This window comes from Levilactobacillus paucivorans, from assembly GCF_001437125.1.
GTDB classification, from domain to species: Bacteria; Bacillota; Bacilli; order Lactobacillales; family Lactobacillaceae; genus Levilactobacillus; species Levilactobacillus paucivorans.
This window is the reverse complement of the sequence record NZ_JQCA01000029.1, coordinates 1-57,671: the sequence shown is the minus strand read 5'-3', so window position 1 is coordinate 57,671 and position 57,671 is coordinate 1. Positions and strand designations below refer to the sequence as shown.

The 57,671-nt window shown below is 51.5% G+C and carries 46 protein-coding genes and 2 pseudogenes (1 of these 48 running past the window's edge); 21 read left to right on the top strand and 27 right to left on the bottom strand.

All coding sequences use genetic code 11. The features are described 5' to 3' along the window. From IV54_RS11450 to IV54_RS02430, 7 genes and pseudogenes are all read right to left on the bottom strand, one after another. A pseudogene (locus tag IV54_RS11450) lies at positions 1-285 on the bottom strand (hypothetical protein); its annotated part reaches 20 nt to the left of the window's first position; the annotation flags it as partial. A 109-nt stretch (positions 286-394) separates the two neighbouring features. Further along, entirely contained in the window at positions 395-2,413 is a 2,019-nt protein-coding gene (locus tag IV54_RS02455; protein ID WP_057877813.1) for a DUF5776 domain-containing protein, read from the bottom strand. Between the two features lie 244 nt (positions 2,414-2,657). Continuing rightward, entirely contained in the window at positions 2,658-3,986 is a 1,329-nt protein-coding gene (locus IV54_RS02450; RefSeq protein ID WP_057877812.1) for a hypothetical protein, read from the bottom strand. Between the two features lie 898 nt (positions 3,987-4,884). Beyond that, positions 4,885-5,547, bottom strand: coding sequence for an ABC transporter permease (locus tag IV54_RS02445; RefSeq protein ID WP_057877811.1), 663 nt, complete (start codon positions 5,545-5,547; stop codon positions 4,885-4,887). A 2-nt stretch (positions 5,548-5,549) separates the two neighbouring features. After that, positions 5,550-6,479: an osmoprotectant ABC transporter substrate-binding protein gene (locus tag IV54_RS02440; protein WP_057877810.1), complete on the bottom strand. Its 930-nt coding sequence runs from the start codon at positions 6,477-6,479 to the stop codon at positions 5,550-5,552. A 10-nt stretch (positions 6,480-6,489) separates the two neighbouring features. After that, positions 6,490-7,116, bottom strand: coding sequence for an ABC transporter permease (locus tag IV54_RS02435; protein ID WP_057877809.1), 627 nt, complete (start codon positions 7,114-7,116; stop codon positions 6,490-6,492). After that, on the bottom strand, positions 7,113-8,318 hold the full coding sequence (locus IV54_RS02430; RefSeq protein ID WP_057877808.1) for a betaine/proline/choline family ABC transporter ATP-binding protein: 1,206 nt from the start codon (positions 8,316-8,318) through the stop codon (positions 7,113-7,115). The genes IV54_RS02435 and IV54_RS02430 overlap by 4 nt, the downstream gene beginning before the upstream one ends. Positions 8,319-8,764: 446 nt before the next feature. Between IV54_RS02430 and IV54_RS02425 the strand changes: the two genes are divergently transcribed. Next, positions 8,765-9,226 (top strand): Rossmann-fold NAD(P)-binding domain-containing protein, encoded by a 462-nt coding sequence (locus IV54_RS02425; RefSeq protein WP_057877807.1) that lies wholly within the window; start codon positions 8,765-8,767, stop codon positions 9,224-9,226. A gap of 82 nt (positions 9,227-9,308) precedes the next feature. Here the strand turns inward: IV54_RS02425 and IV54_RS02420 are convergent, their stop codons facing one another. The 9 genes and pseudogenes from IV54_RS02420 to purH all read right to left on the bottom strand — a co-directional run bounded on the left by IV54_RS02420 (position 9,309) and on the right by purH (position 20,297). Then, complete coding sequence (locus tag IV54_RS02420) at positions 9,309-9,677, bottom strand: hypothetical protein (RefSeq protein ID WP_057877806.1); 369 nt, start codon at positions 9,675-9,677, stop codon at positions 9,309-9,311. 282 nt (positions 9,678-9,959) lie between these two features. Then, the gene (locus tag IV54_RS02415) at positions 9,960-10,340 is read right to left on the bottom strand and encodes a hypothetical protein (RefSeq protein ID WP_057877805.1); all 381 of its coding nucleotides are present in this window, start codon (positions 10,338-10,340) and stop codon (positions 9,960-9,962) included. 291 nt (positions 10,341-10,631) lie between these two features. Further along, positions 10,632-11,870, bottom strand: coding sequence for an MFS transporter (locus tag IV54_RS02410; RefSeq protein WP_057877804.1), 1,239 nt, complete (start codon positions 11,868-11,870; stop codon positions 10,632-10,634). A gap of 333 nt (positions 11,871-12,203) precedes the next feature. Continuing rightward, positions 12,204-13,172 (bottom strand): Dyp-type peroxidase, encoded by a 969-nt coding sequence (locus IV54_RS02405; protein ID WP_057877803.1) that lies wholly within the window; start codon positions 13,170-13,172, stop codon positions 12,204-12,206. A gap of 142 nt (positions 13,173-13,314) precedes the next feature. Further along, positions 13,315-14,487, bottom strand: coding sequence for a MalY/PatB family protein (locus IV54_RS02400; RefSeq protein ID WP_057877802.1), 1,173 nt, complete (start codon positions 14,485-14,487; stop codon positions 13,315-13,317). A 105-nt stretch (positions 14,488-14,592) separates the two neighbouring features. Beyond that, positions 14,593-15,333: pseudogene (locus tag IV54_RS02395) on the bottom strand (DUF3737 family protein); the annotation flags it as partial. Between the two features lie 84 nt (positions 15,334-15,417). After that, positions 15,418-17,493 carry a glycosyltransferase family protein gene (locus IV54_RS02390; protein ID WP_057877801.1) on the bottom strand — a complete coding sequence of 692 codons (2,076 nt, stop codon included), beginning with the start codon at positions 17,491-17,493 and terminating at the stop codon, positions 15,418-15,420. Positions 17,494-17,506: 13 nt separating this feature from the next. Next, positions 17,507-18,520 (bottom strand): glycosyltransferase family 2 protein, encoded by a 1,014-nt coding sequence (locus IV54_RS02385; RefSeq protein WP_057877800.1) that lies wholly within the window; start codon positions 18,518-18,520, stop codon positions 17,507-17,509. A 247-nt stretch (positions 18,521-18,767) separates the two neighbouring features. Next, positions 18,768-20,297, bottom strand: a complete 1,530-nt coding sequence (gene purH / locus IV54_RS02380) for a bifunctional phosphoribosylaminoimidazolecarboxamide formyltransferase/IMP cyclohydrolase (protein WP_057877799.1) — start codon at positions 20,295-20,297, stop codon at positions 18,768-18,770. Between the two features lie 594 nt (positions 20,298-20,891). On the opposite strand from purH, the gene IV54_RS02375 reads away from it, so the two are divergent. From IV54_RS02375 to IV54_RS02355, 5 genes are all read left to right on the top strand, one after another. After that, complete coding sequence (locus IV54_RS02375; protein ID WP_057877798.1) at positions 20,892-22,238, top strand: GH25 family lysozyme; 1,347 nt, start codon at positions 20,892-20,894, stop codon at positions 22,236-22,238. Between the two features lie 21 nt (positions 22,239-22,259). Beyond that, positions 22,260-22,907 carry a hypothetical protein gene (locus tag IV54_RS02370; RefSeq protein WP_057877797.1) on the top strand — a complete coding sequence of 216 codons (648 nt, stop codon included), beginning with the start codon at positions 22,260-22,262 and terminating at the stop codon, positions 22,905-22,907. A gap of 815 nt (positions 22,908-23,722) precedes the next feature. Further along, positions 23,723-24,820 (top strand): AI-2E family transporter, encoded by a 1,098-nt coding sequence (locus IV54_RS02365; RefSeq protein WP_237756653.1) that lies wholly within the window; start codon positions 23,723-23,725, stop codon positions 24,818-24,820. A gap of 170 nt (positions 24,821-24,990) precedes the next feature. Further along, complete coding sequence (locus IV54_RS02360; protein ID WP_057877795.1) at positions 24,991-26,436, top strand: ABC transporter permease; 1,446 nt, start codon at positions 24,991-24,993, stop codon at positions 26,434-26,436. Positions 26,437-26,448: 12 nt separating this feature from the next. Then, positions 26,449-27,108, top strand: coding sequence for an ABC transporter ATP-binding protein (locus IV54_RS02355; RefSeq protein WP_057877794.1), 660 nt, complete (start codon positions 26,449-26,451; stop codon positions 27,106-27,108). A 750-nt stretch (positions 27,109-27,858) separates the two neighbouring features. On the opposite strand, the gene IV54_RS02345 is transcribed toward IV54_RS02355, so the two are convergent. The 4 genes from IV54_RS02345 to IV54_RS02330 all read right to left on the bottom strand — a co-directional run bounded on the left by IV54_RS02345 (position 27,859) and on the right by IV54_RS02330 (position 30,165). Next, the gene (locus IV54_RS02345; RefSeq protein ID WP_057877792.1) at positions 27,859-28,575 is read right to left on the bottom strand and encodes a B3/B4 domain-containing protein; all 717 of its coding nucleotides are present in this window, start codon (positions 28,573-28,575) and stop codon (positions 27,859-27,861) included. Positions 28,576-28,594: 19 nt separating this feature from the next. Continuing rightward, positions 28,595-29,089, bottom strand: a complete 495-nt coding sequence (locus tag IV54_RS02340) for a GNAT family N-acetyltransferase (RefSeq protein WP_057877791.1) — start codon at positions 29,087-29,089, stop codon at positions 28,595-28,597. Between the two features lie 11 nt (positions 29,090-29,100). After that, positions 29,101-29,553, bottom strand: coding sequence for a MarR family winged helix-turn-helix transcriptional regulator (locus IV54_RS02335; protein ID WP_057877790.1), 453 nt, complete (start codon positions 29,551-29,553; stop codon positions 29,101-29,103). A 120-nt stretch (positions 29,554-29,673) separates the two neighbouring features. Further along, a complete protein-coding gene (locus tag IV54_RS02330) occupies positions 29,674-30,165 on the bottom strand; it encodes a pyridoxamine 5'-phosphate oxidase family protein (RefSeq protein ID WP_057877789.1) in 492 nt (163 codons plus the stop codon). A gap of 162 nt (positions 30,166-30,327) precedes the next feature. Here IV54_RS02330 and IV54_RS02325 point away from each other — a divergent pair, with 162 nt between their 5' ends. The 9 genes from IV54_RS02325 (at position 30,328) to IV54_RS02285 (ending at position 42,640) form a co-directional block, all read left to right on the top strand. Next, positions 30,328-31,722, top strand: a complete 1,395-nt coding sequence (locus IV54_RS02325; RefSeq protein ID WP_057877788.1) for an FAD-binding oxidoreductase — start codon at positions 30,328-30,330, stop codon at positions 31,720-31,722. Between the two features lie 813 nt (positions 31,723-32,535). After that, the gene (locus tag IV54_RS02320) at positions 32,536-34,173 is read left to right on the top strand and encodes a glycoside hydrolase family 13 protein (protein WP_057877787.1); all 1,638 of its coding nucleotides are present in this window, start codon (positions 32,536-32,538) and stop codon (positions 34,171-34,173) included. 260 nt (positions 34,174-34,433) lie between these two features. Further along, positions 34,434-34,856, top strand: coding sequence for a MarR family winged helix-turn-helix transcriptional regulator (locus IV54_RS02315; RefSeq protein ID WP_237756652.1), 423 nt, complete (start codon positions 34,434-34,436; stop codon positions 34,854-34,856). A gap of 318 nt (positions 34,857-35,174) precedes the next feature. After that, on the top strand, positions 35,175-35,927 hold the full coding sequence (gene pnuC / locus IV54_RS02310; protein WP_057877786.1) for a nicotinamide riboside transporter PnuC: 753 nt from the start codon (positions 35,175-35,177) through the stop codon (positions 35,925-35,927). A gap of 569 nt (positions 35,928-36,496) precedes the next feature. Beyond that, positions 36,497-37,414, top strand: coding sequence for a magnesium transporter CorA family protein (locus IV54_RS02305; protein ID WP_057877785.1), 918 nt, complete (start codon positions 36,497-36,499; stop codon positions 37,412-37,414). Positions 37,415-37,796: 382 nt separating this feature from the next. Further along, a complete protein-coding gene (locus tag IV54_RS02300; protein ID WP_057877784.1) occupies positions 37,797-39,557 on the top strand; it encodes a thiamine pyrophosphate-binding protein in 1,761 nt (586 codons plus the stop codon). 707 nt (positions 39,558-40,264) lie between these two features. Next, positions 40,265-40,720 (top strand): MarR family winged helix-turn-helix transcriptional regulator, encoded by a 456-nt coding sequence (locus tag IV54_RS02295; protein ID WP_083488480.1) that lies wholly within the window; start codon positions 40,265-40,267, stop codon positions 40,718-40,720. After that, positions 40,710-42,110, top strand: a complete 1,401-nt coding sequence (locus IV54_RS02290) for a DHA2 family efflux MFS transporter permease subunit (protein ID WP_057877782.1) — start codon at positions 40,710-40,712, stop codon at positions 42,108-42,110. Before IV54_RS02295 ends, IV54_RS02290 begins: the two co-directional genes overlap by 11 nt. 110 nt (positions 42,111-42,220) lie before the next feature. Then, entirely contained in the window at positions 42,221-42,640 is a 420-nt protein-coding gene (locus IV54_RS02285) for a hypothetical protein (protein ID WP_057877781.1), read from the top strand. A gap of 316 nt (positions 42,641-42,956) precedes the next feature. Here the strand turns inward: IV54_RS02285 and IV54_RS02280 are convergent, their stop codons facing one another. From IV54_RS02280 to IV54_RS02270, 3 genes are all read right to left on the bottom strand, one after another. Continuing rightward, positions 42,957-43,202 (bottom strand): hypothetical protein, encoded by a 246-nt coding sequence (locus IV54_RS02280; RefSeq protein WP_057877780.1) that lies wholly within the window; start codon positions 43,200-43,202, stop codon positions 42,957-42,959. A 476-nt stretch (positions 43,203-43,678) separates the two neighbouring features. Then, positions 43,679-45,040, bottom strand: coding sequence for a sensor histidine kinase (locus IV54_RS02275; protein WP_057877779.1), 1,362 nt, complete (start codon positions 45,038-45,040; stop codon positions 43,679-43,681). After that, on the bottom strand, positions 45,030-45,731 hold the full coding sequence (locus tag IV54_RS02270; protein WP_057877778.1) for a response regulator transcription factor: 702 nt from the start codon (positions 45,729-45,731) through the stop codon (positions 45,030-45,032). Before IV54_RS02270 ends, IV54_RS02275 begins: the two co-directional genes overlap by 11 nt. Positions 45,732-45,911: 180 nt before the next feature. Between IV54_RS02270 and IV54_RS02265 the strand changes: the two genes are divergently transcribed. Continuing rightward, complete coding sequence (locus IV54_RS02265; RefSeq protein ID WP_057877777.1) at positions 45,912-46,205, top strand: hypothetical protein; 294 nt, start codon at positions 45,912-45,914, stop codon at positions 46,203-46,205. A 57-nt stretch (positions 46,206-46,262) separates the two neighbouring features. Here IV54_RS02265 and IV54_RS02260 read toward each other — a convergent pair whose 3' ends face one another. Then, positions 46,263-47,144 (bottom strand): LysR family transcriptional regulator, encoded by an 882-nt coding sequence (locus tag IV54_RS02260; RefSeq protein ID WP_057877776.1) that lies wholly within the window; start codon positions 47,142-47,144, stop codon positions 46,263-46,265. A 205-nt stretch (positions 47,145-47,349) separates the two neighbouring features. Beyond that, positions 47,350-47,991, bottom strand: a complete 642-nt coding sequence (locus tag IV54_RS02255; protein WP_057877775.1) for an SDR family oxidoreductase — start codon at positions 47,989-47,991, stop codon at positions 47,350-47,352. A 787-nt stretch (positions 47,992-48,778) separates the two neighbouring features. Between IV54_RS02255 and IV54_RS02250 the strand changes: the two genes are divergently transcribed. The 5 genes from IV54_RS02250 (at position 48,779) to IV54_RS02230 (ending at position 54,974) form a co-directional block, all read left to right on the top strand. Beyond that, on the top strand, positions 48,779-49,981 hold the full coding sequence (locus IV54_RS02250; protein WP_057877774.1) for an NAD(P)/FAD-dependent oxidoreductase: 1,203 nt from the start codon (positions 48,779-48,781) through the stop codon (positions 49,979-49,981). 441 nt (positions 49,982-50,422) lie between these two features. Further along, positions 50,423-50,914, top strand: a complete 492-nt coding sequence (locus IV54_RS02245) for a methylated-DNA--[protein]-cysteine S-methyltransferase (protein ID WP_338034225.1) — start codon at positions 50,423-50,425, stop codon at positions 50,912-50,914. 328 nt (positions 50,915-51,242) lie between these two features. Next, positions 51,243-51,809, top strand: coding sequence for a TetR/AcrR family transcriptional regulator (locus IV54_RS02240; RefSeq protein WP_057877772.1), 567 nt, complete (start codon positions 51,243-51,245; stop codon positions 51,807-51,809). 558 nt (positions 51,810-52,367) lie between these two features. After that, positions 52,368-53,783, top strand: coding sequence for an NAD-dependent succinate-semialdehyde dehydrogenase (locus IV54_RS02235; RefSeq protein ID WP_057877771.1), 1,416 nt, complete (start codon positions 52,368-52,370; stop codon positions 53,781-53,783). A 441-nt stretch (positions 53,784-54,224) separates the two neighbouring features. Continuing rightward, positions 54,225-54,974, top strand: coding sequence for a glucose 1-dehydrogenase (locus IV54_RS02230; RefSeq protein WP_057877770.1), 750 nt, complete (start codon positions 54,225-54,227; stop codon positions 54,972-54,974). A 386-nt stretch (positions 54,975-55,360) separates the two neighbouring features. Here the strand turns inward: IV54_RS02230 and IV54_RS02225 are convergent, their stop codons facing one another. Both IV54_RS02225 and IV54_RS02220 read right to left on the bottom strand, forming a co-directional pair. Next, positions 55,361-55,891, bottom strand: a complete 531-nt coding sequence (locus IV54_RS02225) for a GNAT family N-acetyltransferase (protein ID WP_057877769.1) — start codon at positions 55,889-55,891, stop codon at positions 55,361-55,363. A 127-nt stretch (positions 55,892-56,018) separates the two neighbouring features. Next, positions 56,019-57,395, bottom strand: a complete 1,377-nt coding sequence (locus tag IV54_RS02220) for an Nramp family divalent metal transporter (RefSeq protein ID WP_057877768.1) — start codon at positions 57,393-57,395, stop codon at positions 56,019-56,021. Between the last annotated feature and the right edge of the window lie 276 nt (positions 57,396-57,671).

The window sequence follows — 57,671 nt, the reverse complement described above, 5'->3', positions numbered from 1 at the left end:
TCCCCACCGCAATTGGGAGAGTGACATGCGTGGAGTAGTGACCCACGGCGCCAGCCACCGTGTCAGGTAGAACGACGTCATCGGTCACCCCATGGATGTAGATGACCCGCTTATCAAGCTCGAGGTCACTGTCGTTGAAGGTGGCCTTGAACTTCTCAGGGCGGCCAGTGGCACGACCTTGGTGTAAGCAAAGTCGCCGTTAGCGTCGGCTACGGGGTAGGCATCATTAGGGATGTCCATCTCGTGCGGCGCATCGTTGAACGGCACCATGGTTGTGCCGGAAACCTTGAGTCGCCAGCTCTCACAACTGGTGGCCGAGGGGTTATTGAAGCTAGACGGCAAGCATGTCCGCCTTATTTGATGTTATTGGGTAGCCTGGGAAGGCTACCTTTTTTTATTTCACAACCCTTACCAGCTCACGGTTCCCAGTCACATACCCACCACCCTTAACGCGGTAGCGCAACTTACCGGAATCACTGTAGTCCCAGCCGGTCACGGTCAGGACAGTTCCCCGCCGGTAGTGGCGCTGGCGATGCCGTAGGTTGCGATCGCGGTAGCGGTTGACGCCATGCTTGGTGACGATCCGTTTAGCCTGGGGATGGCAACCATTACGGATGAGTTTCTTATTGGCTGTGATGTAGCGGCCATTTGGCAGGACGTAGCGCGTCGTTAGGTTGTGGCTGACCAACCGTTTTACCTTGATCATCTGGCCTTGGCGGTAGTGGGTGACCTTACCTGTCAGGTTCTTCTTCCGGTAGGCGTTGATGCCTTGGGGATTGATGACCGTGATGGTCTTGGCGACTTGCCGGTAGTAGACGGGTCCCACGTATTTGGGACTGGCGGTGATGTAGCCGGTCTTACCCGCCGTCTTCGAGTGGTGGTTGACGTCCTTGACCAGGTAGCGCAGCCGACCCTGAGGAGACTTGGCATAGCCGGTCACGCGAAACATGGGGCGGTTGATGCGCGGCTGTTTCCGGTAGAAATGCAGCCGGGCCTTTTTCGTGAAATGCGTGTCATTGTAGAGGCCAATCTTCTTCAAACCATAGACCGCGGCGCCTTTAGGCGTGATGCCGCCACCGCCACCGGAACTCGACGAACTCGAACTGGACCCACTAGAACTCGAACTGGACGATCCGGAACTCGAACTTGATGAGGAGGATGACGAGGTCCATTTCAAAGGGATCTCGTAGTCTTGCGTGTAGCCAGTCTGCGCGGCACTATACATATTCAAATACATCGTGCGGAAGCGCACCGTGTCGGCGCCGTCTGGAACTTTAACGACGTAGGTGTCGCTGGAGAGCGGCTCAGTCAGGGTAAAGCCGGCGTTGGTATACAGGTCAGAGAGCTTATCCATGTCTTCGGGTTCAGCTAATGGTTGGAACTCGGGGAAGGCGTAGCTCAGGGAGTTATAGAACCGACCGTTGCCCAGCAGGTGGCCGTCGACCGTTAGATTCCGACTCCCATAGGCGGGATAAACGCCCTCGTCGGGAAGGGTTGTGACACCATCGACAATTTTCTCGGGATCGTCACTGGCCAGTGTTTCCGTGCCGTCGAGGTCGTCTTGGAAGATGCGGTAATAGAAGCTACTCTTCCGGGAAAAATTGAAGAAGAGACTATTGGTGGTGTAGCGGTTAAGCTTATCAAGCTGGTATTCTTGCGTAACTTTGGGGTCGATGGCGATGGTGTGGTCGGTCACCGTGGTGGTTGGTAGGCGTTTAGCCGACGGGTGATGCTGACCCCAGGCCGTGAAGAAGTTGACCTGATTGGTCTTGGGGTTGTCGAACTGGTAGATCTGTTTAACCAGGGACAAATCAGTGATGTTGTTATTGGAGAGGTTCAGACTCGAAATGGCGGTCCAATCGAAGTCAGCGGGCGTTGGCGCGTCGACGGGCTTGGGGATCGATTTCAGGAAGGCTACAATCGTGGCGAAATCGGTATTGTCGAGGCCGTCATTAACCAGGGCTAAGGCATCGATATTGTTGAGCATCCAGTTGGGATTGGCCGCGTCGTCGACAGGGAACATGCCCAGAATTAATTTCAAATTGGCCCCGGATAGATTGGTTTGGTTGCGGATGACCAGACGGTTAACAACCCCTTTCAGTTGAAGCAGGTCCTGGTAGTCCGTGATGGGGTGGTGAATGTGGATCGTCAGGCTGTAGGCGATGCGGCGCAAGTCAGCCAGCGAATCCTCGGGGGTCAGACGCTTGGCGAGGTACTGCGAGTCGAGCACATCTGCCATCAGCTGGGGGTCATGGCTAAAGGCTTCGCGGATGGTGAGGTTGTCGGCAACTTCGACGGTTCGGTTGGCCGACGAGGTATGGCGGTCGGCCAGGGCTGGCGCGGTGGTTAGCGTGGTCACGCCTAGGACGACACAGAATAGGCCGAGCCAACGCAGATGGGGGTTATGAAGCATGGGGAGTCCTCCTTAAGAACTTTTGGTAAGCGGTTACAATAGTGAAACTAATTTGGTGGTTAGTCCTCACGATCAAGGGCCTTCATGATGGTCAGATAGACCATACCATGTGGGTCGGAGGGAGTAAACAAATTCACACCATAAATTAATTTATAAACGGTGATAATCCCGTGGTTATAGGCTTAACCGACGCTTGAGTGCAGAAAAAAACGCCGAGTACGGGCTCGACGTTGGCAAGGATTGTTTAGTTTCGTGGTCGCACCCAGATGTTTCCCAGGGTCAGTAACAGTGAGATGACGACGAGGGGGCAACTCAGTCCATAGAAGTACAGGGCGAAGTGGCCGGTGGTCTGTGGATTGAAGAAGGCCAGCAAAGGCCGGTGGGCGGCGGCACTTAGCGCGACCAGTAGGCCGAAGATGCCAAGTTGGCATAGCAGACCGCCATAAGTTGAGAAGCGATACTTGTGAACCATGGCGCTGTCGCTATCGACCGTCTCGAGGCCGTAGAGGGTCGCGTTGATGGTGGGGTTGTCGTAACCCACGTAGAGGGTGATCAGGAGCATACCGAGCAAATAGGAGCCAATCCAGGGCACTAGCAGTAGGACTTGTCCCACGATTACCCCGATCAGACTTAAATCACGGGATCGGAAGTCATTTCCACGTCCCAGGCGATGATACAGGGGATAGCCGGTTTCGAGGCCCAATAGATAAATGGCAAAGACCACGTACATCCCGTTTTTACCAAGGTAGAAGTAGGCAAAGAAACTGTTAAAGAGGAGCACCAGACTAACCAGAAAGCCCCGGCTCAATAACCGTAGCTTGTATTGCGGCAAGACGTGCCAGTCAAAGCGCAGTTCCACAATCAGGATGATTAGGGCAACGCCGATGATAGTCAGCGTCAACCAAGTTGGTAAGTGAACCGTGGCCTTCCGCAAAGTCGTCAGGACCCCCATGACGGCGAAGAAGACCAAGGACAGTGCCCAGCGCCAACCTTGTTGGAAGGGTTTAATCTGCCATGGCAGGTCGTCATAGAGTCCTCGAGTGACGTTCTGAAGCATCATCCCGCCAGGTAGCGCCACAAGGTAGAGCACGCCTAATAGGGCGAATGTCAGGGTGTAGTTAAACTTGGTAACGATGTCGATCACCGCAATTACACCCAGTCCGGCAAAGATTAACCAGTAGATCCGTTTCATTTTAAAGTTGGTCAGGTTCGTCAGGTGAAGTTTCACCGTGAGAAAGTACGGCCAGATGGTGGCGGCACTGTAGCCCCACAGAAGACTCCCAATGATGAGCCACCCGAGATGCGCGGTAAAGGCAAAGACCAGACTGCCGGCAGCCCCCAACGTCAGGCTCAAAATGAGGTAGGTCGAGGCTCGCAGGTGAAGTCGCTTGGTGTAGAAGATACTAGCGGCACGAGAGACGTAGAAGGCCACGAGGGCGATCAGGTAGGTGGTACTTTGGGTTTGTTGGAATCGGGCTAAGATGAGTAGGTAGGGAAGAATGATGCCGACGTTGGCCAGAAAATTAAGGGTCCCCACCGAGAAGTCCATCCCAGCTTGTTTAGATCGAGTCACGAGGAAGGCCTCGCTTTCATAGATTTTGTTTACAGTATACCAAATATCTCCAGTCGTGAGGATACGGCACCCTTATCTTGGTTCCTTTGACCGCAGGGCAAATAGTTCTAAGATCTTGTACTTTGGTTTTGAATCAAATGTTTTTTAGCCATCGCCTTTCGGGGGTCTGCTAGGAGGCTGGAACGCTGTGGGCGCGACTTTGAGCCCGAAGGGCGGTCTCAAAGCTCGGCCTTTTCGTAACCTGAGAAAACCACTCAGCTAACGAAAACGACACGGCTGAGCCTCCTATCAGCCCCCCTTCAGGCTTAGATCCAGCTTTGCCAGAAATGAGGGGGATCATTGGAAGTTGTGGCAGAAAGAAGTGGCTGGTCCTGAACTCTGGTGGTTGCTGTGGATTGGAGTTTGTCGAATAGGGATGATCCTATCGTAACTTGGGGATGCAGATGGCGTGGCTATAGGCGTGACGCATTGACGACGGGGAGTTGTGACCATCCTTTAGAGTGGCACTCACAGACAGTACAGGATTAAATCCAGTAGAAAAGGGTCGAGACCGGACGTCTCGACCCTCATTTAAATTGTTCAGTTTTGGTGATTGAAAGCTTCAAAAGTTGGCAGTTCCTGGCACCAGCGTTAACTTGAAAAACAGTCTTAGCCGGAGGAGGCCAGGGATGGAGCCGGCCGTGCAAATGGTGTTAACTGGCGGTTTGGGCCAGTTTACAGCATGGGCGACTTTGAAGACACGTGGTCTTCGGGGCTTCAAATCGAGCGAGAAGCCCGGTCCTCAGGCTGAAGCGTCCCCACAGCAGGCGTAATCCCTGGCAGCCGCAGGCGGCCATTTTGTCTCAAACTTGAGATTCAAATTCAAGAACCAAAGAGCCGGCCTAACGGCCCTTAAGAGTTAGTTCTCCGAAGAGGTCTTTGGCATTAACCGCTTTTCAATAAAGGACAGCACGAGGTCGGTGATGATTGCCATTAAGGCAGTCGGTAGGGCACCGGCCAGGATGATGGCCCCACCATTGGTGGCGTTGGTCCCGCGGACGATAATGTCCCCCAGACCACCGGACCCAATGAAGGACCCAATCACGGTAATCCCAATGCCCAAGACCAGAGCATTTCGAATTCCGGCGATGATCACGGACAATGACAGCGGAATCCGAATGGTCTTCATGACCTGGAACCGCGTCATCCCCATGCCTTTCCCGGCATCCAAGACGTCGGGGTCAACACTGAGCATCCCCGTGTAGGTGTTCTTGATGATTGGCAACAGCGAGTACAGGAAGACGGTGGCAATCACCGTGTTCTGCCCGAGTCCCAGTCCCAACATCAAGATGGATAACATCGCCAGGGAAGGAATGGTTTGGATCACGTTGGCAATCCCAATGATAATTGGGGAGAGCTTACGGTTCTGTGAAATCCAGATTCCAATAGGAATCCCCACAATGGCGCCGAACAAGACCCCATAGATTGAAACGAGGAACGTCAGGTTGAATTGATTGAGGACGTACATGCCGTTATGCGTAAAGTAGTAAATTAACTGACTGAATAAGCCCATGTCTTTCATGCCTAGTTCCCCCCTTCAAAGTAGTGGTGTTGTTTCAGATAAGCCTTGGCCACGGTCTGTGGTTCTTGGAGCTGATCGTCGACCTGGTAGTTTAGCTGTTGCATGGTCTTCAGTGAAATCTTACCCACCATCCGGTTGATGACGGGCTTGAGTTCTGGGTGTTTCTTCAAGATGGCGTCGGTAGCGACGGGACTCCCATCGTAGGGTGGGAAGAAGTCCTTGTCATCCTTTAACAGCTTTAAATTGTAGCTGCCGACTCGGCCGTCGGTGGAGTAACCCAGCACGGCGTCCATCTTGTCGGAAGCCAAGGCATCGTAGAGTAACCCGAGTTGCATGGGGTAAACGGTCCCGAAGCTAAATCCGTAATCCTTTTGGAAGGCGGGGTAACCGTCACCGGGACGGTTTTGCCAGATTTGGTCAATCCCGACCTTCATGGTTGGGGCGAGTTTCTTCAAATCACTGACATTTTCCAGATGGTGTTTCTTGGCGTAACTCTGCTTGACCATCCAGGCATAGGTATCGGCGAATCCATAGGACTCAAAGTAAGTCATATGGTAACGGTCTTCGAAGGCCTTGGTGACCGTTGACTTCACGGTCGCGGGATCCCGCTCGAATTTTTCGTTCAGAACGGTGGTCAAGTCGGTCCCGTAGAACCGGATGGAGGAGATGTCAGCGTTGCCGTTTTTGAGGGCGTTAAAGCTGACATTTCCGGAGCCTAAGTTATTAATAATGGTTGAATCCAAATCGGTGTAGTGGCTAATCATGCCTTGAATCATGTAGGCCATGATCTGTTGCTCGGTGGTGTTCTGCGCGGCAATCCGAACGGTATTGTCGCCGGAACCAGCCAACCCGGGCAGGCTACAGCCACTCATTGGTATGATCAAAATGACTAACAGAAGTCCGGCTAGCCATCGACGTAAGTGTTTTCGCATGACGGACCTCCTATCGTAATTCTCGTGGGGTTACGGTTGCTTCCAGTCTACCTAAGAGGTAGTCGACCACCAAGGCCAGGATGATCACGGGGATCGATCCGCCTAAGATCAGGTCGGAACGGTACAGATTTAACCCGTTGAAAATGAAGTCACCCAAGCCACCGGCACCGATGTAGGAAGCCAGCGTGGCCCACGCAATGACGTAGGTCGCAGAGAGCCGGATGCCAGACATGATGACGGGCGCGGCTAAAGGAATCTCGGCACGTACCATGGATTGCCACCAGGTCATCCCCATCCCTTTAGCAGCATCACGGACGGCGGGAGAGACCCCCTCCATGCCGAGATACGTGTTCCGTAAGATGGGCAGTAACGAGTAGATAAATAGGGCGACAATGGCGGGGGTGGACCCAATCCCAAAGATGGGAATCATCATGGCTAACAGCGCCATGGCGGGGATGGTTTGCAGTACCCCGGCCAGGGTAATCACCGCGTTGGCCCCGTGCTTCATCCGCGTGAGCAGAATCCCCAAGGGAACGGCCACGATGACCCCGAGTCCCAGCGCGGCGGCCGAGATGTAGAGGTGTTGTCCGGTCTTACTGATTAATTGCATCCCATAAGTTTGCAGAAAGCGAATCATTGTGATGATTCGCCCCCTTCATGAGTTGCGGCAGCGTGGATATCGGCATTGATTGGTGAGGCAGGTTCCTCATCGGTTGCCGGTGCCCCGCGCAAGGCATCGTAGACGATGTCGACTAAGGCCGTCCGCGTGACGATCCCAACCAGGTGCTTCTTGGCATCGACAACGGGGACGTTTTTAACCCCCTGTTTCAAAATACGATCGACGGTATCGCTGATCAGCGAACTGGCTTGAACGTAGAAGACCTCGCGGTTGGTGAAACGGCTGACGGGGGTGGTGGCGTCCGTGATCCGGTTGATGTCGTCCAGATCGACGTAGCCCTCGAGCACGCCCTCGGCATTGGTAACCAGCAACGTATCAACTCGCCGGCTATGCATCAGGTCAATGGCGTCGTCCAACGTCTTGTCTGGTGTGATAGCGACGGGGTTCTTTAACATGATTTGACTGACAGAGAGAATGTTGGGTTGCGCTCTGATCAGGCGTTCTTCCCCAATTAAATTGGTGACGAATTCGTTGGCCGGGTGCCGCAGAATGTTATTGGGCGTGTCGACCTGAACCTGCTTCCCGTGGCTCATAATGACCACGCGAGTGGCGAGGTGGAGGGCTTCATCCATGTCGTGGGTCACGAAGATAAAGGTCTTGCCCAGATCTTCTTGGAGCCGCTTGACCAATTCCTGTAAGGATTCACGGGTGATCGGGTCCAAGGCACCGAAGGGTTCGTCCATGAGGATGATGTCCTGATCGGCAGCTAAGGCCCGCACAACCCCGATCCGTTGTTGTTGCCCACCGGAGAGTTCACCGGGGTATCGGTTCAACATTTCTTGGGGAAGTTGGGCGAGGTCAATCATCTTGACCGCCTGCTTGGCCCGCTTTTCCTTGGACCAGCCTAATAACTTAGGCACGATTTCAATATTTTCCTGAATGGTCATGTGGGGCATCAGACCGACGTTTTGAATCACGTAGCCGATCGAGCGCCGCAGCTTGACGGGGTCCATCTTAGAGATGTCCTTCCCGTTGATTTTGATGGTTCCTGACGTTTGATTTAACATGCGGTTGATCATCCGCATTGTGGTCGTCTTTCCGGAACCAGACGTCCCAATAAAACAAATAAATTCGCCGCGATCGACTTGTAAGTTGAAGTCGTCAACGGCGAGTTTGCCATTGGGATATTCTTTGTTTAAATGTTCCATTGAAAGTAGCATAGATTAACCTCCTGTATAGTGGTGTTGCGCCCGAGCGATCCCCGGGAAAAGAAATAACGATCGGTGTGCCAAGGTGGCGCACGCACGGCGGGCAACCTGGAGACCGGTCGTATTTGATTGTGAAACCTGCAAATTAGTTGCTATCCATTGTACATGAAACCAATAGTTTTTCCAAATGAAGACTATTGCTGGTGTTGATAGTCGCAAGGGCTGTATGGCCAGCGATCCCTTAACGGCAAGGGGTTTAGCGACCGGATGGCCGTTATCTGGGGATTTTATCTATTTAAGCATAACATATTTAACTAGCTGGTGGCTAAGAATGGCCTAATCACGCAGGACTGGAGCCTTGAAAATTAGTCAAAATTTTTTTCAAATGAAGGCTTGCCTTCGACCTACTATAACCCCTTATAATAATGAACATAATCAAAAAGAGAGGAAGATCACCTTTGAAAAATATCTTAATCGTAGGTGCCTTGGATTCGTCCGGGCAAGCCTTTATTCGCCAGCTGAGCGACCTGAATACGGTCAATTTGACCGTCTACACCCCGAGCGACGTGACGTTACCCGCCAACGTTGCCGGTCTAACCGGAGAACAGATTGACGAAGGTGGTCTGAGCGCCGCCATGTTGGACCAGGATGCCGTCGTGGCCTTGGTGCCAACGATTCGCCTCGTCGCCGTAACGCAAACCATTGTGACGGCAGCTAAAGCCACTGGCGCCGCACGTGTGGTGGTCAGCCGTACCGATGACATCGAAGAACTCCCAGGTGAGTTACGCACCGCCCAACGCGCGTTGATTGACCTGCCCGTAGCCGATTTGGTTACCGGACTCGGCAGCGTGCGCGCACTACTAGGCCTGCCGATGGTGGTTCCCAGCAGTCAGCCGTTGGTCTCTGGGTTAGCTGGATAATAGGGAAAATAAAGCCCTCAGAGTTGGAAAAATCCAATTCTGGGGGCTTTATTGCAGAGTGGCTTCGCTAGGCACTCGTTATTTAAAATGATTGTCTGCGTTCACCCTTAAAGTAGTGGTTGGCATACTTTTTTGCATTTTTCTTGCTGTGGTAGGCGTTACCGTCTGTCCAGGCATCAGCACCACTTGCTAACTGTAAGGTGGCATATTTGTGACCGCCAATTTTACGCGTCATTTTTCGATAGTAGGTGGCACTACCGGCAGACTGGTACCAGCCCTTAACGCTGACCCAATGTTCATGCTTGAAGGCCGACGTGTTTTGAGCAACCACCCAAGTCGGGTGCTTAATCTTAGCAGGGAACTTCACAGCATAAGATAATTTTCGTGAATGTAGATTGTTGGTAAATCCTGTGCCGACAATCTTTTTAGAAGCGATTTTGTAGCGATACATTGTGTGGTATTGGTAAGTGTACCAAGTTCCCCGGATACTCTTGGGGAATGATTTTAATGTCGTTTTGGCTTTAGCGTGAGCCACTACTGGGGGCAGAACCCAGGGCAACTGTGCCTAAGGGTAATGCTAATAAACCCACCATTAACATGATCTTTTTATTCATTTTTTCTAGATCTCCTTATCTTGACTTAGCACTATCAGTAATGTTTGAAACTGGCCTGAAAGTATTGCTATACCGAACTTAATAAATGAGTTGGTTTCTAAAAGATGGACAGTTTATTCTTACTTATAAAGACTAAATTTATGGCCGTATAATTTGAATGTTACATGGTGCTTGTTGATAAAATGCATGGTCGGCATCGATTGATTTTTCCGTAGTTCAAATTCATAACCTCTGAATTTATAACGACGATGGCCGACCTTTTTGTATCGTAGATGTGACAAGTGTGGATCGTTGTCATCAAGAACTAATAGCTTTTTAGAAATCATCATATCGACACCCATGTGGCCCTTTAAGAAATCTTTATCTCCCCAGGTACCACGTGCGATTTTAGGTGCTCCTTTGTGCCAACTAGCTGCCTGTGCTGAGGTATTACTGAGTGTGGTAGTTCCTAATCCTAAGCTCCCTAAAACTAGTAATGATGCAATAAATTTATGACGCATCTTTTGACATCCCCAAATCTACGTATTTTAAATGCTTTTCGTGTCCTAACTATTACTATAATACACATTTTAAAGCGTTTCAATAGTAACATAAGGTGAAAATTCAGGTTCGATAAGATTTAATGAATGGATTTTATTCTTCATAACTACCGGCTAGCACAGATGAAGCACTGAAACTAATATTGTTTACGCCCATAAAAAATGCCTACCCAATCAGTCCAATTAAGGATTGTTTGAGTAGGCATTTACATTTTAATTATTAGCAGGCGGTTACTTTCACAACGAATGAATCTAATCCGCCACCTGAGCTTGAGGCTTCCGAATTTCCGGAACCAGCCACCAGACCAGGCCGAGGTTAATCAGCATCAACATCGCCGTGGAGATGAAGACCGCGTTGTAGTTGAAGACCCCGGCGATCCAGCCACCCAGCAGGGAACCCATCATGTTACCGATCGATTGGAAGGATTGGTTCCAACTGAAGACGGTGGAGGTGAGCTCGACGGGGGAGTTCTTGGTCAGGAGTGTTTGAATTTCTGGGAACAAGGCCCCATCGGAAATACCTATCATGAACCGCAAGATCCCCAGCATCCAGACGCTGGTGACGAACCCTTGCGGTAGGTACATCAGTGTGGCGAAGATATAGCCGAAGATGAGGACTCGTCCGGACCCGTGCTTGTCCCCGTAACGCCCAAGGCGTGGGGAGGCAAAGATATTCGAAACCCCGGGTAGGGCCGCGATAATCCCGGCAACCACGGTGATGGGGCCCACGTTATGCATGAGTTCCTTGACGTAGAGACTGATGATAGGGGAAATGGAGATGTTCCCAAATTGCACGATTAACGTCGAACTCAACAGAACCAGAATCAATTTTGGATTCGGGAAGGCCGCCAACGGATTGTGACTCTTGTGGCCGTCCGTACTGGTGGTGGGGGTGACTGGCTTGAACTTTTCTTCCACGAAAATCCAGCTCAGGAAGAAAGTCGACAGCAGGAGCAGCGCCGTGATGAAGAAGGTCAGGCGAATGGAAAAAATCTGCGCCAAGACCCCACCAATCACGGGGCCCAGCAACATGCCACTGGTCACCCCGGTCATCAGGGTACTCAGTGAAGCCCCGGAGTGCTTCCGCGGCGTCTGGGAGGCCACGAGGGCCTGGGCATTAGAAATGAACCCAGCGAAGACCCCTTGGAGCGCCCGCAAGGCTACCAATTGCCAGACGCTGGTGGCGAAACCCATCAGGGCCATGGCAAATGCCGTCCCCAATGAGGCCCGCAGTAACATGAGCTTACGGCCTTTACGGTCGGCGACCATGCCCCAGAGTGGGGATGCGATGGCGCTGACAAAGAAGTCGGCGGCGTAAACCAGGCCACTGTACATGGTGACCTGGGATTTGGTGTAGTCGCCTAAACTACTAATATATAATGACAAAAACGGCATGATTTCACTGAAAGCCATGCCGGCAACAAACGTACAGAACCAAAGAACCCGTAGATTACGACGCCACGGGCCACTTTCTCTCTCGGCTTCATCCAATGTGAGTCAACTCCTTATGGGGATAGATTAATTGATGATCTGACCAAAAGTCACACCCACCAATTTGATTTATTCGTTAGTATTAACCCCACTAACATACCCTCATAAGCCCGAAACGTCAATCTCTCGGCGACTTTTGTATGCGCTCGCAATTGTTTAATAATGCCTGATTCCGCGATAATTATTTTTATTTCAACTGAGACGCTGAATGATCTAACTTGATCGGATCGGGTGAAGCCCTAGCAGAGCGGGACCGACACACAATAAACCAAAACTCCCGGGACCGTTTCCAAACTAAGAAAAGGTTCCGGGAGTTTTAGTAGTCAAGCTGACCTATTCATCTGGATAGTCGACTGGGAAGAGATCCCCATCCGCAATGCGGGCCAACAGGGACCAAGATGGGATGAAGAAGGCATTCCCGGTGATCGGCGTACTGAAATCCAGCAGCCGGTCACTTTGGGTAAACATATTCTCTAGCATCCGCTGGGTGACGGTGAAGTGACGGGCGTAGCCGATGAAGTAGGTGCCGGCCACGCCGCGACTCGGGTCGCCATAGGGTACGTTCATGCGGACAATCTTGTGTTCCACACCGTCATCGTTGTCCTGAGAGGCCAGGTTGTGGGCGTTAGGTAATTTATCATCGTCGTAGAGTTCCTGATCGCTGAACTTGTGACGACCGATGGCCCGCTCTTGGTCCTCAGTAGCGAGATTATTCCAGGCATCCAGGTTGTGAGTGTACTTCTGGGCAAAGGCGTAAGACCCGTTGATGAAGTCGGGGTCTTCGTCACCAATAACGGCGTATTCCGGGGCTTCGGGTCCGGATGGGTTCTCAGTGCCGTCGACGAACCCAATGATGGCGCGACCTTCGAAGTAGCGGAAGCCAACCGTCTCATCCACGACGCTGGTCCAGCTGTGGAGAAATTCCCGAAGTTCGGAAGCTATCTCGTAGACCACGGCCATGTCGTTGGCGCGGATGTGCAAGAAGAGATCGCCCGGTGTGGCGGGTGCCGTGTACTTGGGCCCGACCACCGGTTGAAAGGCGACGAGTTCTTTCGGTGGTTGGACGGTTGGAAATAAGAGTTGCCAGGCGCTGGTCCCCAAGCCAAACGCCACACGGAGATCGGCCTGCGGGTAACGCACGTTTAGGCTGCGTTCGGTGGCCCCTAGGCGATCGGCGAAACAAGCCATGGCCTCGCGGGCCTTGATACGGTCATTTTGGTCAATAAGTAAAGTGGTAAATAACACGTTTTTGCCGGCATCACGAAAGACATCTTGCGCGTCGGCAAGGTTGATTTGTGGCATAGTGACTCCCCCTCGATATCAGAATGTTTACACCTAAGTTGAGTATATCAGGGGGCCGATAAATGGTTTCGCTAGCTGACCGCTGAGTGGGTGGAAAGTTGGGGAAATTTAAAAACCAGCGACCGAAATCGCTGGCTTTTGATTAGTTATTTTGTTGACGGAAGGCTTGTAGACCGCGCTTGAGTCGGTCCAAACCATCGGCGAGTCGTTCGGCAGGACAGGCCACGTTGATGCGGATAAAGTCGTGGCCGTTGCCACCGTAAACGGCACCGGCGGTAATGAAGAGGCCGGTCGTCTGCCGAATAACTTGGCAGAGAGCCTGGGTGTCCGTCGTGACGTCACGACAGTCGATCCAGACCAGATAGGTGGCATCGCCGGCAATTACGTGAAGTTTCGGCAGATTCTGCTGCACGAACTTGGTGACAGCTTGGCGATTAGCGGTAATCTGGCGGTTTAAGTCGTGAACCCAGTCAGCACCGGTGGTGTAGGCCGCGATACTACCATCGATGGCAAAGGCGTTGGGTTCAGCCAATTCATCGGTGTTGATGCCGCGGTCCACCACATTGCGACGGTGTTCATCGGGGATGATCAGGGTTGCGGCGTGTAAGGCCGCAACGTTAAAGGTTTTGCTGGGCGAAACGGCCGTGATGCTAACCGCGGCACAGGTATCACTCGCCGCGGCGAAAGGTGTGTAACCCTTGCCGGGCGTGGTGATGTCGCCATGGATTTCGTCGGAGAAGACGGTAACGTGGTTGGTCGCGGCCAGTTCGCCGATTCGGCGCAACTCGTCCGGCGTCCAAATCTTACCGACGGGGTTGTGTGGGTTGCAGAGAATCATCATGCTGGTCAACGGGTCAGCCATCTTTGCGGCCAGGTCGTTCCAATCGATGCTGTATTGGCCATTGGCATAGTGGAGGTCGCTGGAGAGCACGTGGCGACCGTTGTTGACGATCGAGTTATAGAAGATATTGTAGACGGGGGCCTGAACCAGAACGTTGTCGCCCACGTGACTCACACGGCGCACGGCCGAGGAGATGGCAGGAACGACACCGGTGACAAAACGCATCCAATCTGTCTGGGGCGTCCAGTTGTGTTCTGTAGTCAGCCAGTGTTGCACGGCGTCAAAGTAGGCTTGCGGAACTTCTTCGTAGCCGAAGATTCCTGTGGCCGCCTTCTTTTGAATCGCGGCGACGATGCCAGGCGCCGTGCGGAAGTCCATGTCAGCCACCCACATGGGAAGCTCATTGTCAGCCACGTCCCATTTTACGGAATTGGTATGACGCCGATCGATCATTTCTGAAAAGTTATTGCTCATGGGTGGCCTCCTCGGTGGTAATAGTGGTCTGGCTCCGATCGATGGCGGGTCGTCAAAGATGATGTCGCCAATGGCTGGCGCCGAGATACTGCCGTTGATCGGGTTCTTTACGCTGTCGATGGTCGTGTTGATCGTGGCATCGATATTGGAACAGTATTCGAAGGAAAGGTTGGTGTTGACTAGAGAACAGTTGCGCATGGTCAGGTGATCCACGTAACACAGCCCTTGTTCACTTTCCAACCAACAGTTAACGAAGGTGATATTCTTCGTATTCCAGGCGAGATATTCCCCGATGATGGTTGAATCATAGATCGTGACGTTGTCACAATTCCAGAAGGCATCGTGGGTGATGAAGGTTGAGTTGTGCACCTCGACGTTCTTGCTCCCGTCAAAGGCGTAGTTCCCGTTGACCTTCAGGTTATTCACGACCACGTTGGTACTGTTCATCCCGAAGTAATCCCCGGTAGCGGTGACGTTGTCCAAGTGGAGATCATCACACCACCAGAGGGTTTCACCGGCATCGGCGAAGGTCACGTCGTCTAAGTGAAGGTTCTGGGCGTGCCGGAAGGTCTTCGTCGCGCGAATCATGCTGTGTGCCATTGTCATATCCTTGGCATACCAAGCGCCAGCGTGGGCATCTGGCTGCCAGGTCGTGTGATCCAGTTGGGTGTGATCGGTGTACCACAGGGGGTACTTGTACTTGAAAATGGTGTGGTCAATAGCGAGATTCTTCCCGTGCTTGAGGGGAGATTCACCGTCGACGAAAATACTGTTGGTAATGTGGAGATCGTGACCTTGGAATAAGGCCCGTTCACCGGTTAAGGTTTGTTGATTAACTTCTTTCAAATTATTCGCTCCTTTGGATTAACTCATCTGGGTCTATTGTAGGACCTTCGAGCCACTCTAGGGCAAGTCATTTGTTAAAAGTTGTTAGATCTGGCGGCGATACCAGTAGAAACGATCGATAATCAGTAGGCCGCCGAGCCAGACGGTTCCTAGGATTAACCAGAATTGGCCACGATCGATGACTGGGGCAACGTTTCGTTGTGTCAGATGGAAGCGTAAATACTGGTCGGGGTGGCCCACGATTGGTTCTGGCAGAACAGGGTACGTTGCTGGAACCGTCACGAATTTAACCGGGGTCGGCTGAAGATTGGTGATTGTCAGGCGGTAGTGACCCGCAGGCTGAACGGGCAGGTCCTGTTTGAGCTGGATAAGCGGATCCGGCTCAGGGGTGTGCCAGACGATGCGACCTTGGTCGTTACGCAGGGTAATTTGGCCACGGAACGGGAAGGTCGGATCAATAGAGAGCCGATCAAAGGCAATTGGGGCCGTGAGTGGTTGGGTGAGGCTCTTACCTGGTTTGAGTTTGAAGTGGTGGTTCTGGAAGTAGCGGCCCTCATTTTGGTTGATCACATAGATGGGATTGTCGACGGGGGTTGTGGTGAGCCCGTAGTTCTGCCAAGCACTGACCAAAATGAGGCCACTGAAGGCTAGGGCCATGCCCAGCGGAATCCATCGACTACGGGTTGACCAACGCAGGAGGTTAAGTGGTTGGCGATAGCCCGCCGCGGTCCCAGCGATTAGGAGGGGCAGAATCGGCAGAGCGTAGCGTTCCTCGGTTTCCCAGAAGATGACGTGAAAGCAGATCAGGCCGATAACGAAGAGGCCACCGATAAGGTAAGTCGCACTCAGTCGGCGACGACGGATCTGCTGAACCCCCCAGCCACAGGAGACGATGAGGAGCGCGAGGTAGTTGAGCTGACTCCAATTGGCCAGGAACCATTCAACTGTGTTGCGATGCTGTCGGTACCAGTTAGGGGCTTGCTCGAAGTCCGCCGTAATCTGAAAGGCATCGAAGGTTCCAGTGGCTAAGAAAAGTTTCGTTTTTTTAACGAGGTGATACATAACCCCGCCAATCCCCAGCGTCTGCCAGGATTCTTCCAAATGCTTCTTGGCCAAGGCTTGTTTGCGCGCGGCGGTGGGTTCATCGCGAATAGAATCCACGTCGGGACGGCTGTATTCCCCGTGAGTCGTCGGGTTCCAACTCATGGCGATCCAACTGGTTGCCGGTAAGGCTAACGATGGATCTTCTTGATAGCCAGCGGCGCGTTGAACGGCATGGCTCCCGCCGATACCGGCACCGAGCATGGCGATCAAGAGCACTGTGATGCTGGTTCGGGCTAGCCAAGGTCGGGGACTGGCATTATTGACCAGCCAGAGGCCTAAGATAACGGCGATGGCTAGGACAATAAAGTTGGCCTTCATGAGAATGGCGAAGGTGAGAAAGACGCCAACGAAGAGGGTCCAGCCCAGCCGTTTCGGCCACGTGGTCGCGCGCAGTAAGTTTGATAATCCGGCCAGAACGAGCAGGCCAATTGGCAACACGGCGAGGTCGCTATACGTGTTGAGCGCGTAGGCATAGAGCGGAACCGTACCCATGATAATCACTAAAAAGAGGTGTCCACGGGCGATGTTGCGGCGTCGAAGAACACACCAGAAGGCCAGCAGACCACAATCCAGCCAAGCAAATTGGATGAGGTTGAGATCGATGCCAGTGAGGGTGGTTCCGAATAGTTGGGCGATCTTCATGAGGCCGGCCAAGACCAAGGTGAAGTTGATGTTATTAGGGTAGGTGTAGAAGTAAGTCGACCAGTCAGCGTGGCCGTGAAGCAACGTTAAGGCTTGCTGGTGAACGAAGTAGAGGTCAGCTCGCGGGGCACTGACCCAATTGAAGGCGACAAAGAGTTGAATGGCCAGCAGGACGCCCCAGAGTCCCCAGCTGAGCCAGCGATGCTGAGTCGCGGTACGGCGGTGAAACCAGCGAAAGAGGAGACCGATGATGCCGAGATAGACCCCGGCTCCTAAGAGGATGACCAGTGGACTCAGCCAGTTGTGATCGGTACGAAAGCCGACAGGAGACACACCAGCCAACACGCCGGTCAGAAATAGAGTCAAACTGATGAGGCCGACTAAGCCAGTTGTTAAGCGTTGGCGTGTGGTCATGAGAGGTCCCTCCTTAGTTAACAGATTGGTGCTCGTGGTGTGGTGTTACCGTGAGCGGTGCGGCTAGGAATGCCGTAGAAAAAGTTTCCGTTTGGATGATGAAATGTGGTCGGTGTTGCGTTTCTCTGAGAATTTGACCGACGTATTGGCCAATAACGCCCAGGCCAATTAGTTGCAGGCCACCGAGGAGCCACAGTGAGGTCAGAAGGGCACCGTTGGTGGTGAGGCCATTCAGATGCAGGCCTAGCAGCCATAACAGGGCAATTGTTGCGGCGGTACAAATGGTGAAGCCCAGGTACATGATGGCGCGTAGTGGTGCCAGGGATAGTGAGAAGATGCCACTTAGCGCGAAACGCAGCATACGCTTGAGTGGATACTTCGAGGTTCCCGCCGCCCGTGGTTGGCGCTTGTAATAGAGCTTCGTGCTGGGGAAACCCAGCTTGGGGATGATCCCCCGGATAAAAGGTGTGGATTCAGTGTAGGTCATCAGTGCGGTGACTGCCCGGTGGCTGAGTAGGCGGAAGTCGGAGTGATCCGGAACCAGCTCGACACCGAGCTTACCCATGGTCCAGTAGAAGGCCTCAGCCGTGGTGCGCTTGAACCAGGTATCGGTAGACCGGTCATTACGGACACCATAGACGATATCGAAGCCTTCCTTGGCTTGTTGCACCATCGCGCCGATGACCCGTGGATCATCTTGCAGGTCGGCATCGATGGTGATAATGAGATCGGAGAAGGGATGGGCAACTTGCATCCCCGCCATCAGCGCGGCCTCTTGACCAAAGTTGCGGCTGAATTTCAGTCCGGTAAACAGGGTGTCTGCCTGTCGGAGTTGCGTAATGATGGTCCAGGTATGGTCGCGGCTACCATCGTCGACAAAGAGAATCTTGCTGTCAGTCGCAATCTGGTTGCTATCCATGAGACGATGCAAAATGGCGCTTAAGACTGGTGCGCTCTTGGGTAACATTGGTTCTTCGTTATAACACGGCACAACTAAGGTCAGCCGTGGTGCAGTTAGTGTTTTCATTCAGATCAACTCCCCCAGTAAATCTAAGTTCGAACAACTTATTCTGAGTCGATGATAACTGGATAATCCCATTATGGGGTAAATTGCGCTCGAATTAAACGACTTTCTTCGGCAAGTTACTAATGGGTCTCAAGTACTTTCTCGATATCAGTGAAAGCGTTCTGGTTAACGTGAAATAAAGCAATCGACAGAAAAGGCGCATAGCAGTTTCCAACGATGAAACCGCCATGCGCTTAGGTGTGTTTTTTTAATGTCTGAAGTGACGATGATTCGTGAAGACCAGGGCCACGTTGTGTTCGTTGGCCATGTCGATGGAAGCCTGATCGCGGATGCTACCGCCGGGTTCCGCAATGACGCGAATCCCATGTTCGGCGGCGTATTGAACGCAGTCGGCCATGGGGAAGAAGGCGTCGGAAACCAGAACCGCACGATCGTAGTTTGGTTTCTCTTCGGCCTTATCCACCGCAATCTTTAAGGCGTCGATCCGATTCATTTGCCCGGGCCCAATCCCTAAGGTCTGATCGATGGTGTTGACGACGATGGCGTTACTCTTGACGAACTTAATCGCCTTTAGGCCAAAGGCAATGGCTGCGAGTTGTTCCGGCGTTGGCTGGGCATTGCTAACGGTCTGGAAGGTTGCGGGGTCGTCGATGATTTCGTCACGTTCCTGGCGTAAAAGGCCCCCGCGGACGCTAACCAACTCATCGGGTTCAGCATCGTTAGCTGCGCTGAAGTCGACCGTCAACAGGCGCAGATTTTTCTTCTTTGCCAACACATCATAGGCGTCATTATCGAAGGCGGGGGCAATGATGATTTCCAAGAAGAGTTGATGCATCTTCTTGGCGGTTGCCAAATCGACCGGCCGATTGAGGACGATGATACCTCCAAAGATCGACATGGAGTCAGCGGCGTAACATTTGTCCCAGGCACGTTCGAGGACATCGTCGGTGCCAATTCCACACGGGTTCATATGCTTTAAGGCCACGACGGTCGGGTCGCTGAATTCACGAATTAGCCCGAGCGCGGCGTCGGCGTCCTTAATGTTGTTGAAGGAAAGGGGCTTACCGTGAAGTTGTTTTGCCGCGGCGATCGAAAACGGAGATGGCTGGTAGTCCTGATAGAAGGTGGCCGTCTGCTGCGGATTCTCGCCGTAACGCAGGGCTTCCTTGCGTTTATAGGTGAGGGTCAGGGTATCAGGCTTGGCTTCGTCCGTCAGGTACGTCGCAATGACGGCGTCGTAGTGGGCCGTGTGGTGAAAGACCTTGGCGGCCAGATGTTTTCTAAATGGCAGGGTATCGCTGTGGGCCACTAAGGCCTGCCCGACCTGATCGTAATCGGCGACATCGCAGACCACGAGAACATCCCGATAGTTTTTGGCGGCGGCGCGGATGAGGCTCGGGCCACCGATATCAATCTGTTCGACTGCCGCGGCTAGCGTGACATCTGGTTGACTGATGGTCTCGGCAAAGGGATAGAGGTTGACGCAGACCAGATCGATCGGGGTAATCGCGTGTTCAGCCAACGTTTGTTGGTGATTAGGATCATCTCGTTTAGCGAGAATGCCGCCGAAAACCCGTGGATTGAGGGTCTTAACGCGGCCGTCTAGCATTTCTGGAAACTGCGTAACCTCTTCGATGGGAATCACGGGGATGCCGGCATCGGCCAAGACGGCTTGGGTCCCGCCGGTAGAAACCAGTTCAAAGTCATTGGCAATCAACGTGTGAGCAAAGTCGACAATGCCAGTCTTGTCGGCAACACTGAGTAGGGCACGGCGCATAAGATAACCTCCTAAATGTGAGTAAAAGCTGTTAGAGCTATCATACGGGAATTATCCTGAACAATCAACGGGAACAAATTATAATAATTCGTATATTTAGCTCAGAAGCCTAACGATAGAAAGTAAAGTAACCAATCTATAAATTCACTTATAATCGGACTTTGCTTTGGGTAATCATTTATTAGTCGTTAGCATGTTACCGAACAGTATTGTTCGTTATTTGCGAACAATACTGATTAAAAGTCGCTAATTGTCATGATTTGTGAAAAAGGGGCCTAGATCACCTAATAAGTAATTCACCGTATCGCCAATATGGTCACTTTTCCTATTAAATCCACTAATCATTCTTAAGCCGGATAATCACTACCATCGTTGATTTAACGGCGTTCTTGTAATAAATATAATTGTAAAATGCGGTAATCGAACTGAAATCCTGCTGTTATCGAATGCACATTTAAGAAGCCTATCCTTAAAGATGACTTTAAGCGTGAGGTGGTGAGCAAAAGCGTCGGGGAGATTTTGGTGTCGGGGAAGCAACAACACCAGTTTTTAGGAGTAGGGCACACCAAATTTTAAGCAGGGAAGTGCTAAATTATGTCAACTAATCATCGTTGGGCCAAGCGGTTAACCCAAGCAGCGGTTGCCGCCAGTGCCCTCGTTGGAATCGCTTGGGGCGGTCAGACCGTTGCCAGCGCCAGTACACTCGCCATTCCCGATATTTCCGAATGGCAGGGGAAGTTAACGTCAACGCAGGTTTCAAATTTGAAGAATCAGGTTTCATTTGTCATCAACCGCCGGCAGTATGGGTCATCCTACGTGGATAAGTATGCTGCCAACAATACCTCACTTTATGCGAAGTACGGGATTCCGTTTGGGGAGTACGATTACGCCACCTTTACCAGTGCGGCGAGCGCCAAGACGGAAGCCAAGAACTTCTACAATCGGTCGAATAAGAATGCCAAGTTCTATGCACTGGATTTCGAAGAAAATGATGTGACCTCGGGGACCACGAACGCCGCTGTTAAGGCCTGGTATGACGAAATGAGTTCACTGACCGGCAAGAAATTAATCTTCTATTCTTATCAATCCTTTGCGACAACTTATGCCAATAGTGCCCGGACGAAATTTGATGCCCAATGGATCGCCAACTATTCCTATACGCCAACGATTTCGTTTGCATTGTGGCAGTACACGGATAGTAATTACCTATCTTCATTAGGTGAGGCCACGGACAATAGTCGGGCCGAAACGTCGGTTCACCCAATCAGTTGGTGGACGGATGGCTTGACGACGGCATTAGCGCACACGTATTCATACAGTAGTTTCCGGAGCGGTCAGCACGTTTATTTACATAAAGGGGCTTCCAAGTACGTTGATCGGTCGAAGATTGACACGTCCGATCGCCAGAAATTCTACACGATTTCTGACGTCAAACCACTGACCATGTCGAATTCTAAACAAGAATTGTATATTAAGGAACTGGGCCAATGGGTCCTGTCACAAGACGTTACCGGCTACTGGGTCGGCCAACATGGGTCCTTCAATTTACACGATAATGTGAATATCTATTCTGATTCTAGTCTGACCAAGAAGACGGGGCAGAAGTACAAGAATGGAACGCAGGTTGCGGGTAAAGTTGTCAAGGCACCGGATGGCAAGTCCTACCGCATCAAGACTGACAAAGGATACATTACTGCCAACTTAGCCCGGTTAAACCATGCCTATTTTGAAAGTATGAATTCGTCGAAGACGATTACCACCAAGCAAAAAATCTATGCTTACAATAAGACATCAATGACTAAGGCGAGTCGCGTTAAATCGTATAAGAAGGGCACCACGCTTAACGTCACGGCAATTAAGAAGCGGTCGACGGGTTCTCGTTACTACGTCTTAACCAATGGCAATTACGTCACGGCATTGCACGGTCACGTCAAGAAATAAGCGGAGAGAGGTTGGATAAAGATGCAACGTAAAACGAAATTAATCACGGCCGTTACGGCGGCTTTGGCGGTGCTAGCACTGGGTTCCGGCAGTGTTCTCCAGATGCACGCGGCTAACGATGTCAGTTCCACCGGTCAGACGGTGGCACCGAGCTCGGCATCCGTTGATGGCACTAAGGTAACGGCCACGACGGCTAGTGGAACCAAGCAGAATTACACGGTCAAATATACGGACCAGACGACTGGCGATCAGTCCACGACTCTGCAAAAGAAGACTTACGGCACTAGTGCCACGGCCAAGGATCAAGTGGATTATGTCGGTAACGCTGATGGTGAAACGGTTAAGTTGAACAAGTCGACGAGCGCCGTCGTTCAAGGCGTCATGGGCCATACCTACGTCCACTGGACCAAGGGCGATTGGTCAGTAACGGCGGTTACCAGCAACGCCGATCAGACGGGAACCCCAACTCAATTTGCCAAGCAGGTCAACCAGCAATTGAGTAAGCGTAGCCTGCCTAAGAGCGCGGATACCGGGGCGGTCACGGTCTACAGCAAGACCGATGATGACAAGGACAACACGGTAACCTGGCAAGATGGCAAGCAAACCTACACCGTCAAAGGCCAAGCGGCCGATACCACGGTTAAGGTGGCCCAGAACACGAAAGACTAGTTTATTAAAGGCATTGTCTACGGACAGTGCTTTTTTCTTATTGTTTTTAGTCTGGGCCGCCGCAGGTGGCCAGGGATTCCACCCTGTGGGGACCGGTTGAAGCCTGAGAAGCGGTCTTCACCCTCGCTTTAAGCCCCACAAAACCGTGGGTCTTAAAGTCGTCCCAGGCTGTAAGGCCGGCAGACCACCGACCAAACAGTCTCGACACGGGGTTCCATCCCTGACCACCTGCGGCTGAAACTATCAAAATGGTTTATCTGTAGGGTTTCTTCATATGGTGTAGTCCGTGCCTTGTCTGGAGTAGGTGTTTCAAAACGCTAGTCTAGCGGCTGGCCATGATTTGCCAAAAGCGGCAGTCATGATTGGTGATTGGATATTATCATGGAACACTCGGTGTCAGAAACTTCCGTCAATCCCAGCCGGAGGACACCAGACAGAACCCCGTGTCGGTGGTCTAAGCCGAGGTTCTGTCTCGGCTTAGAGCACGGCCAACTTTGAAACTCGTAGGTTTCGAGGTTCAAGGTTGCCCTGAAGACCGCTCTTTGGCTTCAGGTCTGCCTCACCGGGTGGCGTCTGGTGGCCGTAGGCGACCCGGACAAAGACAAAATTCAAGATCAAGTCCTATCGGCCTTTCATTAATTTTAGAATGAGAGATGTGGAAGAATTCGCGATTCGGGCTAGTCACGGCCGCCATTGAGCCGTAAACTAGGAGTAAGCCAATTTTGGGAGGGGTCGTTTTGAATAAACTGCGACAGCCAGAATCGGGATTTTCCTGGTTCTACCAACGGTTTTTAAACAATCATATTACAATATTATTGCTAAATATTTTTTTGCTTTTATTAGTGGTCAATGAGCTCGTCCAAAACGCCGGTCTGTTGGATCCGGTTTGGAAATTTATTGGTATTACGGCGCCGGCGATCGTGGTGGCGGGGATCCTGTATTACGTCCTCGATCCGTTCGTGCATTTCATGGAACGCCGGTTGAAGTTAAAGGAAGGTCTGGCGATTGCGATCGCCATGCTGGTGACAATTGCCATTATCGTCGTGATCTTCCTAATGTTGATTCCATTTCTTACGAAGCAGACAACCGGGATTATTGCGGCGTTACCGCAGTTTGCCAACGATGTCATGCGAAAACTCAGCACCATGAATCAGAAGCATCACTGGGTGTCAGCGGCTAATCTTGCCGAGGTCAACCACCGTGTGACGACTTACTTCTCGCAACGAGGTTGGAATATTCTGACGGGAACCTTGAGTTCTTTGGGGAATGTTGTGACGACGGTGAGCGACTGGATTATCACGCTGATTACAGCGCCAATGGTGCTCTTCTTCATGTTGAAGGATGGGGCCCAATTCCCACACTTCGTCAGTCAGGTCGTTCCAACGGCCTACCGGGAACGCTTTGTGATCATGCTCGACAAGATGAACGCCAAGGTTAGTTCCTATGTGCGTGGCCAACTCACCGTGGCATTGTGTGTCATGATTATCTTTACGGCGGGCTATTCCATCATTGGACTGCCCTACGCCATCTTGATCGGACTAATCGCGGGGCCCCTGAACTTGATTCCTTACTTTGGGTCGGCGATTGCGCTGATCCCAGCGATTATCATGGGGGTTGTGACGAGTCCGTCGATGCTACTGGGTGTCGTGATTGTCTACCTGATTGAATGGGTCTTGGAGACCCAAGTCTTGTCACCCCTGATTATGGGAAACAGTTTGGCGATGCACCCAATTACCATTGTCTTCGTCTTGCTGGCCAGCGGTAAGATGTTTGGTCTGATCGGGGTCATCTTTGGGGTGCCGGGCTTTGCCGTCCTCAAAGTGTTGGTAACCACTGCCTTCGAGTGGTATCAGGAATATTCGGCGCTCTATCCGGACGTCTTCCCACCAGAGGATCGGCTGGGTGAGCCTTAACGTTTTATTAACAGGTCGATTAATTTTAAAAACGAGTCAAAACGGCGGTGTCCTGCGGGATATCGTCGTTTTTTTGTGTGCCGTCAGAGACCGTTACGGCCCGCGTTTTAGGTTTGCGATAAGCCCGGTTTGCCATAATCGATCACATGTTATGAATGGAGGCGACTCGCATGAACTTTTTCAAACGAGCCTGGTTAAATATTTGGGCAAAGAAAGGACGGTCAATCTTACTGATTCTGGTCTCGTCCGCGATTTTAATGTTTGTGTTGGCAGGATTACTGATTCGGAGCGCAGCGGTCAAGGCGACCGAAACGGCTAAGAATGACGCCGGCGCCACCATGACCCTGTCGGCAAATCGGCAGGCAGCGTTTAAGAAGATGAGTCAGAGCAGTAGTAGTTCCAGTAGTAAAACGAGCCGACCGAAGCTAACGCTGACGCCGGTGAAATTAAGCGACGCGACGAAGATTGCCAAGCTCAGTAACATCAAAAATTACAACGTGACGAGTAGCACGTCGGCGAATGCCAAGTCATACGATACGGTCTCGACGACCACCGGGATGGGTGGAAATAGTGGTGGCCCAGGTGGAATGAAGTCATCCACGAGTTCCGGGGACACCCAGATTGATGGGGTGACCGCCACTAGCCTGACCACGACCTTTAGCGATAGTCAAAGCAAGATTACCAAGGGGCGCGGCATCACGGCCAGTGATAAGAATACGAATAATGTGGTCATCGAAAAGGAACTGGCCAGTCAAAACAATTTGACCGTTGGCGATACCATGACGTTCAAGGAGACCAGTGGCGACAAGAACACGGTGAAAGTGAAGATTGTCGGGATTTACAAGGCCAGCTCGACCAGTTCCGCTAGTGCTGGCCCCATGAGTACCGATCCGTCGAACACGATCTACGCCTCATACACCCTGGCCAATACCATTAAGGGCAGCAAGTATGCGGGAACAGCCGATTCGGTTACTTTTAACGTGACTAATCCGGCCAAGGTCAGTGCTACCAAAAAGGCTGGGAATAAGCTGATCAGCAGTAAGTATTCCCTGAGTACCGATGATGCCAGCTATCAGTCCGTCAAGGCGTCCATGGACAACGTGGAAGGTTTCGCCAACAAGATTGTCTGGTTGGTGGCCATTGCCGGAACAATTATTCTGGCTTTGATTGTCATCCTGATGATTCGCGAACGACGCTTTGAAATTGGCGTGCTCTTATCCCTCGGTGAAGCACGCTGGAAGATTGTGGCGCAGTTCTTTACGGAAATGTTGATGGTGATCGTAGTGGCCATTGCGATTGCGGGTGCCGGTGGGAAATTTGTCGGGAATCAACTGGGTTCACAGCTAGTTTCACAGAGTACCACGACGCAAACCACCACAAGCACCACGTCCGGTCAACCGGGCGGCGGCCAACCTGGTGGGACTAAGGGTAGTGGTGGTCCAGGCAACATGCAGGCCACGAGTACCAAGACTAAGGATCCCAATTTAGAGATTGCGGTGAGTGCCGTTGACCTCGCCGAACTCGGCGGATTTGGCTTAGCCATTACCTTCCTGTCGATCATGATCGCTTCCGGTGGGATTCTGCGACTGGAGCCGAAGAAAGTACTGTTTTCCTAAGGAGGACTGTCGATGTTAAAAACACAAGACCTGGGGTATTGGTACCAGGACAAAACACAACCGTTGTTTCAAGGCATTAACCTGACCTTTGAGTCGGGCAAGTCCTACGCGATTCTGGGGCACAGTGGGACCGGGAAGACGACGTTTCTGTCGTTGATTGCTGGTCTTGATAAGCCCAAGGAGGGTGACATTCTGTTGGGTGACCAGTCGTTAAAGCAGATTGGGCTGACCAACTATCGCCGACATGACGTGGCGATTGTCTTTCAGGCGTACAACCTCTTTGCCTACATGTCTCCGATGAATAATCTCCTGACGGCCATGGCCATCACGGAAGCGAAACATGCCGGCGATCGAGCGTATGCCAAGCAGATTCTAAACGATCTCGGGATTGGGGATGACCTGATCGACCGCAACGTCCAGCACCTCTCGGGTGGGCAACAGCAACGGGTGGCCATCGCCCGCACCATGTGCTGTGATGCGCGGTTGGTCGTGGCTGACGAGCCAACTGGAAATCTGGATGAGGACAATACCAAGGCCGTGATCGACCAGTTTCAACGAATTGCCCACGAACAGAATAAGTGCGTGATCATTGTGACCCATGAACCGGATGTGGCCGCACAGTGCGATCATCAGTATAGGTTGGAGAATAAGCAGTTTACAGAGTTAGCTTAAACTCTAGGTTGGTGTTAAGCTGGCCGCCTGCGGCTGCCAGGGATTCCGCCTGCTGTGGGGACGCTTCAGCCCGGTGGACTTCTCGCTCGACTTTAAGCCCCGCCAGGAACGCGGGTCTTAAAGATCGCCCGTGGTGTAAGGCCGAGAAAAGCGCTCGGTCTAACGCCACCGCCACGGCTGGCTCCATCCCTGGCCTCCTCCGGCTAAGATTGACCGTTACCACGACTTAGTAAAAAATTGTTGCAAGTTGCTTCTTAGGCCGCGTAACCGATGGTCGCCAATCAAATTTGTCTGGTGGGTTCATCTTGCCTGAGGTTCTTGTCAGTAGTTATCACTATGCGATTCAGTGTTCTCAAAACTTAACAGATACAAATAAAAAATCACCACAGGTTCCGTCGACAATGGCAGAATCTGTGGTGATTTTGATTTCGTAGATAACATAAGGAACGAGTTGCTAGTGATTGAATATAATCAAAGTGCTAATACTAATTGACCACTAAGTGGCACTATCGTTCATTAAAAGAACAACAGTAACCGGAGGAGGTCAGGGATGGAGCCAGCCGTGACGAGTCTGTAAGGTCGAGTGTTTTTCTCGGCCTTACAGACTGGGACGACATTGGAGACCCGCGTCTTTAGCGGGGCTTCAATGCGAGCCGGAAGCCTGGATTTTAGGCTGAAGGCGTTCCCCACAGCAGGCGGAATCCCTGACAGCCGCAGGCGGTCATTTCACACATGCAGTCTAGAGAAAAGTTAGTCCACCAAAGTAGTGGAAGCATGGTCGGCGGTTAAGAGGGTGGTTGTCCCCGTAACCTTGAAGTAGTGTTCGCAAAGGCTCTTCAGCTCCTGAATGGCTTCGCTAGCCCGTTCTGCCTGGTCGGCGTTGATAGCTTCAATAACCAGCACGGCATTCGTCGTGTCTTCCGTCAACATGGTCCGTTGCGCTTCACGCCAGTTGAGGCTTCGGCAGATGGCGCCATCGTTGTCATAGTAGATCATTTCGCCTGGCAAAGCAGGAGAGTCTTCGGTGTCACCTAAGGGACGGAAACCTTCGCCACCTTGAGCGAGGCCTAGGTGAAGGTCGCCGGCGATGGCATCGATATTTTCTCCGCCACAAGGTGAGGCATATTTCAGTGAAATACTGTTGTAGATGTCGACCAGGGGATTGATGGGGCTGAGGTGCTTGCCTTGGCTAATCCGCTTGAGGAGGGCTTCGATTGAAGAACGGGCGCCCTTCTTCGTCTTGAACTTCCGTAAGGCCTCCCGCCATTCGGCGATCACGGCATTTTCTCTAAAGGTCTCGTCGGTAATGAACTTTTCAGATTCATTGGCGCCGTCGTTAAGGAGTTCTTGGAAGTAAGGGTCGTCGGCTTCGTTGACGTGGTTGTCGATGTCTTTGAGGGTTAAAATACTGATTTGACCTTGGGGGAACAGTTCCCAGAACGAAAGATCGATGATGGCTTGTTTCATAAATGAACATCTCCAAATTTTATATTTTTTTGGTCATGATGAGATCGGTTTGTGTGGCGGAACCCAACTGAAAGGGATGACTGCCGGTTTGCTGGAAGCCCTGAGAGCGGTAAAAATCGATAGCCGTTAAATTGTGCTCCCAGACGCCGAGACGTAGCTCGGATTTGGCAGCCAACTGGGCGCGACGGGTCGCAAAGGCAATGGCCGCGACGCCATAGCCTTGGTGTTGGCCCGCAGAGGTGAGATAGAGTCGCTGAATTTCCAAATCGTCCGCGTGGCTGACTAGTTTGAGATAGCCGCGAACCGTATTCGCAACCTGGATAAAGTAGAACTGACTGTTAACGTCAGCAAACTCGCTAGCTAACTGGCTAGGATTGAAGGCTTTAGTCAGGTAAGCTTGGAGGTCGGCTGAGGTGTTCTGGGCCCCAAAGGTATCTGTAAAGGTGTCGATGCTGAGACGTCGTAATTCAGCTAGTTGGTCGGTAGCCACAGCGGTGAAAGTTGGTTTAATCATGAGTGAACCTCTTAATACTGACGCTTCTCACCGCGTTTGACGGTGTTGTAGTCGTCTTCGATATTTTTCGCAACCTGGTCTAGCAGATCGTGTAGCTTTACCTGATCATCAGGTGAGATTCCAGTCAGGGCAACCTCGTTAGAGTACAGGTTCTCCCGGTGAATGAGGGGGTAAACCTGGCGGCCCTTCTCGGTGACGTAAATCTGCTTTTGTTTCTTGTCGGCGGGGTTCATCTTGCGTTCTAGAAGGCCATTTTTCTCCATCTTTTGAATAGCGCGAGCCGCCGTGGTCTTGTCGACCTTGATGAGATTGGCCAGGCGCTCCAAGATGATGCCCGGATGCTCGTAGACGCGGACCAAGTAAAGGTATTGGCCACGGGTGAGGTTGACTTCCTTGAACTCGATATTGGCGATGGTGTCCAACGCGCGATCGATGATGCCAATGGACCTTAGAATGTCTGGCAAGTACTCACTTCCTTTAGTCATTTTAGACTGAACATGTAGGAATAGTATAAAACGGTTAAGTTGCATTTGCAACAAAAAGTTCGTCTAAAAAAATCTGGGGGCTAGCCCAGATTTTTGTGATTAGTTTTTGTCTTTAGTTGCTTCCTTGGCAGTCATGCCAGTCACGTCGATCCGGATAACCCCGGTATATTCGACGTCGGCAGGCTTTAAGGACTCGTCGCGGCTACCCAGTTCGTGGTCTAGAATCAGTTCTAAGGCTTCGCGCTTTTCTTTCAAGTCAGTGACCAGGCTGGCATTCCCAGTTCCCATGATGCTCTGGTAGGCGTACCCGTTGTTCGACAATTCTCCATCAGGGGTGTCGTAACGTTCGGCCTTGGCCACAATGGAGAAGGCGACGTGACCATCTTTGGCGATTAAATCACGCTTCTTGCCTTCGGGTGCCCCGTGAAGGTAGAGGTGGAGTAGGCCGTCTTCATCAAATTGGAAACCATAGTTCGTCGGCACCACGTAAGGATAGTCACCATCGTGCATAGCGGTGTTGATGACGTGACCCGTCCGTAAGAATGCCTTGACCTTGATTAAATCGGTAACCTGTAGATTTTTTCGACGCATAACTAAATACCTCCTAATTCGATACCTCAATTATAGCGCATTTCATCATAATGGAACCGCTTTTTCCGTATAGATCAAGTTTGCCGAGAAATCAATAAGGTATTCTATTTGAAGTGGTGCTATGATGACCTTGATTCCAAAACACAGAAAGAGGTCCTACAAATGACAGTATTCAGTGCATACTCTGATGAAGAAATCCTAGAATACCTGATATCCCAAGTTAAGGATGGCACGGTCGAAACCGATATGGCCACGCTCAAGAAACAATCGTTTAATTCGAATGCTTCGGGTGGTGAAAGTGGTTTGGCTCGGGCCTTTATCGAGGCTGAAAGTGTCGCCGACATCCAAGGGGTCTTGCGGACAGCCCGCAAGTTCCACCTACCTGTCATTCCGCAAACCACGGCAACCAGTACCGTTGTCGGTTCCGATGGCCAACCGGGTGCCTTGATTCTTTCGACTCGGCAAATGAATCGAATTCTAGAAATTGATAAGGAAGATTCCGTGGCGGTCGTTCAGCCCGGGGTCATTAATGGCGATTTAGACCAGGCTGCTAGAAAACGGGGGCTGTTCTACGCGCCAGACCCTGGTTCTAAGCCAATTTCATCCATTGGTGGGAATGTCTCAACCAACGCTGGTGGGATGAGTACCGTGCGTTACGGGGCCACCAAGGATAACGTTTTGGGGTTGAAAGCCGTCTTGGCGGATGGCCGTGAAATCAAACTGGGGGGCCGGACTTTAAAACAGGCCTTCGGGTATGATTTGACCCAACTCTTCGTGGGCTCCGAGGGAACTCTCGGGATCATTACCGAAATTACTGTAAAGTTAATGCCAATCCCATTGGGGCAAACCGTCATGGGTGTGGCCTTCTTTAGCAACATGGGCTCATTGGCTAAAGCTGTGACTGCCATTCGGATGTCCGGGGTCTATCCAACCATGTTGGAAGCCTTGGACGGCAATACTGTGGTGGCTTTGGACAAGTTTGAACACACGCACTACGCTTCAAATAGTGGGGCCATGTTAATCTTCAAGCTCGAAGGGTCTAGTCCCGAATCCATGGCTGTGGTGAAGGATCTTCTGGCCAAGTACGACGGTCAAAACGTCCAGGTCACGGATGATGAACAGGAACAGGCCGATCTGGAACAATTACGGCGTGACATGTTGCCTGCCGTCTTCGCTGGTCAGAATCACTTGATGGAAGACATGGCGATGCCACTCTCCAAGTTGGCCCCAATGATGGATTATCTCCAAGATCTCGGGAAGAAGTTGGGGATTACCATCTATACGGCCGGCCATGCTGGTGATGGTAACGTCCACCCAACATTCGTTTGGCCTAAGGACCAAGAAGAGGTGCCCGAAGTTGTCGTTGAGGCCTTACGTCAGACCTTCTGGAAGACGCTCGAGTTGGGTGGAACAATCTCCGGCGAGCATGCCGTGGGGATGGTTAAGAATCAGTGGAACAATCCCGAACTCGGCGAGACCGTTGACCAACTCCAACATCAAATTAAAACCTTGTTCGATCCAATGAACATCTTGAATCCAAAACGGAAGATCGATTAATTCTTTCGAAAGTTTCTTAATTTCAAGGGGTCCGCCTACGGGAACCAGACGATACCGCCCATGGGGCAGACCTGAAGCCTGAGAAGCGGTCTTCAGGGCAACCTTGAACCTCGAAAAGCACGAGTTTCAAAGTTGGCCGTGGTCTAAGCCGAGAGAAAACCTCGGCTAAGACCACCGACACGGGGGTATCGTCTGGTTCCCTCCGGCTGAGGCAACAAGGCGATTGGTCTTTGTGCTATAGCGAGGACGAATTCGTTGGTATTGGTAGTCTTTGAAATTTAATATTAGAAGAAGTAGCCTGATTAGTCTCGCGTAAGATGAGTCTAGTCAGGCTATTCTTTTTTAAATGTAGGAAGACAATTGGTTGAATATCGTGAGTGTGTCTTGACTCACTCTCAATTCAAATGGAGCCGGAGGTGGGCAAGGGAGACGTCCTGTGTCGGTGGTGTTAAGGTGGTGGTCTTCCGCCTTTACACCACGGGACGCCTTTAAGACCCACGTTCCTTGTGGGGCTTAAAGCGAGGGTGAAGACCGCTCTTTGGCTTCGCCCGGTCCCCATAGGACGGCTTCCTTGTCCACCGCAGGCGGAATGAACTTGAAGGATAATAGCAGGTTAAGAACCAGGTCATTTATTAATGAAACAATAAAGGAGCGAGTTATTTGACCCAGATATTTATTTTGTAGGGTTAGGCATAAAACTTGCAAAAAACAGCCACAACCCGGATAATTATTGGTACAATGAAAGCGAATGCAAGACTGATGGTTAGAAGCGACAAGCGGTTGCATTAATTGAGTATTGGAAGGAAGAAATTCATGAGTGACGCAGAGTGGTGGCAGCGAGCCGTCGGGTACCAGATTTATCCGCAAAGTTTTTATGATAGTAACCACGACGGGATTGGTGACCTGACGGGCATTCAGCTCAAGGTGGATTACCTACAATCGCTAGGCATTGACTTTGTCTGGATCGCTGCCTTTTACCCATCTGGCGGGATCGACAACGGCTACGATGTCACAAACTATCAGGGGGTGGCGCCGCAATTCGGAACGATCGCTGATTTTGATCACCTAGTCGCGGCCTTGCACGCCGCGGATATTAAGGTGGTGTTGGATTTACCACTGAATCATACGTCTACCAAGCACCCGTGGTTCCAAGCCGCGGTGGCGGACGCGCAGAGCCCATATCGTGACTACTATCTTTGGCAACCGGCGACGAAAGACGTGACGCCCAACAATTGGGAATCCGTTTTTGGCGGTTCGGCCTGGACCTACAACGCCCAGGCTGGTGCGGCTTATCTGCATTCCTTTGCCAGAGAACAGGCCGACCTGAACTGGGAGAATCCCGCCGTGCGACAGGAACTGGCGGGCGTCATTCAGTGGTGGGCCGACCGGGGTGTCGATGGCTTCCGTCTCGATGGGGTGACTCATCTGAAGAAGCGCGCGGACTTTGCGGATGTGGCCAATCCAAGAACCGGCTACTTTGCCGACTTTACTGGGGTGACCGCTTATCTCGATGCTTTGAAACCTGTCTTACGTCGTAATCATTTGCTGATCATTGGGGAAACTGGTGGTATCGACATGACCACCGCACAACAATGGTTGGACCCTGAAACGGGCTACTTCGATCTGTTGCTGGAGTTCGACCACGTGCACAACTGGGAGCTGGCTAAGCCGAAGCTTCCGGTGGCCGCGCTTCGTGAGAATTTGACGAAATGGCAGTTGGCCATGGCCGACAGTGGGTGGATCGCCTTATTCATTGAGAACCACGATCTGCCACGGGCCGTGTCCTATTATGGCAATGACCAGGACTATCGCCGTCGCTCGGCGAAGGCCTTGTGGCTGTGGTACCTGTTGATGCGGGGGACGCCCTTCATTTACCAGGGCCAGGAGTTAGGCTTAACCAACGCTCACTTCACGTCCATCGACGATTATCGCGACCTCGACAGTCGGTTGTATTACCGACAACAGGTGGCACAGGGTGTGCCGGCCGAAACAGTGCTGGAAGAGCTTTCCGAACGGAGTCGCGACAATGCTCGGACGCCGCTTCCCTGGACGCAACACCGGTACGGCGGCTTCTCCGATCATGAACCTTGGATGAAGCCGGCGCCCGATGGGGAACGGGTGAACATCGAGCGGGAGAGTCATGACCCACTTTCGGTGGTGACCTTCTATCGGCAGTTGGTTCGGTTGAAGAAATCGGTGCCAACTCTGTTGCTGGGTCGTTATGAATTGATTGATACTCACGATGATCAGCTGTACGTTTATCGCCGAACGTTGAACGGCGATAACTGGTTGGTTGTGGTTAATATGAGTGATGACGTGGCCACCACCCAGGAATTCGATTTGAAAACAAGCGAACTTATTTTGACGAACCTACGATTTGATGCGGAGTCAGACGATCTCGAGATTCAACCTTGGGAAGCCCGCCTGTATCATTTAAGAAAACTGGAGTAATGTTTTAGCGGGGCGGACCGGGTTTAAAACGCGGCCGCCTTTTTTATACCCTAAACTTTTTTACAAATTAGTGAATTCCTATTGCATTTCTGCAAATTGTTCTTTATTATTAAATGTATAGATATTTCTATGGGGTCAACCATTTTGCGTATTGCTAATCGTGTTAATTATCTTAGCGGTTAGCGAGTGAAGATAAGGATATGATGAATACTATGGCAAAGAGTAAGGTCGTTCATGCGGAAAGTTTTTTCGAATCTTACATGGAGTTAAAGCGAGAATTGGAGAAGTCAGCGACACGGTTCCAACGGGCAATGGGGATTTCCGTGGATCAGTACGCGATTCTACACCATATTTTGGAGAATCCCGGTAAGCTAACTTCGGCCACAGTGGCCGACAGTCGCGGGATTTCTCGCGCGGCAGTTTCACGCGGAATTTCGCAATTAATTCGCCGGGGCTATGTGCTGCAAAGCTATCAGTCTTCGGATCGCCGAGTACGTCCATTATCATTGACGGCCAGCGGCGAAGCCTTAGAAATGGCTTGTCATGATCTCTTGGTCAAATCGGCCAAGGTCATGAGTCACGCCGAGCTGGCATCTGGTGGCAGTCAATTGACTGTCAGTGAGCTGACTCAAATGTTGGCGGTGGCTACAGCCAAGGCGACCTCAGAAACACCCGAGGCCTAATAACCAACGCATGAATTATAAGCTAGGATCAGTCGCTTGCGACTGGTCTTTTTCTTTTCCCTCAAACTAACCAATATGTGCAACCCCTTGGATCATTTATTTTTGTTTCACGGCCGTGGCCGCCTAAACGTAAGCGCTTACGTTGGCCAAAATGGGCATGAAACAAATTTAAAATGAGGCCCCAGAATGGAAATTTACGTGCTATAATCGATCCTGTTGTTCAAAATGAACGCCACAACATGTTGTGCTAACTGACCACTTCACCGGTGATGAAGTACTAGATGTGGTTAAAGAAAATGAAGAGGGAGCGCAATTAGCATGAAGCATTATATTCAATTTTTATCTCACCAACTCAAAGGGTGGCCACAACAAAACTATTATCTGTTCTTCTTTAGCCTAGGGTGCCAAGTCATGACGCTGGTCGGCCAACAAATCACACTGCTGACGGTCTTGACGTTTATCGGGACGACGCTGGGGGTTCTCTGTGTCCTAGCGATTAATGCGGCGAAGTCGGTTAATGGTTTTCTCGGCGTGCTTTCTGCAATCTGCTTCATTATCACCGGGTATGCGGCGAAGAACTATCTGAGTATTTTCGAACAGGTGGCCTACGTGGCCACGCTGGATATTCCGGTGCTCCTGAGTGCTAGCTGGAACGTCAATATGGCATCTAAGATTCGCAAGTTTACTGGACGGACCTGGGTCATTGCGCTGGTTTCAACGGCGGCCATCTACCTGGTCTCTGGCTGGGGGATTGGCACCTTTACCGACGATCCGCGGCCATGGGTCGATGCCATTAGCTTCGCTATCAGTCTGACCGCTGGGGTTATCTGTTTCCTGCGGTTCAACAACCAATACGTTTGGTGGATTGCTTCCGGCCTGGCACAAATGGTACTGTGGTTCATTTCCTTCCGGCAGGGTTCGGCAACGTTGGCGATGTTTATCAACAGTTCCGTTTACCTGATTAACGACGTCTTGGCCTTCACCATCTCGCCTTGGTATAACGAGAAAGAACGGCAACGGGTTATCAAGCAGGAAACGGCGTATGCCGCTAGCTTGGAGAGCAATAATTAACTTGGTGTTAAAATTTAGTGATTGAAGGGGTCGTCATTTTCGGGCGTGGGGTCCGGGAGTGACGACCTCTTTGTATTTAGGAGTAGGAGATTGGTGCTGATTGGCCGCCTGCGGCTGCCAGGGATTCCGCCTGCTGTGGGGACGTTTCAGCCCCTTGGGCTTCTCGCTCGATTTGAAGCCACGAAAGTCACGTGTCTTCAGAGTCGCCCGTGCAGTAAGGCCGAGAAGTACACTCGGTCTAACTGCACCGCCACGGCTGGCTCCATCCCTGGCCTCCTCCGGCTAAGATTGTCGGTGACCTGAATATATTGGGGAGAGATAGTCATCAGCCCCTAATTGGGTTTTCGAGTGTTAGAAATTATCAAAAGTGTCAGTCCACAACGATTATTCCCAGCAAGAGCTTCCAACAGAAATCACGTCTGCCCTGATTGACGAGATCGCCTTTTGTCACGATAGTCCAGTTCGCTGCACCTGACCGGTAATTGGGGACACAATCCCCAAAATTTGGCGGTAAAAGTCAGTCCCGCGTGGTACACTGTAAACAGCGTTTTAACAAGGAGCGGAATGACATGATTGTTGAAAGAAAGATTGGGACGGGGGAACAAGACCTGGTCTGGGTAATGGCCATGGTTGAGGACGATGCCGATCGGGAGAATTTACAGGTTAATTATGGCCTGACCGATGAAATCCTAACCTACGTTACCGATGAAAATGAACGGTCTCACTATGACCGTGATGAGTATCTGAACACGCAACTCTTCGTGTTCCACGTGCCGGTTGTCGTGGACCAGGTGTCGCAACGCTACATCACACGACCCGTGACGTTTTTACTGAAGGGTCATCGCGTTTTTTCTATTACAACCAAGAATACTCAATGGGTGAACCAAACGTTGAGCGAACGACTAAAGTTGGAACAGATTATGGATACCAATGAGTTCGTCCTGGTTGGGCTGTTCATTTTGTTTGACCAGTTTATTCCACCCATTCGCAAGATTAATGCAGAGCAGAATCGCTTGGACCGGCAGCTTAATCAGTCACCGGACAACAAGGATTTGATCGCGTTATCTAACCTGCAACAGAGTCTGGCGTACTTCGTTAGTGCCACGCGCAACAACGCCATGATGGTGGTCAACCTCAACAATACCGCCTTTGGGAAGCAACTGTCGGACACCAACAACGAGCGCCTGACAGATGCGGTCATTGAAGCCCGCCAAACCTCTGAAATGACGGCGATCGAGGCGGATGTTGTCGACCGAATTTCCAAGACGTTTAACAATGTGCTGAATAATAACCTGAACGACACGATGAAGTTCTTAACCATTTGGTCATTGGTTTTGACGATTCCCACCATTGTGACCGGATTCTACGGGATGAACGTTAAGCTGCCATTTGCTAATCAAGGGATTTCGTGGCTGATTACCGTGGCGATCATGGTCGGCGTCATGGCCTGGGTGGCCTTGATGCTGAAGCATCGGCATTTTTGGTAGGGAAAAGAGTGTTCTAACAGGCGTTCAGCCGACGAGCATTAACGTCGTCCAGAGAATCATCCCGAACCTGGATGATTTTCTGGACGGGGTTAAGCGGAGCCGGCTGCCTGTTAGAACACGTTTCGACAATCTAAATTCAAAAACCGAAGGGCCTGGGATAAATTCCAGGCCCTTTTGCGTCGCCAACTTATCTGGCCGAAACGCCAGCTAACCGCCTGTTGTCACCCGCTTTAAATTGAAAGCGCTTCATAAGTGAAACTTTTCACTAACAAAAAGTAAGTACAATTACTGGTATTCACCGTGAGTTGGGACTATGATGTGGCTAATCAATGATTTTGGGGTGCTGCGTGACCGACACCTACACCAAAGGAGCGCGATTCAAATGACAAAGATGATTGCGGGTCAAGCATTGGTAAAAGTTCTAGAAGCATGGGGTGTCGATCACCTCTACGGCATTCCCGGGGGTTCTATCAACCATACCGTTGAAGGCCTCTATCTGGAAAAGGACAAGATTCAATATATCCAGGTCCGCCACGAAGAAGTCGGGGCTTTAGCCGCCGCAGCCGATGCCAAGTATACCGGTAAGGTCGGCGTTGCCTTTGGTTCCGCCGGTCCTGGGGCCACCCACCTCTTTAACGGCCTCTACGATGCCAAGATGGATCACGTCCCAATGTTGGCGTTAGTCGGTCAAGTTCCACAGCCAACCATGAATACAAATTACTTCCAAGAAATGGACGAGACGCCAATGTTTAGTGACGTGGCTGTCTACAACCGGACCGCTACCACGGCTGAACAGTTGCCTTACATGGTCAACCAGGCCATCCGTGAAGCCTACCGGCAAAAGGGCCCAGCCGTGGTCATCATCCCCGAAGATTTGTCAGCGACGGAGATTGACTACGAACCTGTCAAGACGCCAAACACGGTCTCAAATACCTACACTCAAACAATTGACCCTGCCGCGGTAACCGCTACGCTCGATCTGATCAAGGCAGCCAAGCATCCCTTAATTTACGCTGGTCGTGGGTTACTCGGCGCCAGAGATGAACTGGTCAAATTCAGTGAACAGTTCCACATTCCCGTGCTCAACACGGTGCCCGCTACTGGCGTGATTCCAACCGATCACCCCAACGCCATTGGGACATTTGGGCGTTTAGGTTCCAAGTCTGGGTTTGAAGCGCTCCAGCATACCGACCTGATTCTCTTCCTCGGGTCCGAGTTCCCCTTTGCCCAGTACTGGCCAAAGAATATTAAGATTATTCAAGTTAACGATAATTCCTTTGATATTGGGAAGATGGTCCCAATTGACTACGCCGTGATCAGTGATGCCAAGAATTACCTTCAGGCCATGATCGCCACCGGGGAAACGTTGCCAGAAACGGATTGGTTGCGGGCTAACCGGCAGAACAAACAGAATTGGAATACCTGGTTGGCCCAACAGGCCGATGACGACAGTCAGGGCCTCGCACCCGAAGCTGTCATGAAGAAGGTTGCCAGCATGGTTGGCCCTAAGGATACTTACGGGGTCGACACCGGGAACGTTTCCGAGTGGTCTGTTCGTGGTTTACCAATGGACAAGCAACAACGTTTCGTGCTTTCTGGTTTATTTGCCACGATGGGTTATGGCTTGCCAGCCGGTTTAGCCGGGGCCTTGAGTGTGCCCGATGGCCAAGCCTGGTCCTTCTCCGGTGATGGTGGGTTTGCCATGGTGGCCCCCGACATTATTACGGAAGCCCGTTATGAATTACCCGTTATCAACGTGGTCTTCAGTAACCGGCGCTTCGGGTTCATCTATCGTGAACAAGTCGACACCAAGCAACACTTGTACGGGGTTGATTTGACCGACGCCGACTGGGCTAAGGTTGCCGAAGGACTCGGTGGAATTGGTTTCACCGTCTCTAACAACGCCGAAGTCGAAAAGGTCTTCGATCAAATCAAAGACCTGCAAGCTAAGGGGAACCGCAAGCCAATCGTGGTCAACGCCGTTATCAAGGACGACGACCCGATCGGCACGGCCTTCATGCCACTCGATGCCAAGCTTTATGGGCAAGAGATGGTTGATGCCTACGCCAAGACCAGTCACATCGATCCTAAGGAACAACCAGCTTTAGGTGAACTGTTACGGGCCAAGGGTGACAATCTCTAAAATTAAATTTAACTGCCGCATGCGATCAGACTTGATCGTGTGCGGCTTTTTTTGGTCTTGCGTTCAATGCGGTCGCCTGCGGCACCTAGACAAAACCCCCATGAGGCAGACCTGAAGCCGAAGGGCGGTCTTCAGGGCAACCTTGAACCTCGAAGCCCACGAGTTTCAAAGTTGGCCGTGCTCTAAGCCGAGACAAAACCTCGGCTTAGACCACCGACACGGGGGTTCTGTCTAGGTGCCTCCGGCTGGAGTGATAGTAAGACCATAATTTTATTGATGTGGGTAGATTAGACGTAATATAGTCAAGTTCTGTGAGCTGATCGGATTATTCGGAGATAAAATGGTTATTCCAGTTTGACTGGTGATTGATAATTAGGGATTGGTAAGGCATGATAGTTGGCTTGTGGAGATTGGGTTCGTTGCTGACAATATCAGTCTGGGCCAGAGGGGGTTAGGGGTGTCAGCCAGTGTCGGTGGTGTTGGACCGGTGGGCTTCCGGCCCTACAGCAGGGGACGAATTCAAGACCCACGTCCCTTGTGGGGCTTGAATTCGAGGTCGAAGACCGCTTCTTAGGCTTCGACCGTGCCTCACAGGCTGACACCCCTAACCACCGGCGGCCTGAACGACTCGCCAGCGGCAATTAACCCTTGCATTTATTAAAGATTCAGTTTAAAATTGTTAGCTGACTAACAAAAGGAAGTGCAAAATGCCAAATAGAAGATTGGGAGCCTGGCTGAGAGATGCTGAGCACCAGATGGATTTTGAAATGAACGAATTCTCTCGGCAATATAATCTCACGGGGATGCAAATGTCCGTGATTGATTTTCTCGGTCGGCAGGGAACGGCCGATACCTACCAGTTAGACGTTGAGCAGGAGTTTCACGTCCAACGGTCTACGGCGTCCGTGATGATCCGGCGAATGGTGGAACGCGACCTGGTTTCTCGGGTGGTGGCTAGCGGTGATAGCCGTAAACGGCAACTGCAATTGACAGCCAAGGGCCAACAGCTGGTGCCGATCGTCACGACCTATTTGGAACAACAGGATGCCAAAATGTTGGCGGGGATGACGGCCAACGAGGCTGCGGCCTTTCGTCACGCTTTACAGCAGGTTTCACAGTGGGGACAGTCGAACCCCGGAGAGGAGTCACCTAATGGCAAATGAAAAAATTGAACCACGCGTCGTCGGAGCCGTTCTGGCTACGGGTCTGATGTCTTTGAGTGGGGTCATCGTGGAGACCGCGATGAACATTACTTTTCCCACGTTAATGAAGCAGTTTGACGTGACGACGGGGACCGTGCAGTGGATGACCACGTTGTATCTCCTGATCGTGGCCTGCATCGTCCCGATCTCCTCGTATTTGAAACGACGTTTTAAGTTGAAGTCGTTGTTTGTGACGGCCAACCTCCTGTTTATCGCGGGCTTGTTGTTAGATGCCATGGCACCGACCTTTACGTGGTTATTACTGGGACGAGCTGTTCAAGGACTCGGCACCGGGATTGCCTTACCTTTAATGTTTAACATTATTCTCGAACAGGTGCCGTTGAGTCGGATTGGGTTGATGACTGGGATCGGGACGTTGATCACTGCCGTGGGACCCGCTATTGGGCCAACTTATGGGGGAATCCTAGTGACCAATTTCAACTGGCGCTATATTTTCTGGATTCTGGTGCCCTTCCTCGTCATCTCATTCTTTGTGGGGATTCGGACAATCAAACAGGTTGTGCCCACGAAACAGGAGTCTTTCGATGTTCTCAGCATGATTACCGTAATTATGGCCTTCGGGGGTCTAATCTACGGCTTCAGTTCCCTGAGTAGTCATGACTGGTTAAGCTGGTCGGTTTTGGGATCTTGGATCATCGGCATTGTTGGGGCTGTTGGCTTTGTTCGCCGGTCGGATCATATCGACCATCCCTTGATTCATTTGGATGCGTTGCGCAACCGGCCCTTTGCCTGGCATTTACTGACCTTCTTTCTGATTCAAACAACCGCACTGGGACTCTCCTTTATCCTGCCAAATTACCTACAGTTGGTCGATCAGCAGACGGCATTCGTGGCCGGACTGGTGGTCTTGCCGGGTGCCATCATCGGGGCCGCCTTTTCTCCAATTGGGGGTCAGATCTTGGATCGGTTCGGGGCTAAGCGGCCAATTCTCTTGGGCCTGAGTGTTGTTGTCATCACGTTGCTACTGATGACCGTCTTTGCCAGTCATCTGTCGGTTGCGGCCATTCTGTGGCTTTATGTAGTCTACATGGTGGGGATCGGCGTTGCCTTCGGAAACATTATGACGGCCGGTTTGAAACAACTGGGCGCTGACCTTAAGGCGGACGGTAATGCCTTGATGAACGCACTCCAGCAGTTTGCCGGAGCCATTGGGACCGCCGTGGTTTCCGCGATTATCGGCGCTAGCCAAGCCTCTGGGAGTGGCAGCACCGTTGTTAAAACGGCGTTGGGTTCTAAATGGGCGTTGCTGGTGTTGGTAGTGACCGGACTCGGAGCCTTGCTCAGCATGCTGGTAGCCTTTCGCTCTGAACAGGGAACAACCGCGCGTTAGTATTGCAACTACCCTAACCAGGTCAGTTTCCGTTAGCCTATTGTTAAGCTTTCCTGTGCTACACTGGGAGTCCAAAAGCGGAACCCAACTTGGAAAGTGAGGCGATTCGGATGCGGTTTGATTGGCGCTATGCGTTTCATTCGTTCTGGTTTCTTCAGGTGTTGATGTTGCTGATGAGTCCGGTGATTTTCGAACCCGGCGCATCCAGCAAACAGTTGGCGGTGGGGGCAATGCTCGGACTGGTCATTGTTGACGGCTTGTTCACGCGCCAGTACCCTTACTTCAGTCGGTTTGGTCGGCAGGGATTTGAAGGTCTAGTTGGTTTTATTTTCTTCATGATCATCGCTTGCGTGGCTCCTTACTTTCCAAATTGGTCGCCCGCAGTCTGGGGTTTTATGAGCTTTTGCGTTGCCAGCTTTGGTGGCACCCTGGATGGGTACCTGGCTTATCCCACGGAGATTATGGTGGGACAGACCCGCAAACAGTTGCGGCGGAAGGCGGAGTTCACGCACAAACCGATTCCCCATTAAGAATTGAACGTAAATTTTAAACGAGAGCTTGGGATGAAACCCAGGCTTTTTTTCGTGGGTGGCCACCTAGCCGAAACGTGCGCCATCAGGCAGTCGGCTCCGCTTAACCCCGATTACGGAATAATCCAAGCCCGGGATTTTTCCGTAATCGACGTTAATGATCGCCGACTAACCGCCTGATGGCGCACTCTTGCGACAAAAAAGCCCCAAGTCAAGCAGCTTGGGGGCTAAGGTTAGGGGCCGATTTAGTGGTGAATGGACACTCTCGCTGGAGGCCTTTAATTCATGATCGGCGATTAAGTTTTGAGTGGGAAAGTTACATCGCGTACGTCCAATCGTACGCTAAGAGTTGATGGAACTTTTCGCCAATTGGCACCCAAAGTTTGGCTTTGGCAATGTTAGCGATGGATTCCCAGAACAAGGGGTCCTTGCGTTCCTGGTCGCTTAAGTTCAGGTTGACGTAACTCCCGGCTTCCGTCTTGGCGATGACGTAAGGGTAGAAAACCTTCGTAATCTGGGCGGGTGTTATCGTATGAATTTGCGGGTTGTCATCAATCAGCATAATCTCACGCTTCCTTTCAAATTATGACATCCGAGATTGGTTGTCTCGGTTGGTCAGGAACGCCACGCTGTAAGGCCGGCAAATCACCGACCTAACGCCGTCGACACGGGACTCTGCTCCTGTCCAACCGAGGCTGAATTACATTCACAACATAATAGGTGATATTTGATATTATGTTGTGTGTTCAACCAGTCCTAGCCGGAGGCAACCAGACAGAACCCCGTGTCGGTGGTCTTAGCCGAGGTTTTTTCTCGGATTAGAGCACGGCCAACTTTGAAACTCGTCTTTTGAGGTTCAAGGTTGCCCTGAAGACCGAACTTTGGCTTCAGGTCTGCCTCACCGGGTGGCGTCTGGTTGACGCAGGCGGTGAAGCTAGGTGGTTAACCAGAACCACTCAGATATCATCTATGGACCCAGTATACCGGGGAAAGGTCGCTTTAGTCCTTGATTTCAATTAAGGATTACCTGAGAATTTCTTATTTTTCCTTTGCGGCGGCCAAGGTTACGGCAAATCGACTGCCGTGCGGGGTGTTATCGGTGACGGCAATCGTGCCATGGTTGAGGCTGACCAGTTGGGAAACGATGGCGAGTCCCAGGCCGCTGCCCTCAATTTTGTTGGATCGGGCGCTATCAACCCGGTAGAACCGTTCGAAGATGTGTTCGCGGTTCTCCGGTGCAATCCCCGTTCCTTGGTCGGCCACCGTGAGGGTCACGTGGTCGTCGGTTGTGGCGACGGTCACCGTGATGGGCTGGTCGGCCGGTGAATATTTGTGGGCATTGTCGAGGAGGGCCGTTAGGATTTGATGGAGCATGTCCTGATTACCCAGGGCCATGGTCGGTGTTGTGGGGCCGTTAAACGTCAACGGTTGGCTGACCAGGGGTTGGTAGTGTTCGACGACACCCCGGGCCATGAGCGCGATATCTAGGGGTTCCAAGGTGACCGCGGCTCGATCGGCACGGGAAAGATGGAGTAAGTTTTCAATCAGATGTTGCATCCGCAAGGACTCCTGGTCGATGAATCCCAGTGATTCGGGAATGACCTCGGGATGCTGTTCTCCGCGACGTTCGATTAATTTGAGATTGCCCCGAATGGTGGCGATGGGTGTGCGGAGTTCATGCGAAGCGTCGGAGATAAATTGGCGCTCACGTTGCAGTCGGCCATTCTGGGCGGCCAGGAGTTGGTTGAAGTCGCTGGCTAGTTGGGCCACTTCCACCGGTTCCGTTGGTCGTGGCAGTTCTGGCTGCGTACTTTCGGGATTGGCGGCGGCTTGTTGGGCCGCTTGGGCCAAGGCCATAGTGGGGGCACTGATACGATTGGCCAGCCGGCGAACGTAGGCCAGCCCAATTAGGAAGCTCAGGCAAATAATAATGATAAGCACCGCAATTAAGATATGGAGATTGCCGACCAACACGTGCATCCCAATGAAGAGATCGTAGGTGCGGCCCCCAGTCTTCAGCGATTCGGAGAAATAGAGTCCCCAGCCTTTGAAATAGGTCAGATGGGTAAAGGGAATCGACCAGGTCCTGGCTGCGGCGAGCGCTGCCCCTCGTGGGAGGAGTGACGTTGTCGTACCGTTTGCTTGTTTGATGAAGACAAACGTGTTGTGAGAGTTCAGTCCACTGGCTTGATTCACCTTGAGCCAGTCCTGGAAATTACTGACCTGTGAGGTCTGGAGGCTGGCACTCAGTTGGGCCGCTTGGTTCTGGGCTCGCGTGAGTTGATCGACGACCAGGGTGATGCTGACCGTGAGGACAATGACGATCCCAATGGTCACCAGCAGACTGGTAAACGAGTGACGAATGATATCCGCGTATGATCGCGGCTGCTTAGTTCGCATCAGCATCATCTTCCTTTAGGCTGTAGCCGACGCCACGCACCGTGTGAAAGAGGTGCGGCGCGTCGCCCACGTCAATTTTATTGCGCAGGTAGCCGATGTAGACGTCGACCACGTTTTGTTGGCCGAGAAAGTCGACGCCCCAGACGTTATCGAGGAGCTCGTCGCGGGTGAAGACTTGGCCAGGGTGCTGTAACAAGAAGAGTAAGAGGTCGTATTCACGCTGGGTAAGTTGGAGGTTGCGCCCGCCGCGATCGACCTGGCGGGTCTTGGTGACCAGCGTCAGATCGGCTAAATGGTAGGCTTGGTCACGGCCGGTCTGATGCTCGGCCCGGCGCTGGATGACGCGAATCCGGGCGAGGAGTTCTTCGATTTCAAAGGGTTTCGTGATATAGTCGTCGGCCCCGGTGTCTAGCCCAGTGACCTTGTCGCCGAGGTAATCGCGAGCGGTCATCATGATGACGGGGAGGTCGTCGTGCTTGCGAATTCGACGGAGAACCTGCATGCCATCCATCTTGGGTAACATCCAATCTAGTAGGATTAAAAGCAGGTCGTCGCGTTTTTCCTGATAGGTTTCCCAGGCTTCCTCACCGTCTGCGGCCGTAATCACTGTAAAGTCTTCGAAGGTCAGTTCCTTGGCAACGTAGCTGGCCAGGCCTTCCTCGTCTTCGACCAGTAGAATTGTATTTTTCATAAACGCTGATACTCCTTCGTGTGGTGGTGTTTAAATGCATAATAACATAATGCCGCTAGTGGAAAATAAGAAATTCTTATGTGCGACTTATTTTAACTTCAAGATTAGCGGGCGCGTCCCATGGTATAACTAAGTCATCGAAAGCGAACAGCCAAAACAACTAACTGAGGAGTGGTTAAAATGACTAAAATTAAAACGATGATGACTAAAGTAATGCTGGTTGCCATGACGGTGACAACCTTGCTGGCAACCTCTGCCGGGGCTTCTGCCGCAACCAAGACGACGACCAGTGACAATGCCCCCGAGATTCGGACGTCCATTCAGCTGAGTGACCGGCCCAACGCCGGCATCCAACCAGCTAAGATTCACTTACAACGGGTCACAACTAAGAAGATTTCCAGCCAAGTACAAACGGCCGTCAATGCCAGTGCCCTAAACCTGGACAACAAGCACGACGACCGTCAATTGAAATAATTATTAATCAGTAGAATAGAAGCTAATTCGAGCGTGATTGTCGGCTAGAGCCGGGGATTACGCTCCTTTTAGTTCGTTTCGCACCAAGTCAATGAAGGCCTGAGTAGCGGCGTTGGGATGTTGTCCCTTACGAGTGACTAGGCAAATGCGGAATGGGGGGACATCATCTAGTAGCGGTAACGCGATCAGCGGATCACTCTGCGAGATGGCGAGGTCGATCAACAGGCTGACCCCGGCGTTGACCGCGACCAGCTGTTTAATCAGCTCGACCTGACTGGTTTGGAACCGAATCTTCGGGGTGATACCGGCGTCAGATAGCTGGTGGAAGACGTTATCTTGAACGTAGCCGGGTTCCAACATGATGAAGGGGTCGTCAACAAACTCGCTGAAGCTGACCCGGTTGCGGTTAGCCAGGGGATGTTGTTGGCTGACGATGATGGCAAATTCGGCAGAGGTCAGTTCCTCCACTTCCAGGGTATCGGAGGGGAGGCTGCCCGCGGTACCAATGAAGGCCGCGTCCAGTTCGCCGGCTAGAAGCTTCTTGAGGATCTGGTTGGAACCACCTTCGACGGGCTTCAAGGCACTGAACAAATCAGCCTCTTGCAAGGCCGGGGCCAGTTGAGGTAAAAGGTTTTGACTAATAATGGGTGGTAGACCCAGACGCACCGTGCCTTTTTCCAGACTGACTAAGTCTTGTTGGGAACGGTGATATTCATTTAAGATTCGGCTAGCGTGGGCGTAGAACTGGTTACCAGCAGGGGTCAGCGTGACCTCGCGGCGGGATTGCCGGCGGTCGACCAAGGGGATGGCCAATTCCTTTTCCAGCCGGCGTAGCGCAGCCGATACCGCGGGTTGGGTCACCTGAAAATTTTCGGCGACGCGAGAGAAACTCTGACGGTCTACTAATCGGGTAAAGTATGCTAAGTCTTTAAAATTCATGCGCTATTTCCTTTCCAGTTGTTAATCATTTATAAACTTATTTTATCACATCGGGGATAAACAATTTATACCAATTAGTGGGTTATGTACTGTTTTACGCGGCGTGGGGGAATAAATCAATGAGCAACCGGTCGCAAACGCCAGTCTGGCGGGAAAGAAAAGGCACGTCAACCAACCTGGCTGACGTGCTAAGAACTTCTTAAATTTAGTGGATGATGGCGTCAATGGCCGTGTCACCGTTGACGAATTCAATCGTTTGCTTTGGTTGGGGATGCGCCACGATGGTGGCAACCACTGCGGCTACGTCGACCCGGCTGACGGACTTCGTGGCGCTATCGGCCGTCTGAGTAGTGATCTTGCCGGTTGGGGCATCGTTGGTCAGGATTCCAGGACGGACAATGGTGTAATCCAGATTGGTGCGGTGTTTGAGCCATTCGTCCGCGTAGAACTTCGCTACGTAGTAAGGCCGAATGCCCGATTTGCTCCAGAAGGACCGGTCGTCGGTACCCATGGCACTGACGATGATAAAACGCTTGATCCCGGCCTTTTCTGTGGCAATCATGGACTTAACGGCCCCATCGAGATCAATGTTTAAGGTCATGTCGTCGCCAGTACTCCCACCGGAACCGGCAGAGAAGACGACGGTGTTGATGCCGGCCATGGCGGCAGCCAAGTCATCGATACTGCCCATCAGATCGACTGTGCGGGGTTGGCCCCCTAAGGCTTTTAATTCTGCGGCTTGAGATTCGGAGCGGATCCCAGCATAGACGGTTTCACCCATAGCTGCAAGTTGTTCGACAATGTGCTGGCCAACGTGGCCGTGAGCACCAATTACTAATGTTGTCATGAAGAAATCCTCCTTGAATGGTTTGGTTTCTGGTTTCCGTCTGCGGTGATCAGCGGGCCGTCCTATGAGGCACGCCCGAAGCCAGGAAGCGGTCTTCGGACTCGTCTTTAAGCCCCACAAGGGGCGCGGGTCTTAAAGGCGGCCCCTGCTGTAAGACCGGAAGAACGCCGGCCTAACACCACCGACACAGGACGGCCCACTGATCACCTCCGGCTAAAGGATACCAACCGTTAATGGTGATGCTGACAGTTTTATTTTAACCGGAGGTCACGAGACAGAACCCCGTGTCGGTGGTCTTAGTCGAGGTAGTTTCTCGACTTAGACCACGGCCGACTTTGAAACTCGTGTTTTTCGAGGTTCAAGGTTGCCCTGAAGCCTGCTTCTCAGGCTTCAGGTCTGCCTCACAGGGTGGCGTCTCGTGACCGCAGGTGAGAACAACCACCAAACCTAATTAACTTAACTAACCTCTACCATAAAGGTTTCGTGAGGAGATTTCAGCTAAAGTGACTCGCTGAGGTCTGGGGCGACTGCCACACTGGGTTAACCAATTCGCTAGTGGTTTAGTCGGGTTAGGCGTTGGATTTGTGAAATATTTAATAAACCGCTTTCAATGGCTTTTCACCTGATAACTCGTATAATAGAAGTAAATCATCCCTGATGATTAGGTCACCCGCTGATTTCTCCGGGGGGAGTGGTCTTCGGTTAAGAGATTATGGGCTTAGCCGATTAACGGATTAACAAACTAACCGAACTTCAGGGAACTCTAGCAGAAAAGGGGTCGTTTAATATGGCAACGATTTTAGTTCTCGGTGGTGGCTACGCAGGCATGCGGGCAATCAAGTTCCTACAGCGTGAGGTACCTAGTGAAGATAAAATTATTTTAGTTGATAAGACGAGTACCCACACGGAAAAAACCAATCTGCACGAGGTGGCGGCGGGGACCATTGCGCCCGACCGGATCACCTATGAGATTAATGATGTCATCAGTAGTCGCGTGGACTTCATTTGCGACACGGTTACCAACGTAGACGTGGATCAGAAGCAGGTCACGTTGGCGGATCACGAACCGATCACCTATGATTATGTAATTGTGGCTTTAGGCTTCCAGTCCGAAACATTTGGTCTGAAAGGGGCCGAGGAGAATGCCTTACCAATGGATGATTTGGCAACCTCCGAGGCTGTTTACCAGCACATTGAGGCCAAGGTAAAGGGCTATGCCCAGAGCCAAGATCCCAACGACTTAGTAGTCGCCGTTTGTGGGGCTGGATTTACCGGGATTGAACTCCTGGGTGAATTGACGCAGTCTCTGCCAAAGCTCCAGACGCGCTACAACACGCCGGCCATCAAGCTGGTTTGTCTGGAACGGTCACCAGCCATCTTGCCAATGTTTGACAAGTCCCTGGCAGATTATGCGATGGCCTTCATGGCTAAGCACAACGTCGACATGAAGCTAGGCTCCAACATTAAGGAAATCAAGCCCGGTGCGGTCGTTTACAGCGACGGCAACGATGAGGAACACGAAGTGCCGGCCAACACGATCGTTTGGACCGTGGGGGTCAGTGGCTCACAAGTTATCGCGGATTCCGGCTTCGAACAACGGCGGAACCGAGTCGTTGTTGAACCCGATCTGTCCATAGCCGACCATCCTGAAGTTTACATCGTGGGTGACGTGGCCGCCGTCATGGATGCCGACAGCGAGCGTCCTTACCCAACCACGGCGCAAATTGCCTTGGCTGCGGGGGCACAAGCCGCCAAGAATATCGGTTTACAACGGCGTGGTCGTGAGACCTTACCCTTCGTTTACAAGTCCGTCGGGACCGTGGCCTCACTGAGTGACCGCGACGGAATCGGTGAAATCTTCAGTAGTAACCGTAAGATCAAGGGCTACGTTGCCTCAGCGATGAAGAAGGTTATCACCGACCGTTCCTTACTGGAAAGTGCCCACCTGAGTACCGTCTTCAGCAAGGGTCGGTTCGACCTGTATCACTAAAATTTAAATCGGTAGTATTGAGATAACCACATTAGATCGTCCTAGGTTTGGGCGACTGATGTGGTTATTTTCACCTTTTGTTATAAATGTCCGTCAGTGGTTGAGATAATAATTCTGGCGATTTGAACCGACAGGGGTGGTTACCAGATGAAATTGGCAAAGACTAGCTTTGACAGTTTCAGGCTTTAGTGTTGGTGGCCCTGACCGGCGATCACCCTAGAAAATCTAACAGCAATTAAATTCTTTTTTCAACCTAGTTATGGAACAATTAACAGCGTTAGTTTGCGGATAGGGTGCGTGGTTGGTGGGATCGGACGCCAATAAGGACCTGAAGACCGGTGGACTAACCACTAGGAAGGGTGGCCTCGCTAAAAATTTAATTGACTAATGTTAGCCTATCGTCTTTTTTAATGATAAAATAAGTAAAAAAGGGTGATCATGATGTGGCAAAAGCAATTTGACACGCCACTGGGATCGATGACCGCGGCTAGCGATGGGTCGGCCATTACCGGTTTGTGGTTCGATGATCAGGAACACTTCGGGAGTACGTTGCCCGCCGCGACGCCGACTGGCGATTGTCCGGTATTTGACCAGCTCGCGACTTGGTTGGCGGCTTACTTTGACGGCGCACAACCATCCGTTACTTTCCCGGTTCGGCCTGACGGGACGCCGTTGCGGCGTCAAGTTTGGCAAGTGTTACGAACAATCCCGTATGGTCAAGTTTGGACCTATGGCGAGATAGCAGATAAGGTTGCGATGGCGATCGGCCACAATCCCGGAGCGCGTGCTGTCGGGGGTGCGGTTGGTCACAACCCGATTAGTCTGGTCATTCCTTGTCACCGCGTAGTTGGTAAAAATGGGGATTTAACTGGTTATGCGGGGGGCCTAAAACGGAAACAATGGCTCTTAGAGCTGGAGGGACCGTTAAAATGACTCACTGGTGAGGTAATTAACGAAAAAGATTTCGGGTTTTTCAGAAAATTTACGGATAAATTACCTATTGTGCACAAAAGTATCGTACAATATATCAGTGGTTATGCTATAATCAAGGCTGTTTAAAGGATAATCGAGGTTATAGTTGATAGATATAACTAATGAGCAACTAACTGACATTTTTCTCTGAAAAGGGTTTTATCTGGCGTGAAGACGCGTATAATTTTAGTCAGCTTAGGATGTTAGTTAAGGTTACTAGCTTCCGGGGGGGATGCTAGTAACGTGCAAAATAAAAATCTAAATGGTGTGTATGATTGGAGGTATCACGATGGCTGCATCGGAAACTAAGGAGCGTATTGCGGAGGCCTTGGCTTCGCTGTTAAACCACAATACGTTTGACAAGGTCACGGTCCGTGAGATCGCTGACGAGGCGGAGGTTCACCGGAAAACGTTCTACTACTACTTTGCTGACAAGTATGAATTGTTGGGCTTTGTCTACCAACACTTTATCGTGGACGCCCCACGGCATGAACAACCCACGGCATTGACCCTAGAAAATTGGCGGCCGGCAACGATCCAATTATTGGAACGGATCGCTGACCATTCGAAACTTTTCTTGAACGCTTACCCATACGATGGGGGCGTCTGGCGTCAATCTGCGAATGAGTTTGTGGCGTCAAGATTGTCAATTTTGCTCCACGCAATGCCTGAGTACCGTTACTTAAAGGAAGACGTGATCGACACGTCCGCGGAATTCATTGCCGCGGGCTCGTTGGGAATAATTAATAAGTGGGCAAACGATAACTTTACCGCTAGCCCCCGGACGGTGTTGGACCAGATTACCACGGCCAACCGCCTGTTCAACGGGATTTTGGACCGTTGGAAGTTAAGCTAATACTTATCGAGCGACTCTCCTCACGAGAGTCGCTTTTTTTGGATCCATCTGGCCATGCCTCCGGACAGTTCCAGACGGGCTGGAACGTTGTGGACGCGACTTGAAGCCTTTCTGAGAAGCGAAAGTCTTCAAGCACGGTCTTTGCCTAACCGGAGAAAAACCACTCCGCTAAGGCAAACGGCACGACTGAGCTCGTCTGGAACTGTCCTCCGGCCGACACGAGTTAATCCAATGACTCATTTCGTTTTTGGCCGGCTAGTTCGGATAACTGGCGTACAGTCTGCCACTTGTGATGTTTGAACACATTCGCCGGTTTAGCCGTCGTTTTCGAGGAAAATTAAGCAGTTGAAATCTTATTGTCTTACCTAGAATTCAACCATAGACCAATTTTGTTAGAAAATTATGATAGCGCTTTAAATCCGTGTGCAATTTCACAAGAGATCTTGAATAGAAACTCACAAACGAAATACTAGCGTTCCGCAATCTATGAGGGTATAGTGTCAAATGTAAGGGGTTACTTTGTGAACGTGAATGACCCCAATAAGGAGGAGAAGTAGAATGGCTTATCAAACAACCAATCCCTATACCAATGAAGTTGTGAAGACTTATGAAGACGCAACTCCTGAGTATGTCGAAGAAAGTTTAGCAAAGGCACAAAAACTCTATTTGAAATGGCGAAATGATCCAGTATCCAGCCGAATTCCAGTACTCCACAAGTTGGCACAGATCTTTAGAGATGAGACCGATAGTCTCGCTAAGGTGTTAACGGTGGACATGGGTAAGTTGATCGGTGAAGCTAAGGGTGAAGTGATTCTGTGTGCGATGATTGCCGACTACTATGCCGACCACGCCGAGGAACTCTTGAAGCCGCGGGCCATCGAATCCATCGCCGGTGAAGCTCAACTTGAGAACCATCCACTGGGTGTCATGATGGCGGTGGAACCTTGGAACTTCCCTTACTACCAAATGATGCGGATCTTCGCCCCGAACTTTGCCGTGGGTGACCCCATCGTTTACAAGCATGCTGCCATTACCCCAGCCTCAGCGTTAGCTTTCGAAGACGCCGTTCGCCGGGCCGGGGCGCCTGAAGGGGCCTTAACCAACTTGTTCTTATCCTACGACCAAGTCTCCGATGTCGTCGCTGACAAACGGGTTCAAGGGGTTGCCTTGACCGGTTCCGAACGGGGTGGAGTTGCCGTTGCCAAGGTTGCCGGTGAACACCTCAAGAAGACCACGATGGAACTCGGTGGGGTCGATGCCTTTATCGTTGCGCACGATGCTAACATGACCGATGTTAAGAACATCGCACCACGGGCTCGTTTGTACAACGCCGGGCAGGTCTGCACGTCTTCCAAGCGCTTCATCGTTACTGAAAACAACTACGATGAATTCCTAGCTTCCTTGAAGGCTGCCTTCTCGTCCGTGAAGATGGGCGATCCAATGGACCCAAGTACGACGTTAGCCCCAATGAACTCCAAGCGGGCTAAGGAAAAGTTACAGGCTCAAGTCGATGAAGCTATTGCTGGTGGCGCGACAGCCTACTACGTCCACGAACCAATCGACGACGATGGCCAGTTCTTCATGCCAACCATCTTAACCAACATCACCAAGGACAACCCCGCCTACGGGAAGGAAATGTTCGGTCCCGTGGCGCAGGTTTACAAGGTTAAGGATGACGATGCAGCCATCGCCTTGGCTAACGACGCCGACTACGGTTTAGGCGGAATCGTCTTTGCCGGTAGTGCCGAATATGGTGCCGAATTAGCATCCCGGATCGAAACGGGAATGGTCTTCGTCAACACCTTCTTCAGTTCCTTGCCAGAACTCGAATTCGGTGGGGTCAAGAAGTCTGGCTTCGGACGTGAACTTGGCCAGAGCGGGATCTTCAGCTTCGTCAACCAGGAACTCGTGGTTAAGCGCGACCATCCAAATGAGGACGAAACTGGTGGCTTAGTCTTAGCCCACAAGTTTTAAGCTAAAAGAATAAAAAACTAAAATCCGGGGCGCGCAGGTCTCGGATTTTTTTATGAATCGGTCGTTGTTATGTAGCTAGTAACTAATTGTAGTTTGTTGTTGCTCGACTACTTAAGAGTGAAGCAGAACGTGTCCCGTTGAGGAAAAAGGTCTGGAGGGTGGTGCCTGAGAGGGCTCAGCCGTGTCGTTATTGTTGGCTGACGTTTTTGGTCAGCTTACAATAAGGCCGGGTGGGGAGACCGCTCTTTGGCTTCCCACCGCGCCCATGGCGTTCCAGCCCTCTCAGGCACCACCCGGAAGACCCATCGCGCAAATCCTAATTGATAGGTGTTGTTCGTAAGACCAGTGTTGCCGATCAACGACTAAGAGGGGTAATTATTTTCCCCCACCAGCCGAGTGTGATATTCTGAACAATAGAAAAGATTGAAAGGATGATTTGATATGACTGATCGTTTAAAGGGTAAAGTTGCCATTATTACCGGTGGGGTTGCCGGAATCGGCCTCGGTATTGCCGAATGCTACGTTCGCGAAGGTGCCAAGGTAGTTATTACCGCCAACCACAACGTCGATGGGGGCCATGCCGCCGTTGAAAAGTTTGGGGACGACGTCAGTCTCTTCGTGCAACAGGATGTTGCCAAAGAAGCCGACTGGCAAAAGGTGATCGACGCGACCGTTGAAAAGTTTGGTAAGCTGGATATCCTGGTTAACAATGCCGGAATTGGTGGCCCGAACACGGCTATTGAAGACCTGTCATTAGAAGACTGGCAAAAGGTGATCGACATCAACCTGACCGCTAATTTCTTAGGTGAAAAGGCCGCTATCAAGACGATGCAAAAGACCAACGACGCCAAGGGCTCCATCATCAACGTATCCTCAGTTGCCGGTTTGATTGGGTTACCAATGGCCCCAGCATACTCCGCAAGTAAGGGTGGGACCCGGATGTTGAGCCACGCCACGGCCTTGAACTTAGCCCAACGTGGGATTGATATCCGTGTTAACTCCGTTCACCCAGGCTGGATCGATACGGCCATCATCCCCGCAGCTGCCAAGGAACAAATCACCAAGACGGTGCCAGTGGGCCACTTAGGTAAGCCACAAGACATCGGTGAGGTTTGTGTCTACTTAGGTAGCGACGAATCTTCATTCGCTAATGGTGCTGAATTTACCGTTGACGGCGGACAGAGAGCCTAGTAAAAGAGTGCGGTTAAAGGCGGTTAGCTGGCGAGCATTAACGTCGTTAGGGAATTAATCCTGGTTTTGGATTAGTTTCCTAACGGGGTTAAGCGCAACCAGCTGCCTTTAACCACACGTTTCGACTGTGTAAAATCAAAGAGCCAACCCAAGCGAGCATTAACGTCGTAAAGAGAATCATCCCGAACCTGGATGATTTTCTTTACGGGGTTAAGCGGAGTCGGCTGCCCTGGCTGGCACGTTTCGGCCAGGTAAATTCAAAGAGTCGGAACCAACTGTCCTGGCTGGCACGTTTCAACAGAGTAAATTCAAAAAGCTAAATAATTAAAACAGGCGGTGTGCTCCCATTTCCGGGAACACACCGCCTTTAATTTACGCTAAAAAATTCAATCCGAAGCCAACTTCGCAAATAACACCGCGTCCCAATAACCGCCGTGGGTATCGGGAATCTGTTGGCGCAACCGGCCCTCCACTTGAAAGTGACGGCGTTTTGCCACTCCTTGACTGGCGAAATTACCACTAGCCGCTAACAAGAAGAGTTTACGCAGATGAAGCGTGGTAAAGGCGATCTGCTCAACGGTTTCGAGGCACTGCGTCATGACCCCGCGGCCCTGAAAGGCACGTCCTAACCAGTAACCCACCTCGGCCTGACCGTCGTGGATGTTGTGCAGGTCGATCATGCCAGCCGGCCGATTGTCGACCCAAATTACGGCTAGCCAAAGTTCACCGTGCGCCATCTGGCGTTGGCAAATGCGGAGAAAGGCGGCCTCATCCGCCACCGCTTCGGTGTCATCTGCCCAGGGCAACCAACGGCGCAGCGTTTGGCGATCCGCGTCGACGAGGTCAAATAATCCCGGGGCGTCGTCGGCCGTGGGGGACTTGAGCACAATCGTTTTGGAAACTTGATAATCTGCCATAGGGCTCACCTCGTTTTTTTAGTTATACGCTGTGATTGCGGAGAAGTCAACGGTTGGTAAGCAGTCGAGCAAGCTAACTGACGGCAAAAGAAAAGCCCGACCAAGCCGGCCGGGCTACTCGTCATGGTTAGGCGAGATGTAACGTATTTAAGATTAGGTAGATGTTTAAGATAATCAGAATTACCGCAATGATCCAGCCGAGAATCCGAGACCACGTCTTGTTCACGAACTCACCCATGAGATCCTTACTACTGGTGAACATCACCAGTGGAATCATGGCGAACGGTAACGCGATACTCAGGAACACTTGCGAGAGCGTCAGGAGGTTTTCAATCTTCGCTTCATTACCGTGATAGTAGATGGCGAAGATGATCACTGGCGTCACGGAGAGCAGACGGGTGATAACCCGTTGGGCCCAGAGTGGCATCTTCAGGTTGATGAACCCTTCCATGATGATTTGACCAGCCAAGGTTCCGGTAATCGTGGAACTTTGACCGGAAGCCAGTAAGGCTAAGGCAAACAACATACTCAGGATTGGACTGGCAATCGCCCCGACAATCTTACTGTCGCTTAAGGCGTTGAATAGGTCCACGAACCGGCCCAGGTCACTGTTGGTCCCGAAGAAGAGGGCCGCTCCTAAGATTAAGAGCAAACTGTTCACAACGAAGGCCAACGTCAATTGGATGTTGGAGTCGATCGTGGTGAAGCGAATGGCCTTGGCCACACTCTTGCGATCCTTGCGATCGAAGTTTCGCGTTTGTGAGATCGATGACCCGAGGTACAAGTCATGCGGCATGACGGTCGCCCCAACAATCCCTAAGGACAGGTAGAGCATACCTTGATTGGTGACCACCTTGCTGGAAGGCAGGTAGCCCTTCAACATCTGGCCCACGTTTGGTTGGGCCAAGATCACTTCGTATAAGAAGACGAAGAGGATGACGGCAACCAAGGTAGCAACGATGGCTTCAATCTTTCTAAATCCTAACTTCATCAGGATCAGGAGGATTAAGACGTCGGCGGTGGTAATCAGAATCCCAACAATCAGTGGGAACCCGAACAGTAGCTTCAAGGCGATGGCTGACCCGATGATTTCAGCAATATCGGTAGCCATGATGGCCGCTTCGGTCACGATCCAGAGGAAGAAACCCATCTTCTTACCGGTTCGTTCGCGGGTGAGTTGCGCTAAATCTTTCCCGGTCACAATCCCGAGTCTAGCTGACATGGCTTGTAAGAGCATGGCGACCAGACTGGAGAGCAAGACCACAGTCAGTAACGCGTACTTGTAGTTGGCACCACCGGCGATGGAGGTAATCCAGTTACCGGGGTCCATATACCCCACGGCAATCAGGGCACCCGGCCCGGTATAGGCCATCAGGGTACGCCAGAAACCAGCGTTTTGCGGAACTTCGACAGTCCCGTTAACTTCGTCGAGACTCTTCTGGTCGCCGCCAGTGGATTGGATCATATGGTGCTTGGACTTTGGATCGGATTCGTGATTCTTCATAAAAAAATCCCTCTTTTCTATTGGCTTAGAAATTCAGGCAGTCGAGTGACTTCTGTCTTTCCTGTAAAGTCCGGAGAAGTCCCAGTCGAAACGGTGCGAATAAGAGCAATTTCGTGTGACTGGGTCGTACGACAGACTTTGATTCCATTCGTAAGTATAGGCTATTGAGCCGCAATGTCAACCTTGAGGGGTATTAATTTTGGGCGCCAAAACATTTATGTCTTGAATTGTCAAATTAAGTGCAACACTACATTAAAGAATATTTCATAAGGCGTT

Coding starts and splice junctions, on each gene's coding strand:
- IV54_RS02285 (WP_057877781.1), top strand. CDS start 42,221: ATGCGGTTTGATTGGCGCTATGCGTTTCATTCGTTCTGGTTTCTTCAG.
- IV54_RS02405 (WP_057877803.1), bottom strand. CDS start 13,172: ATGCCACAAATCAACCTTGCCGACGCGCAAGATGTCTTTCGTGATGCC.
- IV54_RS02325 (WP_057877788.1), top strand. CDS start 30,328: ATGACAGTATTCAGTGCATACTCTGATGAAGAAATCCTAGAATACCTG.
- IV54_RS02430 (WP_057877808.1), bottom strand. CDS start 8,318: ATGCTACTTTCAATGGAACATTTAAACAAAGAATATCCCAATGGCAAA.
- IV54_RS02225 (WP_057877769.1), bottom strand. CDS start 55,891: ATGGCAGATTATCAAGTTTCCAAAACGATTGTGCTCAAGTCCCCCACG.
- IV54_RS02260 (WP_057877776.1), bottom strand. CDS start 47,144: ATGAATTTTAAAGACTTAGCATACTTTACCCGATTAGTAGACCGTCAG.
- IV54_RS02245 (WP_338034225.1), top strand. CDS start 50,423: ATGTGGCAAAAGCAATTTGACACGCCACTGGGATCGATGACCGCGGCT.
- IV54_RS02435 (WP_057877809.1), bottom strand. CDS start 7,116: ATGATTCGCTTTCTGCAAACTTATGGGATGCAATTAATCAGTAAGACC.
- IV54_RS02420 (WP_057877806.1), bottom strand. CDS start 9,677: ATGTATCGCTACAAAATCGCTTCTAAAAAGATTGTCGGCACAGGATTT.
- IV54_RS02400 (WP_057877802.1), bottom strand. CDS start 14,487: ATGAGCAATAACTTTTCAGAAATGATCGATCGGCGTCATACCAATTCC.
- IV54_RS02390 (WP_057877801.1), bottom strand. CDS start 17,493: ATGACCACACGCCAACGCTTAACAACTGGCTTAGTCGGCCTCATCAGT.
- IV54_RS02455 (WP_057877813.1), bottom strand. CDS start 2,413: ATGCTTCATAACCCCCATCTGCGTTGGCTCGGCCTATTCTGTGTCGTC.
- IV54_RS02415 (WP_057877805.1), bottom strand. CDS start 10,340: ATGCGTCATAAATTTATTGCATCATTACTAGTTTTAGGGAGCTTAGGA.
- IV54_RS02305 (WP_057877785.1), top strand. CDS start 36,497: ATGATTGTTGAAAGAAAGATTGGGACGGGGGAACAAGACCTGGTCTGG.
- IV54_RS02240 (WP_057877772.1), top strand. CDS start 51,243: ATGGCTGCATCGGAAACTAAGGAGCGTATTGCGGAGGCCTTGGCTTCG.
- IV54_RS02440 (WP_057877810.1), bottom strand. CDS start 6,479: ATGCGAAAACACTTACGTCGATGGCTAGCCGGACTTCTGTTAGTCATT.
- IV54_RS02355 (WP_057877794.1), top strand. CDS start 26,449: ATGTTAAAAACACAAGACCTGGGGTATTGGTACCAGGACAAAACACAA.
- IV54_RS02385 (WP_057877800.1), bottom strand. CDS start 18,520: ATGAAAACACTAACTGCACCACGGCTGACCTTAGTTGTGCCGTGTTAT.
- IV54_RS02230 (WP_057877770.1), top strand. CDS start 54,225: ATGACTGATCGTTTAAAGGGTAAAGTTGCCATTATTACCGGTGGGGTT.
- IV54_RS02345 (WP_057877792.1), bottom strand. CDS start 28,575: ATGAAACAAGCCATCATCGATCTTTCGTTCTGGGAACTGTTCCCCCAA.
- IV54_RS02265 (WP_057877777.1), top strand. CDS start 45,912: ATGACTAAAATTAAAACGATGATGACTAAAGTAATGCTGGTTGCCATG.
- IV54_RS02280 (WP_057877780.1), bottom strand. CDS start 43,202: ATGCTGATTGATGACAACCCGCAAATTCATACGATAACACCCGCCCAG.
- pnuC (WP_057877786.1), top strand. CDS start 35,175: ATGAAGCATTATATTCAATTTTTATCTCACCAACTCAAAGGGTGGCCA.
- IV54_RS02360 (WP_057877795.1), top strand. CDS start 24,991: ATGAACTTTTTCAAACGAGCCTGGTTAAATATTTGGGCAAAGAAAGGA.
- IV54_RS02375 (WP_057877798.1), top strand. CDS start 20,892: ATGTCAACTAATCATCGTTGGGCCAAGCGGTTAACCCAAGCAGCGGTT.
- IV54_RS02290 (WP_057877782.1), top strand. CDS start 40,710: ATGGCAAATGAAAAAATTGAACCACGCGTCGTCGGAGCCGTTCTGGCT.
- IV54_RS02295 (WP_083488480.1), top strand. CDS start 40,265: ATGCCAAATAGAAGATTGGGAGCCTGGCTGAGAGATGCTGAGCACCAG.
- IV54_RS02315 (WP_237756652.1), top strand. CDS start 34,434: ATGGAGTTAAAGCGAGAATTGGAGAAGTCAGCGACACGGTTCCAACGG.
- IV54_RS02300 (WP_057877784.1), top strand. CDS start 37,797: ATGACAAAGATGATTGCGGGTCAAGCATTGGTAAAAGTTCTAGAAGCA.
- IV54_RS02255 (WP_057877775.1), bottom strand. CDS start 47,991: ATGACAACATTAGTAATTGGTGCTCACGGCCACGTTGGCCAGCACATT.
- IV54_RS02220 (WP_057877768.1), bottom strand. CDS start 57,395: ATGAAGAATCACGAATCCGATCCAAAGTCCAAGCACCATATGATCCAA.
- IV54_RS02445 (WP_057877811.1), bottom strand. CDS start 5,547: ATGAAAGACATGGGCTTATTCAGTCAGTTAATTTACTACTTTACGCAT.
- IV54_RS02235 (WP_057877771.1), top strand. CDS start 52,368: ATGGCTTATCAAACAACCAATCCCTATACCAATGAAGTTGTGAAGACT.
- purH (WP_057877799.1), bottom strand. CDS start 20,297: ATGCGCCGTGCCCTACTCAGTGTTGCCGACAAGACTGGCATTGTCGAC.
- IV54_RS02270 (WP_057877778.1), bottom strand. CDS start 45,731: ATGAAAAATACAATTCTACTGGTCGAAGACGAGGAAGGCCTGGCCAGC.
- IV54_RS02340 (WP_057877791.1), bottom strand. CDS start 29,089: ATGATTAAACCAACTTTCACCGCTGTGGCTACCGACCAACTAGCTGAA.
- IV54_RS02250 (WP_057877774.1), top strand. CDS start 48,779: ATGGCAACGATTTTAGTTCTCGGTGGTGGCTACGCAGGCATGCGGGCA.
- IV54_RS02370 (WP_057877797.1), top strand. CDS start 22,260: ATGCAACGTAAAACGAAATTAATCACGGCCGTTACGGCGGCTTTGGCG.
- IV54_RS02330 (WP_057877789.1), bottom strand. CDS start 30,165: ATGCGTCGAAAAAATCTACAGGTTACCGATTTAATCAAGGTCAAGGCA.
- IV54_RS02275 (WP_057877779.1), bottom strand. CDS start 45,040: ATGCGAACTAAGCAGCCGCGATCATACGCGGATATCATTCGTCACTCG.
- IV54_RS02320 (WP_057877787.1), top strand. CDS start 32,536: ATGAGTGACGCAGAGTGGTGGCAGCGAGCCGTCGGGTACCAGATTTAT.